The following is a 54620-nucleotide window of genomic DNA, read 5'->3' on the forward strand; positions in this document are numbered from 1 at the left end:
CGTCGGAGGTGCAGGTCGGGATCATGACGGCGATGGTCGGCCTGCCCGGTTTCGTGTGGGCCGTGCGACGGGGGCGGCTGTGAGCACCCTCGCCGTGCGGGAGCCCGCGACCCGCGAGGCGCGACGTTCGTTGAGCCGGCGCGCCCACCACCGCGTGCTCCTCGTCGTCCTCGCGGTCCTCGCGCTCGGCCTGGCCGTCGCACGAGCCCTGCTGGGGGACCTGGTGATCCCCGTCGTCGACGCCGTCGCGATCCTGCGGGGCGAGGTCATCCCGGGGGCGAGCTTCATCCTGATGGAGAGCAGCCTGCCCCGGGCCGTCCTGGCCCTGCTCGCCGGTGCTGCGTTCGGCGCCGCCGGCGCGACCTTCCAGACCGTCCTGCGCAACCCGCTGGCCAGCCCCGACATCGTCGGCGTCGGCATGGGCGCCTCGGCCGCCGCGGTCGTCGGCATCGTGGTGCTCGGCGTCAGCGGGCCGACGCTGTCTCTCCTTGCCGTGGCGGGGGCCCTGGTCGTGGCCGTCCTCGTGCGGGTCGTCGCGCAGTCCACCGGCGAGCGCCTCGTCCTGGTCGGCGTCGGCGTCTCGTCGGTGCTGGCCTCGGTCGTCCACTACCTCTTCACCCGCGCCGACGAGTTCGACACCCAGCTCGTGCTCCGATGGCTGACCGGCAGCCTCGGCCAGGCGGACTGGACGACGATCCGGTGGCTCGCCGTGACGTCGGTCGCGGCATACCTGCTGCTCTGGGTCGCGAGCCGGGACCTGCCCGCGCTGCAGCTCGGCGACGACCTCGCGCTCGGGCTCGGCGGGCGGCGCCACGCCGCGGACCTGCTCCTCGCCGTCGGCGTCGTGGTGCTGGCGCTCGCGGTGGCGGCGGTGGGGCCGATGGCCTTCGTGGCGTTCATGGCCGGGCCGATCGCCCGGGCTTTGGACCGCGGTCGCCCGACGATCGTCGGCGCGGCCCTCGTCGGCGCGGTCGTGGTGGTCGCCGCAGACCTGATCGGCGGCCACGTGATCCCCGACGTCCACCTGCCCGCCGGCGTCGTCACCGGCGTCACCGGCGCCCCCGTGCTGCTCTGGCTGATGACCCGCGGCCGTACCGAAGGAACCCTGTGATGACCCGACTGGCCACCCGCGACCTGACCCTCGGCTACGGCGGGGAGCCGGTCGTCCGCGACCTCACGCTCGCCATCCCCGACGGCCGCGTCACCGTCGTCGTCGGCCCCAACGCCTGCGGCAAGTCGACGCTGCTGCGCGGCCTCGCCCGGCTGCTGCGCCCGCGCTCGGGCGCCGTGCTGCTCGACGGTCGCCCGATCCACGAGCAGCCCACCCGGACCGTGGCCCGCGCTCTCGCCCTGCTGCCCCAGCACCCCGTCGCCCCCGACGGCGTCACCGTCGCCGAGCTGGTCGCCCGTGGCCGCCACCCGCACCAGGGGCTGTGGCGCCGGCACACGGCCCACGATGCCGAGGCCGTCGAGCGGGCCCTCGCCGAGACCGGCACCACCGCGCTCGCCGACACCCCCGTCGTCGAGCTGTCCGGCGGCCAGCGCCAGCGCGTGTGGATCGCCATGGCCCTCGCGCAGGAGACCGACCTGCTGCTGCTCGACGAGCCCACGACCTACCTCGACCTCACCCACCAGCTCGAGATGCTCGACCTGGTCGCCGCCCTCGACGCCGAGCGGGGCACCACCGTCGTCATGGTGCTGCACGACCTCGGCCTGGCGGCGCGGTATGCCGACCACCTCGTCGCCATGCGCGGCGGCGTGGTCGCGGCGCAGGGCGCACCCGCCGACGTGCTGACCGAGGAGCTGGTCCGCGACGTGTTCGCCCTGGACGCGCGCGTGATCGCCGACCCCGAGTCCGGGACCCCGCTCGTGGTGCCCCGCTGCTCGCCCCACCGCCCGTCCTGGACGGCGTCCGACCCGCGTTCCGGGCGTTTCCGGCATACAACCGGTTGGTCGCCCAGGGCCACGGGCAATGAGAGGGTGAGTGCATGGTCAACCGGCCGCGAGGCCAGGAAGGGGCGCACATGCCCACCACCGTCAAGGGAGTGATCTCCCGAGCCAAGGGCGAGCCGGTCGAGCTCGTCGACATCGTGATCCCCGACCCGGGGCCGGGCGAGGCCGTCGTCGACGTCCAGGCGTGCGGCGTCTGCCACACCGACTACCACTACCAGCAGGGCGGGATCAACGACGAGTTCCCCTTCCTGCTCGGGCACGAGGCCGCCGGCCGCGTCTCGGCCGTCGGGGAGGGCGTGACGGAGGTCGCCGTCGGGGACTTCGTGATCCTCAACTGGCGCGCCGTGTGCGGGGAGTGCCGGGCCTGCCGCCGCGGGCGTCCGTGGTACTGCTTCGCCACGCACAACGCCAAGCAGCGGATGACCCTCACGGATGGCACCGAGCTGACGCCGGCGCTGGGGATCGGGGCCTTCGCGGAGAAGACGCTGGTCGCGGCCGGTCAGTGCACGCGCGTGGACGAGCGCGCCGGCGCCGAGGCGGCGGGTCTGCTGGGCTGCGGCGTCATGGCCGGGCTGGGCGCCGCGATCAACACCGGCGGCGTCGGTCGTGGCGACTCCGTGGCCGTCATCGGCCTCGGGGGCGTCGGTATGGCGGCCGTCGTCGGCTCGCGTCTCGCGGGCGCGGCCACGATCATCGGCATCGACCCGGACCCCCGCAAGCGTGAGAAGGGGCGCTCGATGGGGGCGACGCACACCATCGACCCGGCCGACGGCGACGTCGTCGAGGCGGTGCGCGCGCTGACGGACGGCAACGGCGCGGACGTCGTCATCGAGGCGGTGGGTCGCCCCGAGACCTACGAGCAGGCGTTCTACGCACGCGATCTCGCGGGGACCGTGGTGCTCGTGGGGGTGCCGACACCGGAGATGCGGATCGAGCTGCCGCTGCTCGACGTCTTCGGTCGTGGCGGGTCGCTCAAGTCCAGCTGGTATGGCGACTGCCTGCCCTCTCGCGATTTCCCCATGCTCATCGACCTCTACCTGCAGGGGCGGCTCGACCTGGACGCGTTCGTGTCCGAGACGATCGGGCTGGGCGACGTCGAGGAGGCCTTCGCCACCATGAAGCGCGGTGACGTCCTCCGCTCGGTGGTGACGCTCTGATGGCCGGCGACGTGCAGGTCCAGCAGCTCGTCACGTCGGGGACGTTCTCCCTCGACGGGGGCACCTGGGACGTCGACAACAACGTGTGGATCGTCGGCGACGATGACGAGTGCGTGGTCTTCGACGCCCCGCATGACGCCTCGGCCATCGCCGCCGCCGTCGGCGAGCGTCGGCTGGCGGCGATCGTGTGCACGCACGCGCACGACGACCACGTCAACCAGGCGGCCGCTCTCGCGGAGGCCACGGGCGCCCCGATCTGGCTCAACCCGCACGACCTCGAGCTGTGGCAGCAGACCTATGACACGCGCCAGCCCGACGAGGACATCGTCGACGGCACCGAGATCACCGTGGGCGGGGTGACGCTGCGGGCGATCGCGACGCCGGGGCACACGCCGGGCGGTACCTGCTTCTACAGCGCGGAGCTGGGGCGCGTGTTCAGCGGTGACACCCTCTTCCAGGGAGGCCCGGGCGCGACGGGGCGGTCGTTCTCGTCATACGACACCATCGTCGACTCGATCCGCACCAGGCTCTTTGCGTTGCCCGACGACACGATCGTGCACACCGGGCACGGCCCGGACACGACCATCGGCGCCGAGCGGGCCGGCGCCGACGGGTGGGAGGACCCCAGCGCCGCCTAGGGTGTGGCCATGGCCTACTACGCAGTCCGCTACTCCTACTCCGACGACCCCCGCCTCGACGAGATCCGGCCCGAGCACCGCGCGTTCCTCGGCCGGCTCGCCGAGGCGGGGTCGCTGCAGGCGTCCGGTCCCTACGTCGACGTGAAGCCGGCGTCGGCGCTGCTGATCCTCCGCGCCGACAGCGCCGACGAGGTGCGCTCGCTGCTGGGGGACGATCCCTTCCAGCAGCACGGCCTCGTCGCCGGGATCGACGTCACCGAGTGGAACCCCGTCATCGGCGTCTTCGCCGCCCAGCCCTGACCCGCCGGGGGCCGAGGCATCGGCCGGCCTTCGTTCGCCAGGCTGATGCCTCGGCCCCCGGTAGGTTCTGGCCATGAGCGAGCAGCAGGGCACCGACGTCGACGTCGACTGGGCCGTCGCCCGGGACGCCAACCGCGCCAACTGGGACGAGCGGGCGGGCCTGCACGAGGTCGCCTACGGGATCGAGCGCTACGCCGAGGACCCGGCATACCTCTCCACCGTGGTCAGCGACGACCTGCCCGCCCTCGCCGCCCACCTGCCGCAGGGCTCGCTGCGCGGCCTCGACGTCGTGCACCTGCAGTGCCACATCGGCACCGACACCATCAGCCTGGCCCGCGCCGGCGGTCGTATGACGGGGGTCGACTTCTCGCTATCGTCGCTGGCAGCCGCGCGTCGGCTCGCCGCCACGACCGGGACCGAGGTCACGTGGGTCGAATCGGACGTGCTCGACGCCCGCGCCGCCGTGACCGGTCACTTCGACGTGGTCTACACCAGCATCGGCACGATCGGCTGGCTCGGCGATCTCGGGCGTTGGGCCGACCAGGTGGCGCGAAAGCCCTGACGCGCCTGTTGGCCCCACCCCGCGGCATCGGGTGAGTCTGCTGCGGGTAGACGAGCAGTGAAGTCACCCGATCGCGACCGGGAAGGTCAGGGTCGGAGGGCGGGTAGGACGGCGGCGGCCTTGAGCAGCATCTCGTCGGTCTCGGCCTGCGGGTCCGAGTCCAGGACGATCGCCCCGCCCGCGCCGATCTCGACCTGCCCGTGGTGCATGACGGCGGTGCGGATCACGACGGACAGGTCCACCGCGCCGCTGCGGTCGACGAAACCCAGTGCCCCTGAGTAGATCCCGCGCGCCCGCGTCTCGAGCTCGTCGATGATCTGCATGGTGCGGTGCTTGGGGGCGCCCGTCATCGACCCGCCGGGGAAGCACGCCTCGAGGGCGTAGATCGCGGTGCGGTCCTCGGCAAGCCGCCCGCGCACGGTCGTCACGAGCTGGTGCACGGTCGCGTAGGACTCGACGTGCATGAGTCGAGGCACGTGGATCGTCGCCGGGTCGCAGACGCGTGACAGGTCGTTGCGCAGCAGGTCGGCGATCATGAGGTTCTCGGCACGGGTCTTGGCGTCGGCGGCGAGATCGGCTGCGGCACGGGCATCGTGGGTGGGGTCGGTATGACGCCTTGCCGTCCCCTTGATCGGCTTGGTCGACACCTCGCCGTCACCCGTCACGTGCAGGAACAGCTCGGGGCTGGCCGACAGGACGTGCCGGTCCCCGAGGCGCAGGTAGGCCGCGTGCGGGGCGGGGTTGAGCTCGCGCAGCCGCAGATAGATGTCGAACGGGTCGTCGTGCGACTCCGCGAGAACCGTGTCGGTGAGGCAGATCTCGTAGGACTCGCCCCGTCGCAGCGCCTCGAGGCAGGTCTCGACGTCCTGGCGGTACTGCGCGACGTTGCGAGCGAGATGCGCTGTGGGGCGGCGCGGTTCGTCATCCGGCCATGGCGCTCGGGTGATCCCCGGAGCGCGAGAAGCCGCGCCCGACAATCGATCTCGCGCCCATGCCGCCCAGGCGGCAGCGGAGTCGCCGTGCGCGACCAGCCAGGCGTCGCCGGTCTCGTGGTCGAGGGCGAGGAGCCGGTCGCAGCGCATCCACACGGCGTCGGGGTGGGGCGACGTGTGGCGGTTGGTGGCGCCGAGGTCGCCCTTCAGCTCGTAGCCGAGGTAGCCCACCCACCCGTCGACCAGCTCGAACGGCGCGGCATCCTCGGGCGGCGCGGCATCCTCGGGCGGCGCGGCCCGGCGCCGCAACGCGTCCAGGATCGTCCCGTCCTCGCGGCGGCTGCGGCCACCGGCGGTGACCACGACATGGCCCCGGCCGACGTCATACGTCAGCACCTCACCCTCCGGCCCGGGCGATCCGAGATAGGAGAACCGGGCCAGGCCGGGCTCGGCCCGCGCGCTGTCCAGCCAGCAGGCCCAACGGGATTCGCCGAACAGCGCGGTGTAGGCAGCGCCGGGGTCGACGGCGAGACCGAGCGGTTCTACGATCATGTCGTGAGCTGCTCGGGCAACGGCCCGATGGTCTCCTCGAGGGCGGTGCGGAGCAGGTCGTCGAGCCCGGACGTGACGGCGCCGTGCGGGGTGTCGCGGATCGCGCCGTCGGGCAGGACCCAGCTCGTCACGGCCTGGACCCCGCGTGCGGCATTGACCGCCCAGACGGGCTTGTCGAGCAGGGCGTCGACCGAGACGCGACCGCGCGTCAGCGGGTGCGGGGTGTCGGCGAGGGCGATCTCGAGGCACTCGATCGTGACCGAGGGCAGGGACAGCTCGTCGAGCGGGCGCGTGACGAAGTGCTGGCCGTCCCACCACACCAGGGCTGAGTAGGTCGCCTCGACGGCCTCGGGCAGCCGCTCCTCGACCCGCCACAGCAGTGCGTCGTCGGCGCCGAGCTCGCGTGCCCGCAGCTGCAGCTGGCGCTGCACGACCAGGTCAGGGCCCTTGATGTGCGGCCACTTGCGCGGGTCCGGCACGTCGGCGATCCACAGCGAGATCTGGGTGGGGGTGTCGCTCGCGGGCCGCAGCCACAGGGCGACGGCGTCGTTGTAGGCCTCCAGCCGCGGAAACCACCTGTCGGCGCGAGGGATTCGTGCCAAGACCTCGTCGACGACGACGTCCAGGTCCTGGAAGTGCACGAAGAACTCGGCCGTCGCGGCGAACCGCTGGATGTGTCGCTCCGGGCGCCGCGACCGCCCCTCCTGCACCAGCCAGGAGTCGATCACCTGCGGGGGGTGGTCGCCCGGAGGCTGCGGGCCCCACCACCAGCGCTCGCCGTCACGGACGGCCTCGGTCTTCTTCACGGGCGCATCGTGTCATGTATGCCGCGCCCCCTCCGCACGGGCCGCCGCCCCTCGCGTCAGTCCCGTCCTGGCGAGACGACCTCGAGCCCCGCCGCCGTCGCCGCGTCGATCATCCGCTGGTCATAGCTCACCACCGCGGTGAGGTCCTCGCCCAGCTCCAGAGCGGTCGCGACGTGGATGGCGTCGAGCGAGCGCAGCACGCCCGGCGGCAGCCGGCGGGCCCGCTCGGCCACGGCGGGGGTCAGCGGCAGGATGACCAGAGCACGTCGCAGCGTCTCGGCGACGGACGCCGCAGCCCCGCCGACCTTGGCCATGCTCCTGCCGAGCTCCACCTCGCCCACGATGGACGTGGCGAGCGGCTGGGGAGCGTCGGCCAGCCACCGCCTCAGCGCGAGCGACTCGGCCTCCGTGGTGCAGAGCTTGGCCAGTGCCGACGTGTCGAGATAGGTCGCCATCAGAAGCGCTCGGCCCGGCCCTCGTCCAGGATGGCCTGGGTGTCGGTGCCGTCGTTCGGTGCGGGCTCGATCTCCCAGGCCTTGATGCTCGGATCGGCGGGGGGATGGGCGCCGTGCTTGCGCACCAGGTAGTCGATGCGCTGCTCGAGCGGCGACAGGGGCACCAGCCGCGCCATCGGGTGGCCGCGGTCGGTCACGAGGATCTCTTCGCCCGCGTGCGCGGCGGCGACGTAGCGGCTGGCGTGCTGCCGCAGCTCACGGATGCCGATGGTCTGCGTCATACGAGCAAAGGTAGCACCTGGAGTGCTACTCGCGGTGGCCGGACGGTGGTCAGGACATCCCGCGCTCGTCCACGATCCGGCGCGCCTTGCCCACCGACCGCTCGACCCCGCCCTCGGGCAGGATCTCGATGCGGGCCGTGGTGCCGATGCGGGACTTGATGTGGTGCTTGAGCTCGCGCTCGATCGCCCGCTTCCGCTCCTCGCCGACGCCGTGCTGCGCCTCGATCCGGATGGTCAGCTCGTCCATGCGGCCGGGGCGGGTGAGGACGCATTGGAAGTATGGCGAGAGCCCCTCGATGCCCAGCACGATCTCCTCGATCTGGGTGGGGAAGACGTTGACGCCGCGCACGATCATGAGGTCGTCGGTGCGCCCGGTGATCTTCTCGAGGCGGCGCATCGCGGGGCGCGCGGTGCCCGGCAGCAGGCGGGTGAGGTCGCGGGTGCGGTAGCGCAGGACCGGCATGGCCTGCTTGGTGAGCGACGTGAAGACCAGCTCGCCCTGCTCCCCGTCACTGACCGGCTCGTCGGTCAGCGGGTCGACGATCTCGGCGAGGAAGTGGTCCTCCCACAGCGTCAGGCCGTCCTTGGTCTCGACGCACTCCTGCGCGACGCCCGGACCCATCAGCTCGGACAGGCCGAAGATGTCGGTGGCGTGCATGCCCACCCGCTCCTGGATCTCCTGGCGCATCGCCTCGGTCCACGGCTCGGCGCCGAACAGCCCCAGCTCGAGCGAGGTCTCGCGCGGGTCGATGCCCAGCGCCTCCATCGCGTCGATCATCGACAGGAAGTAGGACGGGGTGACGAAGATGATGCGCGGCCTGAAGTCCTGGATGAGCTGGATCTGCTTCTCGGTGTCGCCGCCCGACGCCGGCACGACCGTGCAGCCCAGGTGCTCCGCGCCGTAGTGCGCGCCGAGGCCGCCGGTGAACAGGCCGTAGCCGTAGGAGATGTGGGCGAGGTCGCCGGGCCGTCCGCCGGCGGCGCGGATGCAGCGGGCGACGAGGGTGGCCCAGGTGGTGATGTCCTCGCGGGTGTAGCCCACGACGGTCGGCTTGCCCGTGGTGCCGGACGACGCGTGGATCCGCACGACCTCCTCGCGCGGCACGGCGAACAGCCCGAAGGGGTAGTTGTCGCGCAGGTCCTTCTTGGACGTGAACGGCAGGAGCCGGACGTCCTCGAGCGCCGTGATGTCGTCGGGGTGGACCTGGCGCTCCTCGAGCTGGCGGCGATAGTGGGGGACGTGGTCGTATGCCGACCGCACCGTCCTCTGGAGGCGCTCGAGCTGGTGTGCGCGGAGCTCGTCGACGGACCAGCGCTCGGCGTCGTCGTAGAGGTCGGGTCGCTCGTCGATGGGGGGCAGTGTCATGTCCACTCCTTCGTCGTGGCCTGCTCGGGCGATGGCTGCGCCGCTCAGGCGCTCGGTCGGGGCTTGAGGGCGCGGGAGCGTCCACGGAAGTGGGCGATCAGCGCGCCGTCGCTCTCGCGCGTGACGGTGACGTCGGTGATCCCGTTGCGGCCGTAGCGCGCTCGCTCGATCCCCTTGGCGAGCAACACGTCGCCCAGCGCGGCGGAGCGGATGAAGTCGATGTCGCAGCCCGCCGCCACGGTCAGCTCGCCGCCGGCGTTGCAGGCGAGGGCGAAGGTCGAGTCGGCGAAGGTGAAGATGTAGCCGCCGTGCATGATGCGGTGGCCGTTGACCATGGTGTCGGTGACGGCCATCCGGGTGCGGGCCCGGCCGAGGCCGTCGGCCATCGACACCTCGACGAGCTCGATGCCGAGGTGGCGCGAGGCGCCGTCCTCGTCCCACATGGTGCGGACGTGGGCCAGATCCGGATCCAGCATGCGACTCCTTCGTCGTGACCTACCGGGGGTAGGTACATCAGCCTGGGGAACGAAGGCCGGTCGATGCCTCTACCCCCGGTAGGGGCATCAGCCTGGCGTGCGAACCCCGGCGGATGTGCCTACCTGAGGTAGGTCGTGGGTGAGGGCCTTGGACGGCCGGTAGCGGCCGCCCGGATAGATCGCGGCCAGCTCCTCGAGCTGGTCCTTGATCACGTCGAAGCCGATCTCGCGCCCCCACTGGATCGGGCCGCGCGGGTAGTTGGTGCCGAGGCTCATCGCGGTGTCCACGTCCTCGGCGGACGCCTCGCCGCGCACCACGACCGCCAGGGCCTCGTTGACCAGCATCGCCAGTGTCCGCGCGACGGGATCGGTCCGCACCGGACCGCCCACGAGCAGCTCCACCGCGGCCTCGTCCGGTGACGCGTCCAGCGCCCGGCCGTTCTCGTCATACCGATAGACGCCGTGACCCGTCTTGCGCCCCAACGCTCCTCGCGCCACCAGGTCCTGCTGGTAGGCCGTGGGCTCGTAGCGCGCGTCGTGGTCGGTCTGCTCCCACACGGACGTGCCGACGGCGAGGTTGACGTCCTGCCCGATGAGGTCCGTGAGCTCGAACGGCCCCATCTTGAAGCCCGCCCCGCGCAGCGCCGCGTCGATGGTCGCCGCGTCGGCGATGCCCTCGGCGACCATCCGCTGAGCCTCGCCGTAGAACGGCCGCGCCACCCGGTTGACGATGAATCCCGGTGTGCTGGCGCACCGCACGGGCGTCTTGCCCCACGCGCGCACCAGCTCGCAGGCCTCCTCGACCGAGTCCGCGCCCGAGCGCGCGCCCCGCACGACCTCGACCAGCGCCATCAGTGGCGGGGGGTTGAAGAAGTGCAGGCCGATGATGCGCTCGGGGTGCGCGATGCCCTCGGCGATGGCCGTGATCGACAGGCTCGAGGTGTTGGAGGCGAGGATGGTGTCGGCGTCCTGGCGGGCGGCCAGCGTGGCAAAGATCTCACGCTTGACCTCGAGGTCCTCCACCACCGCCTCGATCACGAGCCGGCAGGCCGGCAGCGACCGGACGTCCTCGGCGGCCTGCAGCCGGCCCGCGGCGGCAGCGGCCTCGTCGGCGGTGATGCGGCCCTTGTCGGCGAGCCGGCCCAGCGTCGCCCGCAGCCGCTCGATCGCCTCCTCGGCGGCGCCGTCTCGCGCGTCGACGAGCACGACCTCGTGCCCGGCCTGCGCGGCGACCTGGGCGATCCCGGACCCCATCGCCCCGGCCCCGACGACCGCGATCCGCCCCGTTGCGGGCGTGGTGCTCGACTGCTCGCTCGCGTGGTCACTCATGCACGCATCGTGGCACGTCGGCAGCCTCGCGGCGAGGCGAACCCCTCGTTAGGATCGGGACGTGACCACCCAGGCAACGACGCCCAGCCACCCATTCCTCGACGCCCACGCCGCGACCCTCGACGAGGCCGCCGAGGCGCTGCGCACCCGCAGCTTCTACTCCCGCTATCCCGCCTCCCCGAGCCCCCGCGTCTACGGCGAGGGCTCCGCCGAGTCCGGCCTCGCTGCGTATGACGCGCACGTGGGCTCCACCTTCGCGCCGCTGGACGACCAGCCGTCGACGGGCGAGCGGGTGGGCGACGAGGTGTCGCCATACGGCCCGACCCTCGCGATCACCTATCCCGTGCTCGACCTCGACGAGGCGCTCCCGGCGGCGCGCGCGGCCATGCGCGCCTGGCGCGACGCCGGTCCCCGGGTCCGCGCGGCCGTCTGCGTCGAGATGATCGACCGGCTCAACAAGCGGTCCTTCGAGATGGCGAACGCCGTGATGCACACGAGCGGTCAGCCGTTCGTCATGAGCTTCCAGGCCGGTGGCCCCGAGGCGCAGGACCGCGCGCTCGAGGCCGTGACCGCCGCCCTCGTCGAGCAGGAGCGCATCCCCGCATCCGTGACCTGGGAGAAGCCCGCCAAGGGCGAGCCCCTGCGCCTGCAGAAGGACTACAAGGTCGTCGGCCGTGGCGTCGGCCTGGTCATCGGCTGCAACACCTTCCCGACGTGGAACGCCTACCCCGGCATCTTCGCCTCGCTGGCCACCGCCAACGCCGTCGTGGTCAAGCCCCACCCGCGCGCGATCCTGCCGCTGGCCATCACGGTCGCCGTCTGCCGCGACGTCCTGGCCGAGGCGGGCTTCGACCGGGCGCTGGTGCAGCTGGCCGCGGACCGCGACGGCGGCACCCTCGCCAAGGACCTCGCCGAGCGCGACGAGATCGCGATCATCGACTACACCGGCGGGCCGGGCTTCGGCGCCTGGCTCGAGACCGAGGCGGCCGCGCGCGGCAAGCTCGTCTACACCGAGAAGGCCGGCGTCAACACGATCGTCGTCGACTCCACCGACGCGCTGAAGGCGACGCTGGGCAACCTCGCGTTCTCCCTCTCGCTCTACTCCGGGCAGATGTGCACCGCCCCGCAGAACATCTACCTCCCCAAGACGGGCGTCGACACCGACGAGGGCCACCTGTCCGCCGACGAGTTCGCCGACCGGCTCGGCGCCGCGGTCGCGCGCTTCACCGGCGACGACGCCAAGGCCGTCGAGATCCTCGGCGCCACCGTCAACGACCAGGTCCGCTCCAACGCCGGGTCGCTCGCCGAGATCGCCGCCGAGGGGGAGGGGCGGGTCGTGCTCGACACGCGCGCCGTGCCCCACCCCGCGTGGCCGGACGCCGTCGTGCGGACGCCCGGGATCGTGCAGCTCGACGTGCGGCACGAGGACGTCTACACCCAGGAGTACTTCGGGCCGGTGTCGTTCGTGATCGCCACCGAGTCCACCGAGCAGTCGCTCGCGCAGCTCGCCGACACGGTGGCCGAGCACGGCGCGATGACGGCATCGGTCTACTCCACCTCGCAGGCCGTGCTGGAGGAGGCGCGCGAGGCCGCGGCCGACGGCGGGGTCGCCCTCTCGGAGAACCTCACCGGTCAGGTCTTCGTCAACCAGACCTCGGCGTTCTCGGACTACCACGGCACCGGCGCCAACCCCGCGGCCAACGCGGCCTACTCCGACGCGGCGTTCGTCGCCAACCGGTTCCGCGTGATCACGAGCCGCCGCCACGTCTGACCTACCGCCGGTAGTCACACTCGCCGGCCTTCGTCCAGCAGGCGGATGATCCTGCCCCCGGCGGGTCCTGCGCCGTGATGGCAGGACCTGCTCGCGGAGACCTGGGCACCGTGCACGGTGCCCAGGTCTCCGCGTTCCGGGCCGATCTCGTATGCCGACCGCCCGGCGCATCACCGGTCCCCGCGAGGCGGCGGGCCCGCCATACGGGCGTGAATGCCTCGCGCTCGGAGCGCTGACCTCGCACCGTGCGGCGCCCCGATCCGTGCACCCTCCGCGCTCGGAGCGCAGCTGTCGCACATAATGCGCCCCCATCCCTTGACATGTGACTCTTTGGTCACCTATGGTCGAGGTGTGGATGACGACCTGGTGTTCAAGGCGCTTGCCGACCCGACGCGGCGGCTGCTCCTCGACGCCCTCTTCGACCAGGACGGTCGGACCCAGGGCGAGCTGGAGGCCGTCGTCGCGCGACGCACCGAGATGACGAGATTCGGCGTGGCCAAGCACCTGCGGATCCTCGAGGACGCGGGGCTGGTCACGACCCGCAAGCAGGGGCGGACCAAGCTGCACCATCTCAACCCCGTCCCCATCCGGTTGATCCACGACCGCTGGATCGACAAATACACCCAGCACCACGTCTCAGCACTCATCGACCTAAAGCGCACCCTGGAGGACCAGCCATGAGCGACACCCAGACCACCAGCACCACCACCGCCGGCACCACCACGACCGAGCGTCAGGCCCCCGAGATCCAGGTCTTCCGGGTCTACATCGAGGCCCCCGCCCAGCGCGTATGGGATGCCATCACGACGCCGGAGTTCAGCACCAAGTACGGCTACGGCGGCATCGTCGAGTACGACCTTCGCGAGGGCGGCGACTACGTCAGCCACACGACCGAGGAGATGAAGCAGATGGGGATGGGCGACGTCGCCGTCACCGGACGCGTCCTGGAGTCCGACCCGCCCCGCAGGCTCGTCCAGAGCTGGATCGCCGCGTGGCACCAGCAGGAGACGACCCTGACCTGGGAGCTCACGGAGCATGACGGCCCCCTCACGGCGCTCACCCTCACGCACGACTGCACGAGCGCGCCCAGCACCGCGCAGGACATCGAGGGCAGTGGCGACGCGGCGCAGGGTGGCGGCGGCTGGCCGTGGGTGCTGGCCGGCATGAAGACCTACCTCGAGACGGGTCGTCAGATGGCCGGCGCCGGCTCCTGACCTGCCTCAGGCGGATCCTGCCGGTTCGGGATCGCGGAGACCTGGGCACCGAGCTCGGTGCCCAGGTCTCCGCGATGTCTGGGGCTCGAGGCCGTATGCCGCAGCGCCGCCGCCTCGCAGATCCCCGCGAGGCGGCGGCGCATCCGTCATACGACCGGTGCGAGCCCCCCTGAGCCCGCACCGGTCGGTCGCCACGCCCTGTCAGTGGCGCAGCGAGCTCTCCTCGTGGACGGCGTCCACCTCGATCGTGATCCGGCGCGGGCGGGCCGCTGACGGTACCGCGAGGTAATAGCGACCCTCCTGCCCCACGGCGGTGCGGGCGAGAGGCCGGCCGTCGGCGTCCAGCAGCGTGACGGTCCCGGCGCCCCGCGGGGCACCCTCGGTGTCGGTCACGTCGCCGTGGAACGCGTGCCAGTCGGCCAGGCCGTGCGACGCCGTGTGCTCGCGCTGCGCCTCGTCGTGCACCGTGATCGAGGGCGACGCCACGACCGTGGTGGAGAGATCCCCCGTGACCGTGCGCGAGGAGGACCCAACGATCGTCGCCAGCCCGGCCCCGGACGATGCGCCGATCGCACCGCGGTCCGGCGCGGGCTCCCGGTGCGTGCCCACCGGCCGGTCGTCCGGAGCCTCGGTGGCGAGCGTCGCCCCCTCGACGTCCATGTGCGGCACCAACCGGTCCAGCCACGCGGGCATCCACCAGGCGTGCCGGCCCATCACGAGCAGGAGCGCAGGGATCAGGATCATCCGGACCAGGAAGGCGTCCAGCAGCACGGCGGTGGCGAGCGCCACGCCGATCGACTTGATGAGGGGCTCGTCCTGGAAGGCGAAGGCCGCGAAGACCGAGATCATGATCAGCGCGGCTGCGGTCACGACGCGCCCGGAGTGGCGGAAGCCGTCGATGACGGCGTCCTTGGCCTCCATGCCGTGCACGTAGGCCTCCCGGATCCGGGTGGTGAGGAAGACCTGGTAGTCCATGGCCAGTCCGAAGACGATGCCGATCAGCAGGGTCGGCATGACGCTCATGACCGGCTGCGGCTCGAAGATCCCCAGCCAGCCCTCCTGCACGAGACCGACGGTGACGCCGAGCGTCGCGAGGGTGGACAGGACGAAGCCGAGGGTCGCCAGGATCGGCACCCAGATCGAGCGGAACACCAGCACCAGCAGCAGGAATGCGAGGCCGACCACGATGCCGAGGTAGGTCGGCAGGGCGTCGGCGAGCTCGCTCGAGACGTCGGCGGCGATCGCGGTCTGGCCCGTGATGCCGATCGTGGCGCCGGTGCGGTCCTCGAGGCCGCCGACGGAGTCGCGCAGCCGCGAGAGGGTCTCGTCGGTGGCCTCGTCCTCGGGGGCGGTGCGCGGGGTGATGAGCATGACGGCGCCCGAGGCGTCCTTGGTCGCCTGGACGACCTGGGCGTTGGCGACGCCGTGGTCGGAGGCGGCCCACCGCTGGGCGTCGGCGAGCGCGGCGGCCCGGCGCTGCTGGTCCGGGACGCTGCGGGAGTCGATCACCGCGACCATCGGGGCGTTCTTGCCGGGGCCGAAACCTTCGTTGAGCATGTCGGCCGACCGGCGGGCGTCCGTGCCTTCCGCAGCTGTGGTGCTGGACGGCAGCCCGAGGTGGAGGTCCTTGGCGGGGATCGCCAGGGCGGTGAGCGCGAGGGTTGCGACCAGCGCCACGACCACCGGGGATCGGCGGATGCCCTGGCCCAGCCGGACCGAGCCGTTGACGGCCTGGTGGTCCTCCTCGTCGACGTCTGCCCGGCGCCGGACCTGGCCGGCGAAGGCCTTGCCCTTGAGCATCCCGAGGATCGCGGGGAGCAGCGTGATGGCCACCATCACGGCGATGGCGACGGTGCAGGCGGCGGCGATACCCATCGAGCCCAGCAGGGAGATGCCGGAGAAGACCAGCGCGACGAGCGCGATGACGACGGTGAGGCCGGCAAAGACGACGGCGGTGCCGGCTGTGCCGATGGCGCGCCCCATGGCGTGGGACCGGTCGGACGTGTGCCGCAGCTCGCTGCGGTAGCGGGACAGGATGAACAGCGAGTAGTCGATCCCGACGGCGAGGCCGATCATCGAGGCGAGCGTCGGGGTGGTGCTCGCGATGTCGCCGAAGGCGGTCGCGGCCCGGATGCCGATGATGCCGAGGGACACCCCGATGATGGCCGCCAGGATGGGCAGACCCGCGGCGACGAAGGAGCCGAAGGTCAGGACGAGCACGATCAGCGCCACGCCGATGCCGATCGCCTCGGAGGTGACGCCGATCTCGCCCATCGCCCGCATGCCCGTGCCCCCGGGGACCGCCTCGAGGCCGTTGCCGGAGTGACGGGACACGGCGGAGCGCACGTAGTCCTGGGTGCTCTGCTCGATGTCCTGAGGCTGGTCGGCGGCGAAGGTCCACGAGACCGTGCCGTAGCGCTTGTCCGCCGAGAGGGGTGACAGGTAGCTCGCGTTGGTCTCGGCGGTGGCGCGCGGCGTCCCCTGCGCGACCTGGGACCGGACGGCCCGCTCGGTCAGCGCCGGTCCGGCGGTGGCGGGATTGACCAGCGAGGAGCGGGAGCCCTGGTCGAGCTGGGGGGTCTTGGCGAGGTCGGCGACGAGGGCGTCGACCTGTCCCTTGTAGGGCTGCTCGGCCAGCGTGTGTCCCTCGGGGGCCTTCAGGACGACCTGCCCGGTGACCTGCTTGTCCGCGGCTTGTGCCGAGGGGAACAGCTCGTGCTGGAGCTCGGCGGCCTGGATGGCCGGGACGCCGGGGATCGAGAAGGTGGTGGACATCGGCTCGGACTTGGCTGCAGCGAAGCCGCCGACGCCGAGCATCACGACGAGCCATCCGACGAGGACCGCCGGCCAGCGCCGATAGGCGCCGCGCCCGATCCGGTACAAGAGGGTTGCCACGGGTCTCCTATGGGTGTGCGTAGAGGATCCGGCTCCATCGACGGATTGTTGACCCGAATATATGACCAGTCAGCAACCAGAGTCAATAATGTAGGGTCTAGGGACGAGCGATCGAGGAGGTGTGCTGTGGCCCGACCGGCCAGGGACCACACGGTGGAGATCCTGCGGGCGGCGCAGACCGTGCTCCGCGACTGCGGGGTCCGCGGAACGACCATCGAGGCGGTGGCCCAGCGAGCGGGCGTCGGCAAGGGCACGGTGTTCCTCTACTGGCCCAGCAAGGCGCGTCTGCTGCAGGCGCTGGCGGCGCTGGAGGGAGCGCGGCTGGCGGAGGTGCAGCGGCGACAGGTGCTGGGCGACCCGGCTGCGTTCAGCCTGGGGGGCTTCCTGGTCGGGCAGGTGGAGGCCCTGTGGGGGAGCGACTACCTGAGCGAGTTCCTGGCTGACCTGGGCGGCGTCCTCGAGCTGGCCGAGGGGCGCCAGCGCGATGGTCAGAGGACGAGGTGGGCCGAGACCGAGCCCGACGTGGCCCGCGCCGCCGTCGCGGGCGGTCTGATCCGAGCGGAGGACGCGGTGGCCGCCGCCGAGACGCTCGCGATGCTGACGGCGGGTGCCGTCCTGCGCGGCTTCGACGCTCCCGAGCGCCGGCCGGGGATCCTGGCCGCGGTGCGCCGGACCGTCGATGCTGCCTTCGCTCGCGCGGACGTCTGTCCCGAGGTCGCGCGAGCCGTCGCCCACGCTGTCGCGGACGTGCTGGACGCTCACGCCGACCGGCTCGTGGACCAGGCCGGTCCCGAGCGCCCGACCTCGGCCGACCTGCGCGAGCTCGCCGTCTGACCTCTCGCTCAGACCTACCTGAGGCGGGCACATCGGCCTGGGTTCGCACGCCATGGCGGCGTGTCCAGCTCAGGCGGATCCTGCCGGTTCGGGATCGCGGAAACCTGGGCACCGAGCTCGGTGCCCAGGTCTCCGCGATGTCTGGGGCTCGAGGCGGTATGCCGGAGCGCCGCCGCCTCGCAGATCCGCGCGAGGCGGCGGCGTGGCGTCATACCGGGGCCTGTCGCCCGTGCTGCTCCCAGAGGCGACCGAGGAGGTGCACCTCGGTGCCGGCCAGCCCGACGGACAGGTAGACGCGCCGCCCGCGACGCTGCGGCCCTGTCGAACCCTCTGCTGCCGGCCCTCCCGACGCGGCCACGATCTCCCCGAGCGACGCCACGCGGTCGGCCATCCCGGCGTCGGCCACGAGCGCCGGCGGGTCGTAGGCCCGCAGCTGGGCCGGCGAGTCCGTGACCACCAGGTCGGCGCACGCTACGAGGTCCACCGCGAGCTCGGCACGCCCTACCTGCTTCGGCCCCACGGTGCCGACGAGCACGTCCGGCTCGAGCCAGGCGGCGTCGATGACGGGGGAGCTGCTGGTGGTGGCCAGGATGACGACGTCCGCACCGGCGACGACATCCCGGGGCGACGCGAGGGCCTCGGTGGACAGCCCCAGCTCGCGCCGGGCACGGTCGGCGAATGCCTCGCGGCCCACCGGCGTGCGGGAGGTCACGCGCACGGCGCTCGGGGTGAGGCTCGCCGTGAGGGCCCAGAGCTGCGCCCACGCCTGCGTCCCGGCGCCGACGATCCCCACGGTCACGTCATCGCTCCCGGGCCCGAGGTGCCGCGTGGCCACCCCGCCCAGGGCGCCGGTCCGGCACGCCCCGAGGGCATGTCCGACGTGCACGGCCAGCACGCGCCCGGTCGTCGTGTCGTGCGCGACAGTGACCTGCTCGTCGGAGGTCGTGGGGAGGGTGTCGTAGGTGCGGTAGCCGTAGAACTCGTCCCCGCTGTGCCCGGCGGTGAGGACGAGCCGGCCACCCCCGAGCGGCGCTGCCAGACGAGGTGGCGCCTCGAGGGTGCCGGCGTGGTGGCGGGCGAGGGCCTCCTCCATCCAGCCGACGGCGTCGCCGGGCGTGAGCAGGGCGCGGACGGTGTCGTCGTCGATGGTCCAGGTCATGGCGTCTCCTGCGGGTGCGGTGGCGTCGCCGTCAGCGGCTCGGGAGACCAGCCGATCACCTCACGTGGACCTGACGTCAAGCGCCGTAGACGAGCGGCACGTAGTCGCGGTGCCGCTCGATCCAGCCCTTGATGAACGGGCACTGCGGCATCACCGTGCGCGTCCCCTGCTCGCGCAGGTCGTCGAGGCCGAAGCGCGCCAGGGCGCTGCCGACCCCCTTGCCCTCGTAGGCCGGGTCCACCTCGGTGTGGGTGAACACGACGAGCTCGTCGGTGAGGAGGTACTCGGCGAAACCCGCCAGCTCCCCGTCGATCCGGGCCTCGTAGCGGTGCTCGTCGGCGTTGTCGGTGACCTGGACGTCGCTCATGTCAGTGCTTCTCCTGCGGTGCGGGACGTACTGCCTCCTCGACCCTAGCCGCGGCCGGCTCCGGTGGCGCGGTCTCGGACCCGGCCTCGGACCCGGCCTCGGACCCGGGCTCGCGCGCGACCAGGATCTCGGGCTCGTGGTCGACCGGGAAGCTCACCGACCGCGCGATGAGGCACAGGCCGGGCACGTCGGCGTGCAGCCACCGAGCCAGGTCGACGTCGCTGCCGGCCGTGACGGTGACCCGTGGCCGCAGGGTGACCCGCTCGAACTGCCCGGCACCGTTCGTCCCGGTCGTCATCACGCCGTGCGGGCGGTCCTCGTACGCCATCACCGTGACCCCCGCCTGCGCCGCGAGGTGGGGGTACCAGAGCATGTGGCACTGGGCGAGCGAGGCGACGAGCAGCTGCTCGGGGTTCCAGCGGGACGGGTCACCGCGAAAGGCCGGGTCGGCGGACCCCGCGATGGGGGTCGGACCCGCTGCGCTGACCACGTGGTCGCGGGCGTATCCGGCATACGAGCCGGTCCCGGTGCCCCGGTTGCCGGTCCACGTCACGGTCAGGTCGTAGGTGTGCTCCTGCGTGGTCATCCAAGGTCCTCCTGCGCTGTCTGCGACCAGCACCGGGATGTGCCTTCGCACCTGCCACGGTGCCACGCCGACGACGTATCCGAGGCCCCTCCCCACCCTCAGCAGGCAGGTCTACCGTGGGAGGGGACCCGCTGGGAGGAGGCGAGCCGTGCCTGACACTTTCGGCAGCTCCAGCAGCTCCAGCAGCGTCGGCACCTTCGACACCTTCGATGCCGACGTGATCGTCGTCGGCAGCGGCTTCGGCGGTGCGGTCGCGGCGGCCCGGCTCGCCCAGGCGGGCTCCACCGTGATCGTCCTGGAGCGTGGACGGCGTTGGGGGCCAGGCGACTTCCCCCGGGATCCCCGGCTGGCGGCCGGGTGGTTGTGGCGGATCGGCCAGGGGCTCTACGACATCCGCTGGCTCAAGGGCATGCTCGCCGTGCAGGTCGCCGGCTGGGGCGGTGGATCGCTCGCCTACGCCAACGTCTTCGCCCGGCCCTTCGACGCCGCGTTCAGCGAGCGCTGGCCGGCCCATCTGCGCCGGGCCGGGCTGGACCCCTACTACGACCTGGCCGCCCACATGCTCGACGTGTCGCCGGCGGGCGACGACCCGAGGACGGGGGAGCCGACGCCGCGCACCGTCCTGGTCGAGCAGCTGATGGCCCTGCGTGGCCGCCCGGACGCGACGGTGCGTCCCAACCTGGCCGTGACCTTCGGCGACCCGGAGGTATGGCGCGCGAATCGTCACGGGGTGCCTCGGCGCGGCTGCTCCTTCGTCGGGGAGTGCGTCCTCGGCTGCAACCAGGGGGCCAAGAACTCCCTGGACGTCACCTACCTCGCCGTCGCCGAGGCGCACGGCGCGCGCAGCGTCACCGACGCCGAGGTCACGGCCGTCACGCCGACCGCCAGCGGCTTCGTCGTCACGGCGCGGACGCCGAGCGACCCCTCGGTCGACCCTCGTGAGTGGCGGGCCCCTCGCGTCGTCCTGGCCGCCGGCGCTGTCGCCACCACCGAGCTGCTCCTGCGGTCGCGCGACGTCACCGGCACCCTCCCGCACCTCTCGCCGCTCCTCGGGCACAGCTTCTCCGGCAACGGCGACTTCCTGACTCTCGCCGAGCTGCGCGAGGAGCGCGGCGACATGACGACCGGACCGACGATCACCAGCACCACCATCTTGGACGTGCCCGAGGGGCGGGGTTCGGTCTGGTACCAGGTGCAGGACGCCGCGTTCCCCGTCGCCCTGCAGGAGCTCTTCGGCGCCATCGTGCCCGGCCGGCAGGTCCGCAGGTGGTGGCGGCGCCGGTTCGCGGGCCCCGACCCTCGACGCATGTTCACCGTGCTCGCGATGGGGCACGACTCCGGAGAGGGGACGCTGCGCCTCGACAGGTCCGGCAAGGCCGTGCTCTCCTGGCGCAACCGCTGGCAGACCCACCTGATCCGCTCGCAGCGCAGGGTAGGGCCGTTGCTGGCCAGCCTGCTCGACGCCCGGCTCTACAACCCCGTCACCTGGTCGCTCCTGCGCCGGACGACCACCGTGCATCCCCTCGGCGGCGTCCCGCCAGGCCCGGACGCGGCCACGGGGGTGGTGGACGAGGTCGGTGAGGTTCACGGATACCCCGGGCTGTTCGTGGTCGACGGCTCGGTCCTGCCGGCGTCCACCGGCGTGAACCCCTCGGCGACCATCCTGGCGGCGGCCGAGCAGTCCCTGGAAGCCATCATCCGCCGCGACGGGCGCCCCCACTGGCGCGCTCCCGAGTGACCCGACGTCGCCTCGAGGGTCGTCCCGGAGGACGCCGCGTCGAGCTTCTCCGCCGAGCTCCGGGCCATGACCAGCGGAGGCGGCGTCACCTTCAGTGAACGCATGGTCTCCTCGGCGCCCGGCCTGCCGCGCGTGACGATGCAGCTCACGGCGGTGGCGCGCAGCATCGACCTCTTCCTCGCCGACCCCACCCACACGCTCGCGGTGGAGGGCACGGTCGACGTGGAGGGGCACCTGGTCTCCGCGCCCGCCGCGGGCACGCTGTCCCTGTTTGCCGACGGGAGTGCGCAGGCGATGAGCTATGAGCTGCACCTCCACGGCGACGCCGGAGAGCCGTGGCGGTTGTCGGGGAGCAAGACGATGAGCGGCCGGGCCCCGGCGTCCGTGCTCCGCGACCTCACCACCCTGCGCGCCACCGTGCAGAGGGAGGACGGCACCGGGCCGGCCCTGCCCGTCGTGCTGCGGATCGGCCGGCGAGATCTGCTGAGCCTGATGGGCGCCGTGCGTGGCCGCGGCTTCACCCGTGCCCGCAGGGCTCGGACGACCGCCCGGTTCGTCGCGTTCTTCGCCGGGTCCACGCTGCGACGGGTCGCGCGGGCGCGCACCTCGCCCTGAGTCACTCCGACCGGTCGGGCGCACGTCTGGCAGAGCACGTCTAGTGTGACCGGGTGGACGATCCCCTCTCCGAGCGTCCGGGCCGTGGCGACGACGTCTCCGCCGAGCTGCCCGAGATCCTGACCTCGCTCAGCGAGGCCCGCGTCGAGCTGACGAAGTTCATCACGGCGTACCAGTTCGCGATCCAGGAGATCGAGACCAAGGTGCGCATCCTCCAGCAGGAGTTCCAGCAGCTGCACCGTTACAACCCGATCGAGCACGTCTCGAGCCGGCTCAAGTCGATGGAGAGCATCATCGCCAAGGTCCGCAAGACGGGCTGCGGGCCCAGCCTGGACGAGATCCGCCGCGAGGTCCGCGACATCGCGGGCGTCCGGGTCGTGTGCAGCTTCACGCCGGACGTCTACCGGATCCAGGAGCTGCTCTGCCGCCAGTCGGACGTCCGGCTCCTCCAGGTCAAGGACTACATCGCCAGTCCCAAGCCGAGCGGCTACCGCTCGCTGCACGCCATCGTCGAGATCCCGGTGTTCCTCTCGGACGGCAGCGTCCAGGTGCCCGTCGAGATGCAGTTCCGCACGAGTGCGCAGGACTTCTGGGCGAGCCTGGAGCACAAGATCTTCTACAAGTACGACCACGAGGTCCCGGCCGAGATCGCCCAGGGCCTGCGGGACGCCGCGGACGCCGCGTCGCACCTGGACGCCGAGATGGAGCGGCTGTCGGTCGCGATCCAGGACCTGACAGGGGAGGAGCCTCCCGGCAGCATGACCGTCACCCCGGGAGACGTCGACGACTTCCTGGCCCTGGTGCGGGAGTCGCGTGCGGGGAGGGGGCGTCCGGGGCCGGATGTCGCCGGGCCCTCCGCCTGAGCATGCTTCGTGGTCGTATGCCGGACGCCGGCCTCACGCCAGGTCGCCGTCTCCGGCTCCCGCCAGCTTGTATGACGAGCCGGCCACCCCCATGCGCGGACGGTCCCCATGTGTGCACAACTGCTGCACTCCGTGCCGGGGTCCTCGCGAATTTCGTTGTGCCGCAACACGTGGATGTCGGGCGTGCCTCGCATCTGCAGCAGTTGCTTCCCAGCGGGTCCCACTCCTCGCCCCGACCGCAGAACTCGCACGCAGAACGGCGCAAACGCGCAGGCGGACCGCTCCAGATCGCGCGTTGTGCATGTGAGTTCCCGGCTGCGCACGGGACCGCAGGATCCGCCCGCCTTGGTCACATCAGCCTGGCGTGCCAACCCGGGCGGACGTGACTGCCTCAGGTAGACCCATCAGCCGGCCTCCGGAACATCGGCCTGGTGAACGGAGGCCGGTCGATGCCTCTACCCGCGGTAGGTCTTGCGGGAGCGGTAGGCCTGGACGGCCATGCGGTTGCCGCAGCCGCGGTCGCAGTAGCGGCGCGAGCGGTTCTTGGACAGGTCGACGATCACGCCGTCGCAGTCCTCGGCCTCGCACACCCGCAGCCGGTCGAGCTCGCCGGACCGCACCACGTCGACCATCGCCATCGCGGACTCGACGGCGATGCGGTCGGCCAGCGGCGCCTCGCTGGAGATGGCGTGCAGGTGCCAGTCCCACCAGCCCTCGTGGCGCACCACCTGCGGCAGCGCCTGGTGGCGGGCGAGCAGGTCGTTGACCAGGCCGACCACGCCCTCCTCGTCGAGCTCCCACAGCCGGTGCAGCTCGCGACGCAGCCGTATGACGCCCGCCAGCTCGCGCTCGTCGTGCGCCCGCGCCCCGGTGTAGCCGAACTGCCCGACGAACTCCTCGAGGTCCTCCAGGGTCTGCAGGGTCGCCGGCTCGACACCCGTGTTGACCAGCGCGGCCATCGATACCAGAGCGTCGCGGGTGTCATGGGCAAAAGTCATCTTGACTCCTTACGGAGGACAGGTCTAGCGTCATGAGCGTAAACCCACTTTGCTCATGACGCTCGACGACGTGCGTCACGACCGTCGTGCCCTGAAGCCCTCGAGAGGAGTGCCCATGACCGCCATGACCCGCACCACCGACCGCGTCGACACCACCACCGACCTCACCCTCGCGGACCCGGTCGTGGACACGCTGCGCCTCGGCCAGGTCGACGTCGACCCGCTGCCGCACGTCCCGGACGAGCAGGCCACCGAGCGCCCGACCCCGAGCCGCCCGCGCGGCGTCTCGCGCGGCCTGGTCCTCGCCCTGATCTCGGCCGTCGGCTTCGCCACCTCCGGGTCCTTCGCCAAGGCGCTGCTCGAGGCGGGCTGGAGCCCCGGCGCCGCCGTCACCGCACGCATCGCCGGAGCCGCGCTCGCCCTCGGCATACCCGCCCTCTGGCTGATGCGCCACCGGCTGCGCGCCTTCCTCGACAACTGGGGCGTCATCCTGGCCTATGGCGTGGTCGCCGTGGCCGGCAGCCAGCTCTTCTACTTCAACGCCGTCACGCACCTGTCCGTCGGCGTCGCCCTCCTCCTGGAGTACCTCGCTCCCGTCCTCATCGTCGGCTACCTGTGGCTGCGCACCCGCCGCACCCCGTCGCCCGCGACGCTGCTCGGCGCGACCCTGTCCATGGCCGGGCTCGCCCTGGTCATCGACCTCTTCGGCGGCATCGGCATCGACCCGGTCGGCCTCCTGTGGGGCCTCGCGGCGGCGTGCTGCAACGCGACCTACTTCCTGCTCGGCGCCCGCGAGACCAAGGGCCTGCCGCCCATCGCCCTCGCGGCCGGCGGCATGGTCGTCGGTGGTGCTGTCCTCGGCCTAGCCGGCGCGGTCGGCATCATCCCGATGGTCGCCACCACCGCCCCCGTCGTCCTCGCCGGCCTGGATGCGCCCTGGTGGGTGCCCGTCCTCGGCCTGGTCCTGCTCGCCGCGGCCGTGGCCTACGGCTTCGGCGTGGCGGCGACGCGACGCCTCGGCTCGACCGTCGCGTCCTTCGTGGGGCTCACCGAGGTGGTGTTCGCCGTGCTCATTGCCTGGCTCCTGCTCGGGGAGCTCCCGGGCCTCGTGCAGCTGGCCGGCGGTGCGCTGATCCTCGCGGGTGTTGCGGCGGTCAAGTTCGGGGAGTCGCGGGCATGATGGGCACGTGCCCTCGACCCGCCGTCCCCTGACCCTGCGCGCCACGCAGTCCGTGCTGCGTGGTGTCGCGCGCCTGCCCCGGCCGGTCCTGCGTCTCGTCGCGGGCCGGCCGCGGCGCATCGACGGCCACACCCTGCGCACGGACGTCCAGGTGGCGCTGCGGATGCTCGAGCTGGCGCCGGGCAGCGACGCGGCCGAGCTGACGCCGGAGCAGTGGCGCGCCGAGATCGAGACCGAGGCCTGGCTCTTCGGCCACCAGCCCCACGTCGCGTCGATCCGCGACGACTCGTTCCCGGGCCCGGCGGGCTCGATCCGCACGCGCACCTACGACCCCGCCCCGGGCGAGCCGCCCCGCGGCGTCGTCGTCTACTTCCACGGCGGCGGCTTCGTGGCCGGTTCTCTCGACAGCGCCGATCCCGTATGCCGTTTCGTCGCGCGCTATGCCGGCCTGACCGTCGTCTCCGTCGACTACCGCCTGGCGCCGGAGTCACCCTTCCCGTGCGCCGTCGAGGACGCGGTGGCGGCCTTCCGCCACGTGCGGGACCACCGCGATCAGCTCGGCGGCGACGCCTCCACGCCGATCGCCGTGATGGGCGACAGCGCGGGCGGCAACCTCGCGGCCGTCGTGTGCCACCGCACCGTCGAGGACGAGGCCGGCGGTCCCGATCTGCAGGTGCTGCTATGCCCCGTCACCGACTGGTCCCGCAAGTCCCGGTCCTACGCGCTGTTCCCCACCGGCTTCTTCCTGACCGAGTCGACGATGGAGTGGTACGCCTCCCACTACCTGCGCGAGCCTGAGCAGGCGTCCCACCCGGACGCCTCGCCGCTGCTCGCGCGCCACCTCGGCGGGTTGCCTCCCGCCTATGTCCTGGTGTCGGCCTTCGACGTGCTCCGCGACGAGGGCCTCGCCTATGCCGCGCGGCTCGAGGAGGCCGGCGTCCCCGTCACGCTGCGGGTCGACGAGGACGGCACCCACGGCGACCTCAACGCCATGGGGGTCTCGCGCGCCAGCCGCGACCTGGTCATCGAGGTGGCCGAGGCCGTCCGCGACCTGCTGGTGCGCCGGTGATCGTCCGCGAGATCGGCGACGGGATCGTCGAGCTCGACCTGTCGGGGCACTCGCCCGACGACCTGGCCGAGGTCGAGGCGCTGCGCGAGCAGGTCGCCGCGGGGATCGCCGCCGGGTGGCGCCGCGTCCAGACGCTGCACGACCCCGACGACGTCGTCACGCACCGCGTGGCCGCCCGCCTCGGCCTGCGCCAGGAGGGCACCATGCGCGGCATCGGTCCCGGCCACGGCGACCACGTCGTCATGGCCCGGCTGGCGAGCGACCCCGGCCCCGAGACCCGCGAAGGCTTCCTCGGCGTCCTCAACACCACGATGCCCACCAAGCGCAACATCGCCCAGACGCTGCTGCGCGACCCCGATGGCCGCGTCCTGCTCTGCGAGCTGACCTACAAGCGCGAGTGGGACCTGCCCGGCGGCATCGTCGACCCCGGTGAGCCGCCGTCCGCCACGGCCGAGCGCGAGGTCGCCGAGGAGCTCGGGCTGGACCTGCCGGCCCGCGACCTGCTCGTCGTCGACTGGCTCCCGCCCTATCGCGGCTGGAGCGACGCCACCCTGTTCGTCTTCGACGGCGGGGTGCACCCGGCCGACCTGGTGGACCGAGTCACCTTGCAGCCGCGCGAGATCCGCGCCCTGCACTGGGCCACGCCCGAGCAGGTCCGGGAGCACTGCGCGCCGTATGTCGTGACCCTGCTGGAGCGCCTCGCCGCCACCCCGGCCGGCAGCGGCACGGCATACCTCGTGGACGGCCGACCCCGCGCCTGAGGCCGGCCCCACCACCACAGCCACCACAACCACCACCCTCGCCATTGGTCACCAACGGACGAATCGCGCGCCCCTTGAACGATCCACAGCGTCAGTGGTGACCAACGGTGGGGGGCTCAGACCTCGTCGGCGTCCGGCAGCAGGATGTTGAGCAGCAGCGACACGAACGCCACGACCAGGGCGCCCAGGATCGCGTCCCAGAAGAAGCTGTCGACCCGGAAGTCCAGCCCGAGCGGGCCGGCCAGCCAGGACGTGACCTGCAGCATGAGGGCGTTGATCACCCAGGTGAACAGCCCCAGCGTGAGGATGATCGCCGGCAGCGACAGCAGCTTGACGACCGGCTTCACGACCGCGTTGATCAGCCCGAACACGATGGCCACCAGCAGGATCGACAGCAGGCGCGTGGCGAGCGAGGGCTTGTCCTCGCCGAGGTGGATCCCGGAGACCACCATGGCCGCGACCCAGAGCGCGATGCCGTTGACGAGCGTCTTGATCGCGAAGTTCTTCATGGCCATATGGTGACATGTCGGCCCCCGCATATGGTGGTGCCATGACCGCAGCCGATGCCGCCACCAGCGAGCTCAGCCCCGACCGCGACGACGCGGCCACCCCCGAGAGCGAGGTGCGGCTGCGCGAGGCGCTCGCCAGCGTCCCCGCCTACGTCCCCGGTCGCCCGGCGCCGGAGCTGCCCGACCGCACGACCTACAAGGTCAGCAGCAACGAGAACCCCTACCCGCCGCTGCCGAGCGTGCTCGAGGTCATCGCGTCGGCCGCGACCACGGTCAACCGCTACCCGGACATGGCGGTGACCGAGCTGACGCAGGCGCTCGCCGACTTCCTCGGGGTGCCCAACGACCACATCGCGACCGGCACCGGGTCGTCCGGCGTCCTCACCCAGCTCGTGACCGCCACCTGCGGCCCGGGCGACGAGGTGGTCTACGCGTGGCGCTCGTTCGAGCTCTACCCCATCGTCACCGCGCTCGCCGGGGCCACCAGCGTGCAGGTGCCGCTCACGGCCGACCAGCGCCACGACCTCGACGCCATGGCTGCGGCCATCACCGACCGCACCCGCCTGGTCATCGTCTGCACGCCCAACAACCCCACCGGGCCCTCGGTCCACGCCGACGAGCTCGAGGCCTTCCTGGCTGCGGTCCCGCCGCACGTCCTGGTCGTCATCGACGAGGCCTACCTCGAGTTCGTCCGCGACCCCGAGACGCCCGACGCGCTCGACCTCTACCGCAACCACACCAACATCGCGGTGCTGCGGACCTTCTCCAAGGCCTACGGCCTCGCCGGGCTGCGGGTCGGGTATGCCGTGGCGCCCTCCGAGGTCGCGGCGGCGCTGCGCAAGTGCGCCCTGCCCTTCGGTGTCTCGCGGATCGCCGAGGACGCCGCCGTCGCCAGCCTCGGCCTCTTCGCCGAGCTGGACGAGCGGGTAGAGGCCTTGGTCACGGAGCGTGACCGTGTGACGCGTGGCCTGGCCGAGCAGGGGTGGCGCCTGCCCGACACCCAGGCCAACTTCGTGTACTTCCCGGTGGGGGAGCACTGCACGGAGCTGGCCGAGGCGTGCCGCGACGCCGGGCTGGTCGTGCGGCAGTACGGCAACGACGGCGTCCGCATCACCATCGGCGAGGAGGAGGCCAACACGCGCCTGCTCGAGGTCGCTGACCGTGTCCGGGCACGCGTCCAGCCGGGTGACTAGTCAGCAGGGACGGTTTGCCTCCGGTTCACTTGTCGGTGACTGCACCGTGACCGCACCATGGAGAGCATGGAGACACCCGGGTCTAGGCACAGGCCCATGAGACGGCAGGGGGGGACGGCCTGGAGGCCGGCCCTCGCCCTGTCGGCTCTCGGTGTCTCCGCCACCCTCGGCCTGGCGGGCCTGTCGCTGACCACCGGCCCCGGGACCCTGGAGGGGGTGCTCGGCGGCGGGTCGACCACGACCCCCGGCCTGACGGCGACCGGCGGTTCGGCATACGAGACCGATGGTCCGGCCGACGCGCTGACCGCTCAGGGTCCGTCCGTCTCGCGCGCGCTGGTCGTGCAGCAGGCCCAACGACCCGAGGCGCCGGTGGCTCCCTCGGACCCGCTCGACGGCATCGTCCTGCTGTCCGCAGCGCCGCGCGGCCAGGTGCTCGAGCAGACCGTCATCGAGCCTGCGCAGGAGCGCCTCGAGGCCCTGGCGGCCCTGCTGCCGCTGCTCGAGGTGGCCGAGCCGCTGACCGGCGTCGACGCCGACGAGGTGCTGGCGTCCATGGCCGACCTGGGGCCGGTCCCGGCCCCCGAGGCCGGCCCGGTCGTCGACGACGGCGCGAGCAACGCGTCCCCGCTCATCGCCCAGGCGCCGACGACGCCCGACCGCACGCCGCCTCCCACGCAGCCGCCGGGCGACGTCCCCGCCGAGCCCGACCCGGTCGGGGAGGACCCGATCATGCGCCGTATGACGGAGCCGGTGCCCGAGCCGTCGACGGGTAGCCCGCCGACCCCCACGGAGCCCGCGCCCGGGACCACGGACCCGACGACGACGCCCGGCTCCACGCCCACCGATCCCAGCACCACCCCCACCGGCCCCGGCCAGAGCCCCACGGGTCCCGGCTCGCCGACCCCCACACCCGGCACCCCCACCACGCCCGGGTCGATCGTCGGGCCCCTGCCGACGCCGACGCCGACGCCCACGACTGCGGTGCCGACGTCGCCCGCCCCGACCGCGTCGCCGCAGCCCGGCCCCAGCCCGAGCCGCACCGGCGGGGTCGGAGGCGAGGACTCGCCCACGGCGACGACCGCTCCGGCGGCGCCCCCGGCTGCGTCCCCGGCGAGCGCCCCGCGCGGCACCCCTGCTCGCAGCGCGCCCTGACCCGACTGGCGACAGGGACGGGGCGGGCAGGTACGCTGCCCTCGCCAGGCCCAAGCGTCCGACGGGACGTGTTGACCGCCACGAGCGACCGGCCCGACGTCGTCACCTCGACGAGGCCGGACCTGGGCGGTGACCCCGCCCGTCGTGGCCCCGAGCCGGACCGAGCAGCGACCCTGCCCGGCCCGAGGATCGAAGGAGATCACCCATGAGCGACAACGTCGTCGCCCGCCCGGGCGGCAGTGACGCCTACGGCGGGCCGGAGATGGTGCAGCTGCTCACCCCCGAGGGGGAGCGAGTCGACCACCCGGAGTACTCCCGCTATCTCGACGGGCTGACCGACGAGGACCTGCGCGGCTTCTACCGCGACATGTTCCTCATCCGCCGCGTCGACACCGAGGGCACGGCGCTGCAGCGTCAGGGCGAGCTGGGCCTGTGGGTCTCGCTGCTCGGCCAGGAGGCCGCCCAGATCGGGGTCGGCCGGGCGATGCGCAAACAGGACTACGCCTTCCCCGGCTATCGCGAGCACGGCGTCGGCTGGTGCCGCGGCGTCAAGCCCCTGCAGGTGATGTCGCAGTTCCGGGGCGTCGACCAGGGCGGGTGGGACCCCAATGAGGTGGGGATGCAGCTCTACACGATCGTCATCGGCAACCAGGTGCTCATGGGCACGGGCTACGCCATGGGGATCACGCTGGACGGCGACGTGGGCACGGGCGACCCCGACCGCGACGCCGCGGTCGTCGCGTTCTTCGGCGACGGGGCCACCGCGCAGGGCGACGTCAACGAGTCCTTCGTCTTCGCCGGCGTCAACAACGCCCCCATCGTGTTCTTCTGCCAGAACAACCAGTGGGCCATCTCCGAGCCCAACGAGCGCCAGACCCGCGGCCCGCTCTACCACCGCGCCAACGGCTTCGGGTTCCCGGGCATCCGCGTCGACGGCAACGACGTGCTGGCGTCGTACGCGGTCTCCAAGGCGATGCTCGACCGCGCCCGCGACGGCCAGGGCCCGTCGTTCATCGAGGCCTTCACCTACCGCATGTCCGCACACACGACCTCGGACGACCCGACGAAGTACCGCGTGGACGCAGAGGTCGAGGTGTGGAAGCACCGCGACCCCATCCAGCGGCTGCGGGCCTATCTCATCCGCTCCGGCAAGGCCGACCAGGCGTTCTTCGACGACCTGCAGCGCGAGGCCGACGCCCTGGCCGAGGAGATCCGCACGGGGACGATCGGCATGACCGAGCCCGACCCGCACGGCATGTTCGACCACGTCTACGTGGAGGACGACCACGCCCTGATCGAGCAGCAGCGCGCGGAGTTCGCTGCCTACGCCGCGAGCTTCGAGGACTGAACGATGACCAAGCTGACCATTGCCAAGGCCATCAACGCCGGCCTCCGCGCCGCCATGGAGCGCGACCCCAAGGTCGTCCTGTGCGGAGAGGACGTCGGCAAGCTCGGCGGCGTCTTCCGCATCACCGAGCACCTGCAGAAGGACTTCGGCGAGCACCGGGTCATGGACTCGGCCCTGGCCGAGTCCGGCATCATCGGGACGAGCGTCGGTATGGCGCTGCGGGGTTACCGCCCCGTCGCGGAGATCCAGTTCGACGGCTTCGTCTACCCGGCGTTCGACCAGATCGTGTCCCAGGTCTCCAAGATGCACTACCGCTCGCGCGGCAAGCTCCGGCTGCCCATGGTGATCCGCATCCCGATGGGTGGCGGCATCGGGGCGGTCGAGCACCACAGCGAGTCCAACGAGGCCTACTTCGCCCACACCGCGGGGCTGCGCACGGTCTTCGTGTCCAACCCCGAGGACGCCTACTGGGGGATCCAGCAGGCCATCGAGTCCGACGACCCGGTGATCTTCTACGAGCCCAAGCGGCGCTACCACGAGAAGGGCGAGGTCGACCTCGAGGCGCCGTCCGCGCCGCGAGGCCTCTACGGCGCCAACGTGATCGTGCCCGGCACCGACGTCACGGTCGTCTGCTACGGCCCCATGGTCAAGACCTGCATCCAGGCTGCCGCGGCGGCCGCCGAGGAGGGCACCTCGCTCGAGGTCATCGACCTGCGCTCGGTCAGCCCGCTCGACATCGACACCGTCTGCGCGTCGGTCGAGCGGACCGGTCGGCTGGTCGTCGTCCACGAGGCCGCGTCCTTCCTCGGTCTCGGCTCCGAGATCGCGGCCCAGGTGCAGGAGCGCTGCTTCTACCAGCTCGAGGCGCCGGTGCAGCGCGTCACGGGCTACTACCTGCCCTACCCGCCCTCGAAGTACGAGGAGCACTTCCTGCCCGACCTCGACCGCGTGCTCGACGGCGTCGACCGCGTCCTGGCCCACTGAGCCCGAGAGGAGCGAATTCACATGGCAATCAAGAAGTTCAACCTCCCGGACCCCGGTGAGGGTCTGCTCGAGGCCGAGATCGTGACGTGGAAGGTCAAGGAGGGCGACGAGGTCAAGGTCAACGACATCGTCGTCGAGATCGAGACCGCCAAGTCCCTGGTCGAGCTGCCGATCCCGTGGGCCGGCACCGTCGCCCAGATCATGGCGCCCGAGGGCGAGACGGTCGACGTGGGCACCCCGATCATCGCCATCGACGACGGCACCGGCGGTGGGGACGCCCCGGCCGAGCCCGACGACGCGTCCGCCGCGGCCACCCAGGCCCAGGTCGACGAGGCCATGGGGACGGGCACGTCCGCCGCCCCCAAGGAGGAGCGCGTCGCGGTCCTCGTCGGCTACGGCCCCAAGGTGACCGACGCCAAGCGCCGCCCCCGCAAGCACCAGCGCGGCCCGCTGCCCACCCCGAGCGAGACCAAGAACCCCGAGTCCTGGGGTGGTTTCGCGCAGGTCGCGGCGGCCACCGAGATGACCCACCCGACCGTCGTGGACCCGCACGGCGTCGCGGTCGAGGTCGCCGACGGCGCGGGATCCCGTCCCGGCAAGGCCCTCGCCAAGCCCCCCGTCCGCAAGTACGCCAAGGACAAGGGCGTGGACCTCACGGCCGTCACCGGCACGGGTGACGGCGGCGTGGTCACGCGCGCCGACGTCGACGCCTACCTCGCGGGAGGCGCGCAGCCCCAGGAGGCGGCGGGCGCTCCGGCATACGGCTCGAGGGGTCTGGCCGGCGACGCCGAGCGCGAGGTGCGCATCCCGATCAAGGGCGTGCGCAAGGTGACCGCGCAGGCCATGGTCGGGTCGGCGTTCACGGCGCCGCACGTGACCGAGTTCATCACCGTCGACGTCACCGAGATGATGGCGCTGGTCGACCGGCTCAAGAAGGACAAGGAGTTCAAGGACGTCCGCGTCTCGCCGCTCCTCGTCGTCGCCAAGGCCCTGATCGTCGCCAGCCGCCGCAACCCCGGCGTCAACGCGACCTGGGACGAGGCCAACCAGGAGATCGTGCACAAGAACTACGTCAACCTCGGGATCGCGGCCGCCACGCCGCGCGGTCTGATGGTGCCCAACATCAAGGACGCCGACCGCCTGTCGATGCTCGAGCTGGCGCAGGCCATGGGCTCGCTCGTCGAGACCGCCCGGGCCGGGCGCACGCAGCCCGCCGAGATGTCCGGCGGCACGATCACGATCACCAACGTCGGCGTCTTCGGCGTCGACACGGGCACGCCGATCATCAACCCCGGCGAGTCCGCGATCCTGGCCTTCGGCGCGGTGCGTCGTCAGCCCTGGGTCGTCACCGCGGCCGACGGGTCCGAGGAGATCGTGCCGCGCTGGATCACGCAGCTCGCGCTGTCCTTCGACCACCGGCTGATCGACGGCGAGCTCGGCTCGAGGTTCCTGGCCGACGTCGCCAAGGTGCTCGAGGACCCGGCCCGCGGGCTCGTCTGGGGCTGAGCGGTCTCAGTCGTATGACGGCGGGGTCGGGCGCGACGCGTCCGGCCCCGCCATTGCGTGTGCTGGCGCCTCGGCGTCCGTTCCCTGTCTCGGTGACCGTCTCCTGTCTCGGCGACCGTCTCCTGTCTCGGCGTCCGTCCGTTCCCCGTCTCGGCGTCCGTCCGTTCCCCGTCTCGGCGACTGTCTCCCGTCTCGGCGACTGTCTCCTGTCTCGGCGACTGTCTCCTGTCTCGGCGACTGTCTCCTGTCTCGGCGACCGTCTCCTGTCTTGCGCTGCAGCAGGAGACGGGGGCTGCACGGCAAGACGGGGGCTGGAGGTCCAGACCGGGGACGGCGGGTGCGACGGTCGGGTGCGACGGCTGCGTGCGCGTGAGCGCCCAGGGCGTCAGCGCAGGACGATCGTGCGGTGGCCGTCGCGGATGATCCGGTGCTCGGCGTGCCACTCGACCGCGCGGGCGAGGACCTGCGTCTCCACGTCGCGACCGATGGCGACCATCCGCTCCGGCGCCGCCCAGTGGTCTACGCGCGCGACGTCCTGCTCGATGATCGGCCCCTCGTCGAGGTCCGCGGTGACGTAGTGCGCGGTCGCGCCGATCAGCTTGACGCCGCGGGCGTGGGCCTGGTGGTAGGGGCGGGCGCCCTTGAAGCTCGGCAGGAACGAGTGGTGGATGTTGATGGCCCGCCCGTCCAGCGCGCGACACAGGTCGTCCGACAGCACCTGCATGTAGCGAGCGAGCACCACCAGCTCGACGTCCAGCTCGTCGACGAGCTCCAGCAGGCGCCCCTCGGCCTCGGCCTTGGTCTCGCGCGTCACGGGGACGTGGTGGAAGGGGATGCCGTAGCCCTCGACGAGCGTGCGGAAGTCCTCGTGGTTGGAGACGACGGCAGGGATCTCGACGTTGAGGGCGCCGATGCGGGCGCGAAAGAGCAGGTCGTTGAGGCAGTGGCCGAAGCGGCTGACCATGAGCAGCGTGCGGGTGGGGCGGGCGGCGTCCTGCAGGTCCCAGGTGAGCGCGAACCTTTCGGCCACCGGCGCGAAGTCCGCTCGCAGTCGGTCGATCTCGGGCACCGGCCCGCTGAACTGCACGCGCATGAAGAACGCGTCCGCCTCAGGGTCGCCGAACTGGCTCGACTCGAGGATCGTGCAGCCGTGCTCGACCAGGAACCCGCTCACCCCGTGCACGATCCCCACGACGTCGGGGCGCGCGGTGAGGGTGAGGACATAGGTGGGTTCGGTGGCCTGGCTGGGCACGGTGGCTCCCGTGGGTCGAGTGATGTCGTCGTATGCCGGACCGCTGCGGTCCGCGCACCACTGTGCCCCACGGGGTCGCCGCGAGGCGGGACCGTCCGCTACTGGGACGGGTGCGTCAGCGGTGCAGCAACGACCGCAGTCGCCCCAGGGGGCTGGGGGCCTTGGTGGCGTGCCGGTGGAGGCTCACGGCATACGACCCGCCGGTGAAGTCCCCGCCCTCCCAGGTGCCACGGCGTTCGGACAGCTCGAGTCCCGCTGCGGCGCAGGCTCGGTCGTAGTCCGAGAGGGGAGTGGGCTCGACGCCGGCGGGCAGGTGCTCGTGGTCGAGCCCGAACCCGGCGACCAGCACCCCGTCCGGCTTGAGGACGCCGGCGAGGTTGCGGACGACCTGGTCGAGGGTGCCTGGCGCGAGCAGGGGGATGACGTTGCCCGCGAGGAGGACGACGTCGAAGCCCGCGCCGATGATGCCCTGCGGGACGTCGAGGTCGGCGAGATCGCTGAGCCAGAAGGGGATCCGTGGGTTGCGGTCGGCGGCGACCCGCAGCATCGACAGGTCGGCGTCGACGCCCACGACCGGGTGGCCGAGCTCCGCCAGGCGCACGGCGACCCGGCCGGTGCCGCAACCGGCGTCGAGCACGCGGCCGCCCTCAGGCAGCAGCGAAACGACGAGTTCGGCCTCGCCGTGCGGGTTCCCGCCGGCGGCAGAGGTCAGGTCGAGGACCTGCTGGATGCGGCGCTCGTAGTCCGCGCCCCCGTCGTCGCCGACCAGCTCGGCCCACCGGGTGCGCGGAGAAGCGCTGTCGGGAGTCTCGCTCATGCTCGTCACGATAGCCCGACCCCGAGGGGACCTACCTCAGGTGGTCACGTCCGCCTGGGTTGGCACGCCAAGCGGATGTGACCACCTCAGGCCGACCAGCGGATCAGCGGATCAGTGGGTGGCGGGGTCGGACGCGCGGTGGCGACCCTTGCGGTGCGGGTCCAGCTGGTGGTCCTCCAGGTGGTCCCAGGTGTCCTGCAGCTCGTCGAAGGTGTGTCCGCCGGTCTCGAACGCCGCGGCGTCCAGCAGGAACTTCTCGAGGCTGTCGTGCAGGCGCTTGTCCGACTCGGAGGCGTCGTCACCGAGCGGCAGCAGGCCCCGGTCGGACTTGGCCCGCTGGGCGGCCATCGCTGCCTGCGCCGACTGGTTGGACAGCACCACGTTCGGCAGGAAGGCCAGGACCAGGACACCGATCCCGCACACGATCGCCCCGAGGAGGAAGACGTGGTCCATCGACGTCGCGAAGCCCGCCTTGATGGGGTGGGACAGGGCAGGGTGCAGCTTGTCGATGATGGAGGAGTCCGCGCCGACGTTGCCGAGACCGCTGGCGCCCTGGCCGCTGGCCATGCCCTTGACGAGCCCCGCCGACTCCGGTGAGTAGGCGGACACGGCCGGGTCACGCAGGGCGGCGAGGAAGCTCGGGTCCTTGGCGGCGCTGGTGAAGGCGTCCTTGATGCTGTCGCCGAGCGAGTTGAACAGCACGGACAAGAAGATCGCGACGCCGAGCGTGCCACCGATCTGGCGGAAGAACGTGGCCGAGGAGGTCGCCATACCCATCTCGCGCGGCTCGACCGCGGCCTGCACGGCCAGGGTCAGGGGCTGCATCGTGTTGCCGAGCCCGAGGCCGAAGAAGAACATCAGCGTCATGACCCAGGTGAGGCTGCTGTCGGCGGTGATGCGGGACAGCGCGAAGAGGACGATCGTCATGAGCGTCACGCCGATCAGCGGGAAGATCTTGATGCGTCCGGTCTTGCTCATGAGCTGGCCGGACACGATCGAGGCCAGCATCATCCCGACGACCATGGGGAGCATCTGCAGACCCGACGTGGTGGGCGACGAGCCGTGCACGATCTGGAGGTAGAGCGGGATCGACATCATGCCGCCGAACATGCCGGCTCCGATGACGAAGCCGCCGGTGAGCGAGATGACGATGGTGCGGTTGCGGAAGATGCGCAGGGGGATCAGGGCGTCGTCACCGGCGCGCGCCTCGGACCAGATGAAGGCCGCGATGCCGGCCAGGCCGATGGCGAAGCAGGCCAGGGACGCGGCCGAGGTCCAGCCCCAGGTGCGGCCCTGCTCGGCGACGAGGAGCAGCGGCACCAGACCGACGATGATCGTGGTGGCCCCGGCCCAGTCGATGCGGGCCTTGCGCGGGGTGTGGTTGAGGTGCAGCGTCGCCATGACGGCGGCGAAGGCGATCAGGCCGATCGGGACGTTCATGAAGAAGATCCAGCGCCACCCGGCGAGGCCGAGGATGGAGTCGCGCTCGGCGAAGAACCCGCCGAGGACCGGGCCGATCACGCTCGAGGTGCCGAAGACGGCCAGGAAGTAGCCCTGGTACTTGGCGCGCTCGCGCGGCGGGACCACGTCGCCGATGATGGCGAGGGCCAGCGACATGAGACCACCGGCGCCGAGGCCCTGCACGGCGCGGGCGCCGGCCAGCTGGTACATCGTCTGGGGGATCGTGCAGAGCAGCGAGCCGGCGACGAAGATCGTGATGGCGGCGAGGTAGAAGCGCTTGCGGCCGTAGATGTCGGACAGCTTGCCGTAGATCGGGGTCGAGATCGTCGACGTGATCAGGTAGGCCGTCGTGACCCAGACCTGCTGGTCCAGGCCGGACAGGTCGTCGGCGATGGTCTTGATCGCGGTGCCGACGACGTTCTGGTCGAGAGCGGCGAGGAACATCCCAGCCATCAGACCGAGGAGGATCGTGACGATCTGCTTGTGCGTCAGCTCGCCGCCCGGTTGCGCCGGGGCGGCAGGTGAGGTGGTGGCCATCAGGCTCCCTTGATCGTGCGGTGGTCGTGGAGGTAGTGGTCGACGCTGTCGACCAGCTTGCCCAGCGACGCCGTGAGGGCATCGATGTCGGCAGGGTCCCAGTCGTGCAGGATCCCCGCGAACAGCCGGGCTCGCTCGCGGCGCATGGTGTCGGCGGTCTGGCGCCCCAGGTCGGTGATGGTGATGACCGAAGCGCGTCGGTCCTGCTCGTCTGGGGCCTTGTCGACGAGGCCGAGGCGGGTCAGGGACGTGACGTAGCGGCTCGTGGTGGAGACGTCGGTGTGGCAGACGGTGGCGATGTCGGACACGCGTCGAGCCTGGTCGGCGACCGCGAACAGCACAGGCAGGGCGCCGTGGTCGAGGCCGGGTACGGGTGGGGGTGGGACGGAGTGCTTGGCGACGAAGCCAGCGCGGATCACGCCGGAGAGGGCTGCCCCAAGGGCCGTCGCGGACTCCTCGCGGGAGCGATGCGCGCTATTCATTTGCTTGCAGCATACAACTATGTCGTTGATCGATCAACCCGTATGACGTCCAGCCGGTCGCCGCGCGTGCGTCAGGGGGTGAAGCGGAGGCTGGCCAGCACGCGCCGCGCCACGTCCTCGTCGCCGCCGGCCACGGTGTAGGTCACCTCGTCGACCGAGCGGCGGCCCGCGGCGAGGCGTCCGAACGCGCTGGTGGACAGCTTGGCCGTGGTGATCTGGGTGTTGGGGTCGATGGCCCGCATGGTCGTCGTGGTATTGCCCGACGACTGCTGGTCCCCCTCCCCGCCGAAGAGCACGACGCCGTGCGGACGCGGGTCCTCCTCGGTGCCGTCCTCGACCCGCACCCCGATGCGCGCGGTCACGGGGCCGGTGAGCTCGAGGATCACCGTGTCGCCGATGGGCACCTCGGCACGACGGGCGATGGCCTGGGGCACGATCCGCACCGCCGACGCCACGAACACCGCGGCCGCGGGCGAGTCCAGGTTGCCGGGTTCGTCCAGGGCCGCGCGGATGTCCTGCTCGTGCACCCAGATGTCCATGGTGCGCATGCGCAGCAGCTCGCCGACGGTCGTGGGGCGGTCCTGCATGCCGGCGACGATGGAGTCGAGCTCGAGGCCCGGGCTGCCGACGGTCGCGACGCGCCGGCCGAGGACGTACTCCAGCTCGCGCACGACGTCCACGCCGGCACGCGAGCGGCGCGCCTCGACGCCCACCTCCATGAAGCGGCCGAGGTCGTTGCGGACATGGTCGTATCCAGGCACGTCCACGTGCGGCTCGGGCAGCCCCTCGAGGTGGGACTCGACGGCCACGACGTGCGAGACGTGGTCCTTGACCGTCCAGCCGGGGCAGTCGGTCGGGAGCGCGAGCTGCTCGTCGGTGAGCCCGCGTCCGAGGTCGGTGACGGCCTGTCCCGTGTGCGCGAAGGCGTTGACGAGGCCAGGCAGGTCCGTGGGTGGTGCCGGGTGGATGGGCATGGCCCCACCCTAACGACGGGCGGAGCCGACCGCGTCCCTGCGTCGCCTTAGGCTGGAGGGGTGAGCAGCACCCAGGTCGCGTCCCCGTCCACGCCCCACCGGGACGACTCCCGGGAGGCCCGCACGGTCATCGCGACGGTCCCTCTCGTCGGGGCGCTGGTCGCGCTGCTGGCCGGCGGGCTCGCGACGGGTGCCTTCACCGAGCTCGTGACGGGTCTCGGGGACGCCGGCCCCGCGGTCCGCTGGGGCCTGCCCCTGGTCCGCGCCGTCCACGACGTCGCGCTCACCGCCACCGTCGGCCTGCTCCTCGTCGGCACGATGCTGGTGCCCGACGACCGCGAAGGGACCCGTCGTGTGACGGCGGCCCGCGCGGCCAGCCTGACCGGCATGATCTGGGTCGTCGCAGGGCTCGCCGGCGTGGTCCTCACGTTCGCCGACGCGGCGGGCATGTCCCCGACGGACCCGCAGTTCGGGGACCAGTTCGGGGCGTTCGCGATGAGCTTCGACGCCATCCGCGCCACCGTGGTCTCGGCCCTGATCGGCATGGTCGTCACCACCGGCGCCGCCGTGGGCCGCTCCCGCTACACCCTCGCCTGGATGCTCGTCCTGGGCCTCCTCGCGCTCTTCCCCCTCGGCCTCGCGGGTCACGCCGCAGGATCGGTCGCGCACGACACCGCCGTGACGTCGCTGCAGTACCACCTGCTCGGCGCCGTCCTGTGGCTCGGTGGCCTGCTGGGGATCCTCGTCCTGCGGCCCCTCCTGCGCGGGCGGGACCTGGGCGTCACCGTCGAGCGCTACTCCCACGTGGCGACCTGGTCGTTGGCCTTCGTCGCGCTGTCCGGCCTGCTCAACGCCGCCGTGCGGGTCGGCTCGTGGCGGGGGCTCGCGTCGGCATACGGCCTGCTCATCGTGCTCAAGGTCCTCCTGCTCGTGGCCCTCGCCCTGGTCGGTCTGCGGCAACGGCGCGCGTACGTCGCTCGCCTGCGCGAGAACCCCACCCTGGCCGCCGGGTTCGCCCGGTTCGCCGCCATCGAGCTCGCCGTCATGGGGCTCGCCGTCGGGCTCGGGGTCGCCCTGTCGCGGTCGGCCCCGCCCGTCCCCGAGGTCCAGCCGGGCATCACCGCGGCCGAGTCGCTCACGGGCTACCCGGCGCCGGCCGTGCCGCAGGGCTGGTCCTGGCTGTCGACCTGGCGCGTCGACTGGCTGTGGCTGTCGCTCTCCCTGATCGCCGTCGGGCTCTACCTGCACGGTGTGCGCGTGCTGCACCGGCGCGGCGATCGCTGGCCCGTCACCCGCACCCTGGCCTGGCTGGCCGGCCACGCGATCTTCCTGCTGGCGACGCAGGGCGGGCCCGGGGTGCTCGGCAAGGTGTCCTTCTCGTGGCACATGTCGATGCACATGGCGCTGATGATGGGCGTCCCGATGCTCCTGGTCCTGGGGGCGCCCTCGACGCTGGCGCTGCGCGTCCTGAGGCCCCGGCACGACGGGTCGTTCGGGCTGCGCGAGCTCCTCAGCGCGGCCCTCGGCTCCCGGTGGGTGGGGTTCATGGCCAACCCGCTGGTGGCGGCGATCAACTTCTACGCGAGCCTGATCGTCTTCTACTTCACGCCACTGTTCGAGCTCGCGCTGCGCACCCACACCGGGCACGTGCTCATGGTCGTCCACTTCGTGCTGGCAGGCTACGGTTTCGCGTGGGTGCTGATCGGCGTCGACCCGGGCCCGCGCAAGTGGCCGGCGCCGGGCCGCCTGGTCCTGCTGCTGGGGACACTGGGGTTCCACGCGTGGTTCGGGATCGCGCTGATGTCCGGGACGACGCTGCTCGCGCCCACCTTCTACGAGGCGCTGCAGCTCGGCTGGGGCTGGAACCTCCTGCAGGACCAGCAGGACGGCGGCGCCATCGCCTGGGGGATCGGTGAGTTCCCCACCATGATCCTGGCGCTGCTGGTGGTGGCGGACTGGGTGCGCTCGGACTCGCGCGAGTCCCGGCGTTACGACCGCGAGGCGGAGCGCGACGAGGACGCCGAGCTGCGGGCCTACAACGAGCGGCTGGGCCGGATCGCCGGCCACGACCAGACCCGCCGGGGGTAGAGGCATCAGCCTGGCGGACGAAGGCCGGTCGATGCCTTCACCGGGGGTAGGTTTGCGTGTCATGGCTGATCGTCGTGCCCGCGTCCGTGCCCCCGAGCTCGTCGGCCGGGGGTGGCTCAACACCGGAGGGCACGAGGTCACCCTGGCCGAGCTGAGGGGCAAGGTCGTCGTCCTCGACTTCTGGACCTTCTGCTGCGTCAACTGCCTGCACGTCCTGGACGAGCTGCGGCCCCTGGAGCAGGAGTTCGCCGACAGCCTCGTGCTGATCGGCGTCCACTCGCCCAAGTTCGTCCACGAGGCCGACCCCGACGCGCTCGCCGCCGCCGTCGAGCGTTACGCCGTGCACCACCCCGTCCTCGACGACCCGGACCTGGTCACCTGGCAGGCCTACACCGCGCGCGCTTGGCCGACCCTCGTCGTCATCGACCCCGAGGGCTATGTCGTCGCGTCCATGTCGGGCGAGGGCCACGCCCACGGCCTCGAGGTCCTCGTCCGCGAGCTGCTCGCCGAGCATGACGCCAAGGGGACCCTGCGCCGCGGGGACGGCCCCTACGTCGCCCCGCCGCCGCCCACCTCGCCGCTGCGCTTCCCGGGCAAGGCGGTCCGGCTCGACGACGGCTCGGTGCTCGTGTCCGACACCGCGCACCACGAGATCGTCCGGCTGGCACCCGATCTCGTGACCGAGCAGACGCGGTATGCCGCCCAGCCGCCCCTCGCGGAGCCGCAGGGCGTGCTGCTGCTGCCGCCCGAGGTGGCTGCCCGCACCGGCGTGGACGTCGCGGTCGCCGACAGCGTCAACCACCAGGTGCGGGGTCTGCACCTGGTGTCGGGGGAGTGGACCACTCTCGCCGGCACCGGCTCCCAGCTGCGCGAGCGCACCGGCGGGGGACCGGCGCTCGCGCAGGACCTGTCGACCCCGTGGGACCTGGCCTGGTGGCAGGATCGGCTCGTCGTGGCCATGGCGGGCACCCACCAGCTGTGGTCGCTCGACCTGCGAGCCGACCCGGCGGACAACGAGATCCAGGTGCTGGCCGGCACCTCGGCCGAGGGGATCCGGGACGGGGATGGGGGCGACTGCTGGTTCGCGCAGCCGTCGGGGCTCGCCGTCTCCGCCGACGGGGAGGTCCTGTGGGTGGCCGACTCCGAGACCTCCGCGCTGCGCCGCGTCACCGTGGCGCCGACCGGCGGCCAGGGGGCCGTCGCAGCAGCGGATCTCGCCCCGGCCGTCCAGGTCGAGACCGTCGTGGGGCAGGGTCTGTTCGACTTCGGTCACGTCGACGGGCCGGCCGCGCAGGCCCTGATGCAGCACCCGCTCGGGGTGAGCGTCCTGCCGGACGGCTCGGTCGCGATCGCCGACACCTACAACGGCGCGGTGCGCCGCTACGACCCCGCGAGCAGCGAGGTGTCGACGCTGCTCGGCGACCTGGCCGAGCCGAGCGACGTCCTCGTGGACGACGACGAGACCCTGCTGGTCGTCGAGTCGGCGGCGCACCGGATCGAGCGGATCGGCATACCGCCGGTGGCTCGCCGGGTCGACGGTCTCGCGCACACCACGCAGCGGCCCCGCACCGAGATCGCCCCCGGCGAGGTCGACCTGGTGGTGGACTTCGTGCCCCCGACGGGGCAGAAGCTCGACCTGCGGTGGGGCGACCCGACGCAGCTGATGGTGTCGAGCTCGCCCGAGGCGCTGCTGCGCGAGGGCTCGGGCACGGCCCAGGGGCTGACCCGGTGGCTGCACCTCGACCCCCGGGTGGGCGACGGCATCCTGCACGTCTCGGTCCGCGCCGCGGCCTGCGACGGCGACCCGGTCACCGGCGAGGTGCCCGAGCACGCGGCCTGCCATCTCTACCAGCAGGACTGGGGGATCCCGGTCGTCGTCGTGGACGGGGCGGTGCGCGAGCTCAGGCTCGAACTGCGCGGCACCTGACCGCTAAAAGGGTGAACGTATTGACGATGAGTGACGAATGGCAACCCAAAGGGTACGTAATGGGTTCATCGCCCCATCACCCGGACGGGGCCGGACGTTACGGAGCACCTCATGGGCATCGGCCTCGGCATCTTTCTCCTCGTGGTCGGCGCGGTCCTGAAGTTCGCGGTCCAGGACGCGATCCCGAGCATCGACCTCGGCATGATCGGCCTCATCCTGATGGGCGCCGGCGCGCTGTCGCTCGTGCTGTCGTTGATCATCAACCAGCAGCGCCGCCACACGCGTCACGACGCGATCATCGAGCACCACGACACGACCCCGCCGCGCGAGCGCTACTGATCACCCGGACAATGGGGCGATGACGCAGAAGTCCACCGGGCACAACCCCGAGGCCCACGCCACCAAGCCGCCCAAGCTCCCCACCAAGGCCTACGAGGACGAGCTGGAGCGCCTGCAGTCCGAGCTCGTCACCATGCAGCAGTGGGTGAGGCAGACCGGCAACCGGGTCGTCATCGTCTTCGAGGGGCGGGACGCCGCCGGCAAGGGCTCAGCGATCAAGCGCATCACGCAGTACCTCAACCCCCGCACCGTGCGGATCGCGGCGCTGCCCGCGCCGACCGAGCGGCAGCGCACCCAGTGGTACTTCCAGCGCTACGTCGAGCACCTGCCCGCCGCCGGGGAGATCGTGATCTTCGACCGCAGCTGGTACAACCGGGCGGGCGTCGAACGGGTCATGGGCTTCTGCACCGAGGTGGAGTACCAACGCTTCCTGCAGCAGTGCCCGGTCTTCGAGCAGATGCTCCTCGACGACGGGATCATCCTGCGCAAGTACTGGTTCAGCGTCTCCGACGTCGAGCAGGAGAAGCGCTTCCGCTCCCGGCTCGGTGACCCCATGCGGCGCTGGAAGCTGTCGCCCATGGACCTGGAATCGATCACGCGCTGGGAGGACTACTCCCGCGCCAAGGACCAGATGTTCGCCCACACCGACCTGCCCAGCTCGCCCTGGCACGTGGTCGAGTCCGAGGACAAGAAGCGCTCGCGGCTCAACGTGATCAAGCACCTGCTTGACTCGATCCCCTACCTCCACATCGACCCGCCGGAGGTCAAGATCCCGGTGCGGCCCAAGGCCAAGGGCTACGAGCGGCCGCCGCGCGACCTGCAGCGCTACGTCCCGGACCACGCGGCGTCGCTGGTCGACGGTGACAAGGGCAGCAAGAGCAGCAAGGACGCCAAGAAGGGCAAGGGCAGCAAGGCCAAGAGCTAGCCCGTATGACGGGACCCGCGCCTCCGCCTGCGCCGCCTCCGTCATACGAGGTGCAGGCACGGCCGAGGGGTGGGCCAGGCCTTCAGGCCCGGACCCACCCCTCGGTGCTGCTCGGTACTGCTCAGTGCTGCTCGGTACTGCTCAGTGCTGTGCAGAGCGTGCCGTGATCAGCTGTTCTTCTTCTGCTTCTGCTGGACGTTGTCCTTGGAGTCCTGGGCCTGAGCCTTGACCTCCTGGGCCGCGTCCTGGCCCTCGCCCTTGACCTTGTCGACGCTCTCCTGAGCGCTCTCCTTGAGGGAGTCCGCGGCCTCCTGCAGGGGGGCCTTGAGGTTGTCGGCGGCGTCCTGCGCGACGGACTTGGCGCCCTCGACGAGGGGCTGGCCCTTGTCCTGCGCCGCCTCCTTGGCACGGACGGCGAGCTCGCGCTCACGCTCCGAGACCGGGAGGAGGGAGCCGACGAGCCAGCCCGCGCCGAGCGCGATCAGGCCGGCAGCCATCGGGTTGCCGCGGGTCTTGCGGCGGGCCATGGCCGGGGCCTGCTCGAGGTTGTCGCGGGCGGTGCCGGCGGCGTCGCGGACGCGGTCACCCGCGTCGGAGGCGGCACCCGACACGCGGTCGCCGGTCTCGCTCAGGCGCTGGCCGACGCCGGGGCCGGAGTCCTCGGCGTGGTAGCGACGGCGGCCGTCGGCGTAGTAGTACTCGTCGTCGTTCGAACCCATGATCCGCTCCTTGATTCCTCGGCCGGCGCCGACGACCCGGTCCTGGACCTTCTCGGCCTGGCGCTTGGCGACGTTGCTCGGGTCGACGGCCTCACCGAGGGCGTTGACGTTCTGGCTGAGGTTGCCCCGGGTGCGCTCGATCTCGCGGCGCAGCTGCTCCGGGTCGTTGCTGCTGGTGGGCGTGTTGTCGTAGCTCATGCGCGGTTCTCGTTTCCCTTGAGCGCATCGGGGACCTGCTTGGCGGTCTCGATCGTGCGCGGTGCTCCATTGACGTTCTTGAGGTCCTTGCGGCCCATGGAGGCCAGGACGGCGGCGATCACGGCCCAGATGGCGGCGACGATGAGCGCGGAGAGGACGTGGTTGTCCATCGCCGTGCCCAGGCCCCACCAGAGGGCGATGGACAGGAACAGCAGGACGAAGTGGCCTGCGACCCCGGCTCCGCCGAGGAGGCCCACGCCCTTGCCCGCAGCCTTGGCCGACTGCTGCACCTCGAGCTTGGCGAGGGCGGCCTCCTGGCGCAGGAGCGTCGTCATGTCGTTGGCGATGTCACCGAGGAGTGCGCCGACGGCGGAGAGCTCACCCTTCTCGTACGTCTGGTGCGAGCCCTCGAGGGGCTCGGCGGGCCGGACGTCGCCCGGGGCGAGCGGCTCCGGCGGGAACGGGTCCGCGCCTGCGGCGGTGGCGCCGTGCGAGTCGTCGAACTGGGTCATCGGCGCAGGTCACCCGCTCCGGGGCGCTCGTCGCCACGGCCCTCGACATAGGTGGTCGTCTCGGGGGCATAAGTGGTCGTCGTGACCTCCTGGTCGTAGACCTCGGTGCCGTAGCCGTCGCGGGCATAGTCCTGGGCGCCGACGCGGGTGCCCTCGGGGTAGGTGGTCTCGACGTAGCCCGCACGCGGGGCGCTGGTCTCGACGTAGCCGTAGGAGCGGCGCTGCGTGTCGTAGCGCGCGTCGTAGGCCTCGTCGCGCTGCGCGTCGGCCTGCAGGCCACGCGTCAGACGGCCGCCGATCAGGCCGAGCAGGGCGGCGCCGGCCAGGAAGGTGCCGGGGTTGCGGCGGGCGTAGCGGCGGACCTCGTCGAGGACGTCCGCGGGCTCGCGGTTCTCGAGCCAGCCGGCGACCTGGTCGACGGTGCCGGCGGCCTGGGAGACCAGGCCGGACGCGGTCGCGGTGTCGGCGCCGTGGGCCATCTGGTCCAGCTCGCCCGAGATGGTGCGCAGGGAGCCGGCCAGGCGCTGCTGCTGACCGGAGATCTGGGTGGTGGCCTCGGAACGCACCTGGTGGAACAGGTCCTGGGCCTGGCCCTTGGCCTCGCCGGCCAGCTGCTGGGCCTCGACCTTGGCGGTGTCGGCCACCTGCTGGCCGCCCTGCTGGGCGGTGCCGGCGACGTTCTTGGCCTCGTCGGCGGCGACGTCCTTGGTGGACGGCTCGGAGCCGGTGGTGCGGGAATCGAACGTGGGGTTCGACATGGCAGCCCCTCTCATGGGGTGTGATGTGATGACCTGCTGATGAGGAACGCCCGGGTCTGGAGCGTCGGTGGGCCAGCGGATCGCGTGACCCTGATGGCGCCTGCATACCCACTGATTCGGACTAGATAACCCGGTGATCGCGCCGGGTCGGACGACGTCCTGCGCGGGCGGTCTCGCGGGGTCGATCTATCCGTCAGTCCGGGGCGAGCAGGGCGCGGTCGGCGAGCGCGGCGAGCGCGGCGAGCGCGGTCGGCAGGGAGTCCAGGCCGGGGATGGTCGGGACACCCTCCATCTCGCGGCGGTCGACCCGGTCGATCCACACGGCCCGCAGGCCGGCCTGCAGGGCGCCCTGCACGAGAGGGGCGTCGCCGACCACGACGGTCTTGTCGAGGCGGGTGCCGAGGGCTGCGCAGGCCGCGCGGCAGAGGCCGGATGCCGCGGCTGATCCGGTTGCTGGTCCGGCGACCGGTCCGGCCAGGTCGTCCGGCCCGAGGACCAGGACCCGGTGGTCGCCCCGCTCGTCGAGGGCGAGCCGCTCGAGCCCTCTGCGCAGGACGGGGTCCTCGCGCCGCACCAGCACCGCGACCCGGATCCCCGCCGCCAGGAGGTGGTCGAGGGCCGGCCGGGCGTCGGCATACGGCTGGATCGTCCCGTCCCGTGCGGCCCCGAGCCGCTCGACGGCACCCTCGCCAGGGAGGGGGCGCTCGTAGCGAGGGTGCCCGACGGAAAGACCCTCGATCGACACCGCGCGGGCGGTCGCGCCGGGGACGTCGAGGAGGGCCTCGACGGCCAGGACCACTCCTCGCGTGCGCACACCAGGACTGTATGCCGTCCGCGCCGCCGGGCACATGGTCGCCGCGAGGGCCGCGAGGGCCGCGCGGACCCGCCAGGCCGACGACGCGCTCACCGCGCGCTAGGACGCACCGCGGCCCGGCTGGTGGGTACGGTTGCCCAACGCGCGTCCCCTCACGTCAGGAAGCCTCTCGGCATGATCCGTTTCGACAGCGTGACCAAGACCTTCCCGGGCGGCACCACGGCCGTCGGTGGGCTGACCCTCGAGGCACCGACCGGCCGCATCACGGTGTTCGTCGGGCCCTCGGGCTGCGGCAAGACGACGAGCCTGCGGATGATCAACCGAATGATCGAGCCGACCAGCGGCACCATCACGATCGACGGCGTGGACACCGGGTCGATGAACCCCGACGAGCTGCGGCGCGGCATCGGCTATGTCATCCAGCACGCCGGCCTGTTCCCGCACCGCACGATCCTCGACAACGTCATGACGGTGCCGCGGCTGCTCGGCAGCGACAAGGCCGCCACCCGGACGCGAGCGATGGAGCTGCTCGAGGTCGTGGGGCTCGACCCCGACCTGGCCCGGCGCTACCCGGCGCAGCTGTCCGGCGGCCAGCAGCAGCGCGTGGGGGTGGCCCGCGCCCTGGCGGCCGACCCTCCGGTCATGCTGATGGACGAGCCGTTCAGCGCCGTCGACCCCGTGGTGCGCGAGCAGCTGCAGGACGAGTTCCTGCGCCTGCAGGACGAGCTCGGCAAGACCATCGTCTTCGTCACCCACGACATCGACGAGGCCGTCAAGCTCGGTGACCAGATCGCGGTGCTCCGGGTCGGGGGCACCCTGGCCCAGCTGGACACCCCCGAGCGGCTGCTGCGCGACCCGCACGACGACTTCGTGGCCGATTTCGTGGGGCGCGACCGCGGCTACCGCGGCCTGGCCTTCCAGAAGGCCCCGCGCCTGCCCCTGCTCGACGAGCCCACCGTCCGCGTCGGCGACTCCGCCGGGCGGCTCCGCGAGGTCGCGGCCGGCGAGCCGTGGGTGCTGGCCCTCGACGAGGACGGCCGGCCGCAGGGCTGGGTCCGGGTCGAGGCCGTGCGGGGCACGCTCGACCGCACCCTGCTGCACCGCGGCGGGACCGTCGGGCGCGAGGGTGGCACGCTGCGCGCCGCCCTCGACGCGGCCCTGTCCTCGCCGACGGGCAAGGGCGTCATCGCCGACGCTGACGGTCGTTTCGTCGGCACCGTGCTCGCCCAGGACGTCCTGGCCCAGATCCAGCGGCAGCAGCCGGACGCAGATCCCGTCACGGCGTCGCCCGTCGAGGAGGGCCTGGGATGACCTGGGCGCGGGACAACCTGACCGACATCCTGCAGCTCGCCCTGCAGCACGTCTGGCTGTCCGGCGTGCCGCTGATCATCGGGCTGCTCGTCGCGCTGCCGCTCGGCTGGCTCGCGACCCGCTACGGATGGGTGCGACAGCCCCTGGTCATCGGCTCGGGCCTGCTCTACACCATCCCCTCCCTGGCGCTGTTCATCCTCATGCCGCTGATCCTCGGCACCCAGATCATCAGCCCGGTCAACGTCGTCGTGGCGATGACCCTCTACACCGTCGCCCTGCTCGTGCGCACGGTCGTCGACGGCCTGTCCTCGGTGCCCGACGACGTCCGTCAGGCCGCGACGGCCATGGGCATCGGGCGCGTGCGCCGGCTGCTCACCGTCGAGCTGCCGCTGGCCGTGCCAGTCATCGCGAGCGGCCTGCGCGTCGCCGCCGTCAGCAACGTGTCCATCGTCAGCGTGGCCGCCCTCATCGGGATGCCCCAGCTCGGCACCCTGTTCACCGACGGCTTCTCCACCGGCTTCATGGACCCGATCGTCGTCGGGATCGTCGCGTGCGTCCTGCTGGCCTTCCTCTTCGACCTGGTCATCAACCTGGTCGCCCGGGCCCTCACGCCCTGGCGCCGCGGGGCGGAGGCACGCGCATGATCTCCTCGCTCCTCGGCTGGCTGTCCGACCCCACCCACTGGTCCGGGCCCGAAGGCATCCCCACCCGCATCGTCGAGCACCTCGCCTACACCGCGCTGACCGTCCTGCTCGCGGCCCTGATCGCCATACCCCTCGGTCTGTGGATCGGGCACACCGGCAAGGGCAAGGTCGCCGTCGTCAACCTGCTCAACGGCGCCCGCTCGATCCCCACCCTCGGCCTGCTCTTCCTCGCGATCATCCTGCTGGGCCCACGCCTGCAGGGCGACGCCGCCTTCCTCGTCCCCGTGGTCCTCGTCCTGGTCGTGCTGGCCATCCCGCCGATCCTCGCCAGCACCTACAGCGGCGTCGAGCAGGTCGACCCCGCGGCCCGCGACGCCGCCAAGGGCATGGGTATGACGGGCGCGCAGGTCCTGCGCCAGGTCGAGGTCCCGTGCGCGATGCCGCTCATCATGTCCGGGCTCCGCTCGGCGACCATGCAGGTCATCGCCACCGCGACGATCGCCGCCACCGTGTCCATCGGCGGCCTCGGGCGCTACCTCATCGACGGGCAGGCGGCCCGCGACTACGCCCAGATGGCCGGCGGCGGCATCCTCGTCGCGCTGCTCGCCCTCGCCGTCGACCTGGTCCTGACCCTCGTCCAGCGACTCGTCGTCTCGCGGGGGCTCACCGGCGCGACGACCTCACGGCGCGACCGGGCGGGCCGGGGCGGCATACGGCCGTCGGACCCGTCCGAGGGCACCACCTCGGACGCCACCCCAACCACCACCGACCGCACGACCGCGCCCGCGGCGTGACCCACCTGGAGGAGACCACCATGACGCGCACCACCCTCACCCTGGCCACGGCCGTCGTCCTCGCCCTCGGGCTGTCCGCCTGCGGAGGCGGCGGCGGCGACCCCCTCGCCACGAGCTCCTCGTCGACCACCGCCGCCGGCGGCTCGGGCGGCGGCATCACCGTCGGCTCGGCCGACTTCCCCGAGTCCAAGCTGCTCGCCGAGCTGTATGCCGGAGCACTCAAGGCCAAGGGCGTCCAGGTCGACACGCGCCTCGGCATCGGCTCGCGCGAGACCTACATCCCCGCCCTCAAGGACGGCTCGATCGACGTCATCCCGGAGTACTCCGGCGCCATCGACCGCTACTTCAACAAGGACGCCAAGGCCAACGACTCCGCCGGCATCATCACCGAGCTCAAGGCCGGGCTGCCCTCGCACCTGGAGGTCCTCGAGCCCGCCAAGGCCGAGGACAAGGACGCCGTGGTGATGACCAGGGCCAAGGCCCAGGAGCTGGGGGTCACGTCGATCGCCGACCTCAAGGGCAAGTCCGAGCAGCTGACGATCGGCGGGCCCGCCGAGTGGCAGTCGCGCTCCTACGGCATCCCGGGGCTGGAGAAGACCTATGGTCTGAAGTTCAAGCAGTTCCGCAAGCTCGACGCCGGCGGGCCGCTCGCCGTCCAGGGCCTCAAGAACGGCCAGGTGGACATGGCCAACATCTTCACCACCGACCCGGCCATCCAGGTCAACGACTTCCAGGTCCTGCAGGACCCGCAGAACTTCTTCGCCGCGCAGAACGTCCTGCCCCTCGCGGTCAAGGGCAAGCTCGACGCCAAGGGCAAGGACGCGCTCAACGCGGTCTCGGCCAAGCTCGACACCCAGGGGCTGACGGACATGCTCAAGAAGGTCTCGGTCGACCACAAGAAGCCCGAGGACGTCGCGAACGAGTGGCTCAAGGCCAATTCCCTCGCCTGACGCCTGACGCTCGGCCCCGCCTGGGGTTCAGCCGACGATGCTGCTCCAGACCGCCTTGGTGCCGGCGTGACCGGTGACGACGGTCTGGGAGGTCAGGGCGGCGGCGGCCAGCACGAGCAGTCCCGCCAGGGCTCCGGCGAGCAGGCGCTGCCCGGCCGACCTCTCCGGCGTGCGGGCCTGCCCGTCGGGCCCGTCGGCGTGAGCGGTTCCGTGGGTGCCGCCGTCGAGCCGGCTCAGCACGGCCACCGCGACCAGCACGAGCACCATGAACGCGACGCAGGCCGGCTGCAGCAGCTCACCGGCCTGCGTGTGCCGCTGCAGCAGCTCGTTGGGCGGGCTGCCGCCGGTGACCCTGGCCTCGAGGCGGTGCCCGGACTGGCCCGCGACCCAGCCGCAGGCCCCGGTAACCACGGCGCCGACGACGAGGGGGAGACGCAGGCCGGCCCGCCGACGCCGGGCGACGGCGTAGACGACGGCGAGCAGCGCCGTCAACGGAGCCACCACCACGACGACGTGCACGACGAGGGCGTGGACGGGGAGGCCGTCGATCGTGTCGAGCATGGTGCTTCTCCTGGTTGCGGGTTGCGGGTTGCGGGCTGGGGGCTGGGGGCTGCGGGCTGCGGGTTGCGGGCTGCGGGTTGCGGGATGGGGGGTGCGGGATTGCGACACGGTAGCCGAGGCGCCTGTCGCGCGGCGGAGGACCCGCTGGGCGCCTCCCCCTCTCGCATAATGAGAAATTATCGGTGAGGGACGGTCTCGTTATGCATCGCGGTTCCCGCTGTGGCATGGTCGTGTCATGGCCAGCACCGAGTTCCACGCCGTGACGCGACGTCACGTCGACCTGTGCCGGCTGGGTGCGACGAGCTGTCGCGGTCGCTGAGCGCATCTCTCCACGCCCCACGAGATGCCCCACGACCGACCCACGGCGGCCCGACGCGGGCGCCCGCCACCCCCCCCCACGCACGACGACCCTCACCCGGGTCGTCCCCGCACCGCCGGACCCCCGGCCCGCCCCGCGACGACCCGCCTCGGCATACCGCCCGGAGAGGACCCCAGATGACGACCACCACCACGCGTGCCGGTCGGCCCCGCGCCGGCGGGGACAACGAGGGCCAGTGGGCCCTCGGGCACCGCGAGCCCCTCAACCACAACGAGGAGTTCAAGGCCGCCGAGGATCCGCTGGCCGTGCGCGAGCGCATCGAGCAGACCTATGCCCGTGAGGGTTTCGCGTCCATCCCGTCGGACGACCTGCGCGGTCGCTTCCGCTGGTGGGGGCTCTACACCCAGCGCCGTCCCGGCATCGACGGCGGCCGCACCGCGACGCTCGAGCCGCACGAGCTCGACGACGAGTACTTCATGATGCGCATCCGCGTCGACGGCCAGGCGCTCACGCTGCCGCAGCTGCGGGCCATCGCCGACGTGTCCGAGCGCTACGGGCGCGGCACCGCGGACGTCACCGACCGGCAGAACATCCAGCTGCACTGGGTCCGCATCGAGGACGTCCCCGCGATCTGGAACGCCCTCGAGGAGGTCGGGCTGTCGACGACCGAGGCGTGCGGCGACGTGCCCCGCGCCATCCTCGGCTCGCCCGTCGCCGGCATCGCCGCGGCGGAGCTCGTCGACCCGACGCCCGCGATCCTCGAGATCAAGCGCCGCTACATCGGCAACCCCGAGCTGTCCAACCTGCCGCGCAAGTTCAAGACCGCGATCTCCTGGCAGTGGGATACCGTGCCGGAGATCAACGACGTGTCCTTCGTCGGCGTGGTGCACCCCGAGCACGGCCCGGGCTTCGACCTGCTCGTCGGCGGCGGCCTGTCCACCAGCGCCCACTTCGCCCAGCGCCTCGGCGCCTGGGTCCCCCTGGACGAGATCCCCGAGGTGTGGGAGGGCGTCTGCGCGATCTTCCGCGACTACGGCTACCGCCGCCTGCGCAACCGCGCCCGCCTGAAGTACCTCATGGCCGACTGGGGCGCCGAGCGCTTCCGCGAGGTCCTCGAGGGGGAGTACCTCCACCGCGCGCTCGTCGACGGCCCCGCGGCCGAGGCGCCCCGCGAGCCGATCGACCACATGGGCATCCACGAGCAGAAGGACGGCCGCGTCTACGTCGGCGTCACCCCAACCGTCGGTCGCGTCCGCGGCACCACCCTGCGCGGTCTCGCCGACGCCGTCGAGCGGCACGGCGGCGGGCGCATCGCCTTCACCCCGCTGCAGAAGGTCGTCGTCCTCGACGTCGACCCCGCGCAGGCCGAGGCCCTGGTCACCGACCTGGACGCGCTGGGCCTGCCCGCCCGCCCGAGCGCCTGGCGCCGCGGCACCATGGCCTGCACCGGCATCGAGTTCTGCAAGCTCGCGATCGTCGACACCAAGGACCGCGCCACCTCGCTGGTGGAGGACCTCGAGGTGCGCCTGGCGGACATCGAGCCCGAGCTCGGCCAGCCGGTCGGGATCAGCCTCAACGGCTGCCCCAACTCGTGCGCCCGGATCCAGACCTCCGACATCGGCCTCAAGGGCCAGATCGTGCGCGACGCCGACGGCAACCGCGTCCCCGGCTACCAGGTCCACCTCGGTGGCCAGCTCGGTGCCGAGGCCGGCTTCGGCCGCAAGATCCGTGGCCACAAGGTCACCGAGAACGACCTCGGCGACTACGTCGAGCGCGTCGTGCGGCGGTACGTCGCCGACCGCCAGGACGACGAGACCTTCGCCCAGTGGACGATCCGCGTGGACGACGAGGCCCTGTCGTGAGTGCGGGCTCGCACGTCCCCGGGGCGGACGGCGCCCAGCGGGCGGCCGTCATGCACTGCCCCTACTGCGCCGAGGAGGACCTGCGCCCCGTCGAGGAGCCCCGCGGCGCCTGGCGGTGCCTGGACTGCACGCGCGTCTTCGTCGTCCGGTTCGTCGGTCTGTCGCACGAAGGAGTCGTCTCATGAGCGTCACCACCCTGCGCTCCGAGCAGGAGCTGCGCGAGCTGGTCGAGCGCGACGCCGCCCACCTCGAGACCCTCTCCGCCCACGACGTGGTCGCCTGGGCCGCGGGTGAGTTCGGGGAGAGCTGGGCCGTCGCCGGGTCGATGCAGGACGGCGTCCTGGGGCACCTGGTCGACCAGGTGGCGCCGGGTACCCGGCTGTACTTCCTGGACACCGGCTACCACTTCCCCGAGACCCTGGCGACCCGCGACGAGACCGTGCGCCGCACGCGGCTGGACGTCATCACGCTGACGCCCGCCCAGACCGTCCCCGAGCAGGACGCGGAGCATGGCGTCGCCCTGCACGACCGCGACCCCGACCTGTGCTGCGCCCTGCGCAAGACCCATCCCCTCGACGACGCCCTCGGCGAGCTCGAGGCCTGGGCCACCGGCGTGCGCCGCGTCCAGTCGCCGACCCGCCGCGACACCCCGGTGATCGGCTTCGACGAGCGCCGGCTCATCGTCAAGGTCGCGCCGCTGGCATCCTGGTCCGACCAGGACGTCGCGGAGTACGCCGAGCGCCACGACGTCGTCCGCAACCCGCTGCTCGACCAGGGCTACCCCTCGATCGGGTGCGCCCCCTGCACCCGACGGGTCGCCCCCGGCG

56 protein-coding genes (2 of these 56 cut by a window edge) are annotated in these 54620 nt (G+C 72.1%); 33 read left to right on the plus strand and 23 right to left on the minus strand.

The annotated features are described in order from the left end of the window. The 7 genes from B4K29_RS07385 to B4K29_RS07415 form a co-directional block, all read left to right on the plus strand. Window positions 1-83 carry the 3' end of a FecCD family ABC transporter permease gene (locus B4K29_RS07385; protein WP_286958301.1) on the plus strand. It extends 898 nt beyond the left edge of the window, so 83 of the gene's 981 nt are visible here — the last part of the coding sequence; the start codon falls outside the window, past its left edge; its stop codon occupies window positions 81-83. Continuing rightward, window positions 80-1111 (plus strand): iron chelate uptake ABC transporter family permease subunit, encoded by a 1032-nt coding sequence (locus tag B4K29_RS07390; RefSeq protein WP_239265586.1) that lies wholly within the window; start codon window positions 80-82, stop codon window positions 1109-1111. The genes B4K29_RS07385 and B4K29_RS07390 overlap by 4 nt, the downstream gene beginning before the upstream one ends. Next, the gene (locus B4K29_RS07395; protein ID WP_286966880.1) at window positions 1111-2049 is read left to right on the plus strand and encodes an ABC transporter ATP-binding protein; all 939 of its coding nucleotides are present in this window, start codon (window positions 1111-1113) and stop codon (window positions 2047-2049) included. Before B4K29_RS07390 ends, B4K29_RS07395 begins: the two co-directional genes overlap by 1 nt. Next, window positions 2025-3110 carry an S-(hydroxymethyl)mycothiol dehydrogenase gene (locus B4K29_RS07400; protein WP_239265582.1) on the plus strand — a complete coding sequence of 362 codons (1086 nt, stop codon included), beginning with the start codon at window positions 2025-2027 and terminating at the stop codon, window positions 3108-3110. The genes B4K29_RS07395 and B4K29_RS07400 overlap by 25 nt, the downstream gene beginning before the upstream one ends. Next, the gene (locus B4K29_RS07405; protein ID WP_029210151.1) at window positions 3110-3748 is read left to right on the plus strand and encodes an MBL fold metallo-hydrolase; all 639 of its coding nucleotides are present in this window, start codon (window positions 3110-3112) and stop codon (window positions 3746-3748) included. Before B4K29_RS07400 ends, B4K29_RS07405 begins: the two co-directional genes overlap by 1 nt. 9 nt (window positions 3749-3757) lie before the next feature. Continuing rightward, the gene (locus B4K29_RS07410) at window positions 3758-4048 is read left to right on the plus strand and encodes a YciI family protein (RefSeq protein WP_029210150.1); all 291 of its coding nucleotides are present in this window, start codon (window positions 3758-3760) and stop codon (window positions 4046-4048) included. Window positions 4049-4121: 73 nt separating this feature from the next. After that, window positions 4122-4610, plus strand: coding sequence for a methyltransferase (locus tag B4K29_RS07415; RefSeq protein WP_029210149.1), 489 nt, complete (start codon window positions 4122-4124; stop codon window positions 4608-4610). A gap of 86 nt (window positions 4611-4696) precedes the next feature. On the opposite strand, the gene pabB is transcribed toward B4K29_RS07415, so the two are convergent. The 7 genes from pabB to B4K29_RS07450 form a co-directional block, all read right to left on the minus strand. Then, window positions 4697-6094, minus strand: coding sequence for an aminodeoxychorismate synthase component I (gene pabB, locus B4K29_RS07420; RefSeq protein WP_286966882.1), 1398 nt, complete (start codon window positions 6092-6094; stop codon window positions 4697-4699). Next, the gene (locus B4K29_RS07425) at window positions 6091-6900 is read right to left on the minus strand and encodes an aminotransferase class IV (protein ID WP_029210147.1); all 810 of its coding nucleotides are present in this window, start codon (window positions 6898-6900) and stop codon (window positions 6091-6093) included. Before B4K29_RS07425 ends, pabB begins: the two co-directional genes overlap by 4 nt. Window positions 6901-6956: 56 nt before the next feature. After that, window positions 6957-7355, minus strand: a complete 399-nt coding sequence (locus B4K29_RS07430; protein WP_286958268.1) for a type II toxin-antitoxin system VapC family toxin — start codon at window positions 7353-7355, stop codon at window positions 6957-6959. Next, window positions 7355-7636, minus strand: coding sequence for a type II toxin-antitoxin system Phd/YefM family antitoxin (locus B4K29_RS07435; RefSeq protein ID WP_019285330.1), 282 nt, complete (start codon window positions 7634-7636; stop codon window positions 7355-7357). The genes B4K29_RS07430 and B4K29_RS07435 overlap by 1 nt, the downstream gene beginning before the upstream one ends. A gap of 49 nt (window positions 7637-7685) precedes the next feature. Then, window positions 7686-9002 (minus strand): phenylacetate--CoA ligase PaaK, encoded by a 1317-nt coding sequence (paaK, locus tag B4K29_RS07440; protein ID WP_286961056.1) that lies wholly within the window; start codon window positions 9000-9002, stop codon window positions 7686-7688. A gap of 44 nt (window positions 9003-9046) precedes the next feature. Next, window positions 9047-9478, minus strand: a complete 432-nt coding sequence (gene paaI / locus B4K29_RS07445; RefSeq protein ID WP_286966885.1) for a hydroxyphenylacetyl-CoA thioesterase PaaI — start codon at window positions 9476-9478, stop codon at window positions 9047-9049. An 87-nt stretch (window positions 9479-9565) separates the two neighbouring features. Beyond that, on the minus strand, window positions 9566-10807 hold the full coding sequence (locus B4K29_RS07450) for a 3-hydroxyacyl-CoA dehydrogenase NAD-binding domain-containing protein (RefSeq protein ID WP_286958258.1): 1242 nt from the start codon (window positions 10805-10807) through the stop codon (window positions 9566-9568). Between the two features lie 61 nt (window positions 10808-10868). On the opposite strand from B4K29_RS07450, the gene paaN reads away from it, so the two are divergent. The 3 genes from paaN (at window position 10869) to B4K29_RS07465 (ending at window position 13792) form a co-directional block, all read left to right on the plus strand. Next, complete coding sequence (gene paaN, locus B4K29_RS07455; RefSeq protein ID WP_286966887.1) at window positions 10869-12578, plus strand: phenylacetic acid degradation protein PaaN; 1710 nt, start codon at window positions 10869-10871, stop codon at window positions 12576-12578. Between the two features lie 351 nt (window positions 12579-12929). Then, window positions 12930-13259, plus strand: coding sequence for an ArsR/SmtB family transcription factor (locus B4K29_RS07460; RefSeq protein WP_286958252.1), 330 nt, complete (start codon window positions 12930-12932; stop codon window positions 13257-13259). After that, the gene (locus B4K29_RS07465) at window positions 13256-13792 is read left to right on the plus strand and encodes an SRPBCC domain-containing protein (RefSeq protein WP_286966890.1); all 537 of its coding nucleotides are present in this window, start codon (window positions 13256-13258) and stop codon (window positions 13790-13792) included. The genes B4K29_RS07460 and B4K29_RS07465 overlap by 4 nt, the downstream gene beginning before the upstream one ends. 201 nt (window positions 13793-13993) lie before the next feature. Here the strand turns inward: B4K29_RS07465 and B4K29_RS07470 are convergent, their stop codons facing one another. Beyond that, the gene (locus tag B4K29_RS07470) at window positions 13994-16687 is read right to left on the minus strand and encodes an MMPL family transporter (RefSeq protein ID WP_286966892.1); all 2694 of its coding nucleotides are present in this window, start codon (window positions 16685-16687) and stop codon (window positions 13994-13996) included. Window positions 16688-16813: 126 nt separating this feature from the next. Here B4K29_RS07470 and B4K29_RS07475 point away from each other — a divergent pair, with 126 nt between their 5' ends. After that, window positions 16814-17521 (plus strand): TetR/AcrR family transcriptional regulator, encoded by a 708-nt coding sequence (locus B4K29_RS07475; RefSeq protein ID WP_286966894.1) that lies wholly within the window; start codon window positions 16814-16816, stop codon window positions 17519-17521. A gap of 208 nt (window positions 17522-17729) precedes the next feature. On the opposite strand, the gene B4K29_RS07480 is transcribed toward B4K29_RS07475, so the two are convergent. The 3 genes from B4K29_RS07480 to B4K29_RS07490 form a co-directional block, all read right to left on the minus strand. After that, the gene (locus B4K29_RS07480) at window positions 17730-18680 is read right to left on the minus strand and encodes a hypothetical protein (protein ID WP_286966897.1); all 951 of its coding nucleotides are present in this window, start codon (window positions 18678-18680) and stop codon (window positions 17730-17732) included. A 76-nt stretch (window positions 18681-18756) separates the two neighbouring features. Beyond that, a complete protein-coding gene (locus B4K29_RS07485; protein WP_286966899.1) occupies window positions 18757-19047 on the minus strand; it encodes a GNAT family N-acetyltransferase in 291 nt (96 codons plus the stop codon). Window position 19048: 1 nt separating this feature from the next. Further along, window positions 19049-19633, minus strand: a complete 585-nt coding sequence (locus tag B4K29_RS07490) for an OsmC family protein (protein ID WP_313666714.1) — start codon at window positions 19631-19633, stop codon at window positions 19049-19051. Between the two features lie 148 nt (window positions 19634-19781). Between B4K29_RS07490 and B4K29_RS07495 the strand changes: the two genes are divergently transcribed. The 3 genes from B4K29_RS07495 (at window position 19782) to B4K29_RS07505 (ending at window position 22849) form a co-directional block, all read left to right on the plus strand. Further along, complete coding sequence (locus B4K29_RS07495) at window positions 19782-21371, plus strand: GMC oxidoreductase (RefSeq protein WP_286966901.1); 1590 nt, start codon at window positions 19782-19784, stop codon at window positions 21369-21371. A gap of 66 nt (window positions 21372-21437) precedes the next feature. Beyond that, window positions 21438-21986, plus strand: a complete 549-nt coding sequence (locus B4K29_RS07500) for a hypothetical protein (protein ID WP_286958217.1) — start codon at window positions 21438-21440, stop codon at window positions 21984-21986. A 53-nt stretch (window positions 21987-22039) separates the two neighbouring features. Continuing rightward, on the plus strand, window positions 22040-22849 hold the full coding sequence (locus B4K29_RS07505; protein ID WP_286958210.1) for a GTP pyrophosphokinase: 810 nt from the start codon (window positions 22040-22042) through the stop codon (window positions 22847-22849). 455 nt (window positions 22850-23304) lie between these two features. On the opposite strand, the gene B4K29_RS07510 is transcribed toward B4K29_RS07505, so the two are convergent. Beyond that, entirely contained in the window at window positions 23305-23847 is a 543-nt protein-coding gene (locus tag B4K29_RS07510) for a CGNR zinc finger domain-containing protein (protein ID WP_037213054.1), read from the minus strand. A gap of 115 nt (window positions 23848-23962) precedes the next feature. Here B4K29_RS07510 and B4K29_RS07515 point away from each other — a divergent pair, with 115 nt between their 5' ends. The 3 genes from B4K29_RS07515 to B4K29_RS07525 are packed head-to-tail and all read left to right on the plus strand — an operon-like array spanning window position 23963 to window position 26857. Continuing rightward, window positions 23963-25027: an EamA family transporter gene (locus tag B4K29_RS07515; RefSeq protein WP_286957423.1), complete on the plus strand. Its 1065-nt coding sequence runs from the start codon at window positions 23963-23965 to the stop codon at window positions 25025-25027. Window positions 25028-25034: 7 nt separating this feature from the next. Continuing rightward, on the plus strand, window positions 25035-26096 hold the full coding sequence (locus B4K29_RS07520) for an alpha/beta hydrolase (RefSeq protein ID WP_286957427.1): 1062 nt from the start codon (window positions 25035-25037) through the stop codon (window positions 26094-26096). After that, entirely contained in the window at window positions 26093-26857 is a 765-nt protein-coding gene (locus B4K29_RS07525; protein ID WP_286957429.1) for an NUDIX hydrolase, read from the plus strand. Before B4K29_RS07520 ends, B4K29_RS07525 begins: the two co-directional genes overlap by 4 nt. Before the next feature lie 116 nt (window positions 26858-26973). On the opposite strand, the gene B4K29_RS07530 is transcribed toward B4K29_RS07525, so the two are convergent. Further along, window positions 26974-27366: a phage holin family protein gene (locus tag B4K29_RS07530; protein WP_029210129.1), complete on the minus strand. Its 393-nt coding sequence runs from the start codon at window positions 27364-27366 to the stop codon at window positions 26974-26976. 41 nt (window positions 27367-27407) lie between these two features. On the opposite strand from B4K29_RS07530, the gene hisC reads away from it, so the two are divergent. The 5 genes from hisC to B4K29_RS07555 all read left to right on the plus strand — a co-directional run bounded on the left by hisC (window position 27408) and on the right by B4K29_RS07555 (window position 33549). Then, window positions 27408-28559: a histidinol-phosphate transaminase gene (hisC, locus tag B4K29_RS07535; protein WP_239266580.1), complete on the plus strand. Its 1152-nt coding sequence runs from the start codon at window positions 27408-27410 to the stop codon at window positions 28557-28559. 96 nt (window positions 28560-28655) lie between these two features. Further along, window positions 28656-29711: a hypothetical protein gene (locus tag B4K29_RS07540; RefSeq protein WP_286957440.1), complete on the plus strand. Its 1056-nt coding sequence runs from the start codon at window positions 28656-28658 to the stop codon at window positions 29709-29711. A 205-nt stretch (window positions 29712-29916) separates the two neighbouring features. Continuing rightward, window positions 29917-31059: a thiamine pyrophosphate-dependent dehydrogenase E1 component subunit alpha gene (locus B4K29_RS07545; RefSeq protein ID WP_019285313.1), complete on the plus strand. Its 1143-nt coding sequence runs from the start codon at window positions 29917-29919 to the stop codon at window positions 31057-31059. Window positions 31060-31062: 3 nt separating this feature from the next. Further along, window positions 31063-32043: an alpha-ketoacid dehydrogenase subunit beta gene (locus B4K29_RS07550; protein ID WP_019285312.1), complete on the plus strand. Its 981-nt coding sequence runs from the start codon at window positions 31063-31065 to the stop codon at window positions 32041-32043. A 21-nt stretch (window positions 32044-32064) separates the two neighbouring features. Further along, entirely contained in the window at window positions 32065-33549 is a 1485-nt protein-coding gene (locus B4K29_RS07555) for a dihydrolipoamide acetyltransferase family protein (protein WP_286957448.1), read from the plus strand. A 385-nt stretch (window positions 33550-33934) separates the two neighbouring features. Here B4K29_RS07555 and purU read toward each other — a convergent pair whose 3' ends face one another. From purU to B4K29_RS07580, 5 genes are all read right to left on the minus strand, one after another. Continuing rightward, on the minus strand, window positions 33935-34801 hold the full coding sequence (gene purU / locus B4K29_RS07560) for a formyltetrahydrofolate deformylase (protein ID WP_029210124.1): 867 nt from the start codon (window positions 34799-34801) through the stop codon (window positions 33935-33937). Window positions 34802-34916: 115 nt separating this feature from the next. Next, window positions 34917-35618 carry a class I SAM-dependent methyltransferase gene (locus B4K29_RS07565; protein ID WP_286957452.1) on the minus strand — a complete coding sequence of 234 codons (702 nt, stop codon included), beginning with the start codon at window positions 35616-35618 and terminating at the stop codon, window positions 34917-34919. A gap of 111 nt (window positions 35619-35729) precedes the next feature. Then, entirely contained in the window at window positions 35730-37616 is a 1887-nt protein-coding gene (locus B4K29_RS07570) for an MDR family MFS transporter (RefSeq protein ID WP_286966905.1), read from the minus strand. Next, window positions 37616-38098, minus strand: a complete 483-nt coding sequence (locus B4K29_RS07575; RefSeq protein ID WP_286966907.1) for a MarR family winged helix-turn-helix transcriptional regulator — start codon at window positions 38096-38098, stop codon at window positions 37616-37618. The genes B4K29_RS07570 and B4K29_RS07575 overlap by 1 nt, the downstream gene beginning before the upstream one ends. Window positions 38099-38169: 71 nt before the next feature. Next, window positions 38170-39072, minus strand: coding sequence for a maleylpyruvate isomerase N-terminal domain-containing protein (locus tag B4K29_RS07580; RefSeq protein WP_286957461.1), 903 nt, complete (start codon window positions 39070-39072; stop codon window positions 38170-38172). 60 nt (window positions 39073-39132) lie between these two features. On the opposite strand from B4K29_RS07580, the gene B4K29_RS07585 reads away from it, so the two are divergent. The 4 genes from B4K29_RS07585 to ppk2 all read left to right on the plus strand — a co-directional run bounded on the left by B4K29_RS07585 (window position 39133) and on the right by ppk2 (window position 44351). Then, window positions 39133-41160 carry a cytochrome c oxidase assembly protein gene (locus B4K29_RS07585; protein WP_286966909.1) on the plus strand — a complete coding sequence of 676 codons (2028 nt, stop codon included), beginning with the start codon at window positions 39133-39135 and terminating at the stop codon, window positions 41158-41160. 61 nt (window positions 41161-41221) lie between these two features. Then, window positions 41222-43087 carry an NHL domain-containing thioredoxin family protein gene (locus tag B4K29_RS07590; RefSeq protein WP_286966912.1) on the plus strand — a complete coding sequence of 622 codons (1866 nt, stop codon included), beginning with the start codon at window positions 41222-41224 and terminating at the stop codon, window positions 43085-43087. A gap of 111 nt (window positions 43088-43198) precedes the next feature. Further along, the gene (locus tag B4K29_RS07595; protein ID WP_019285303.1) at window positions 43199-43426 is read left to right on the plus strand and encodes a DUF6458 family protein; all 228 of its coding nucleotides are present in this window, start codon (window positions 43199-43201) and stop codon (window positions 43424-43426) included. A gap of 19 nt (window positions 43427-43445) precedes the next feature. Then, complete coding sequence (ppk2, locus tag B4K29_RS07600; protein ID WP_019285302.1) at window positions 43446-44351, plus strand: polyphosphate kinase 2; 906 nt, start codon at window positions 43446-43448, stop codon at window positions 44349-44351. A 167-nt stretch (window positions 44352-44518) separates the two neighbouring features. Here the strand turns inward: ppk2 and B4K29_RS07605 are convergent, their stop codons facing one another. The 4 genes from B4K29_RS07605 to B4K29_RS07620 form a co-directional block, all read right to left on the minus strand. After that, entirely contained in the window at window positions 44519-45268 is a 750-nt protein-coding gene (locus B4K29_RS07605; protein WP_286957472.1) for a DUF3618 domain-containing protein, read from the minus strand. Further along, the gene (locus B4K29_RS07610; RefSeq protein WP_286957479.1) at window positions 45265-45780 is read right to left on the minus strand and encodes a phage holin family protein; all 516 of its coding nucleotides are present in this window, start codon (window positions 45778-45780) and stop codon (window positions 45265-45267) included. The genes B4K29_RS07605 and B4K29_RS07610 overlap by 4 nt, the downstream gene beginning before the upstream one ends. Then, window positions 45777-46538 carry a hypothetical protein gene (locus B4K29_RS07615; RefSeq protein ID WP_019285299.1) on the minus strand — a complete coding sequence of 254 codons (762 nt, stop codon included), beginning with the start codon at window positions 46536-46538 and terminating at the stop codon, window positions 45777-45779. The genes B4K29_RS07610 and B4K29_RS07615 overlap by 4 nt, the downstream gene beginning before the upstream one ends. Window positions 46539-46731: 193 nt before the next feature. Then, window positions 46732-47352: an HAD family hydrolase gene (locus B4K29_RS07620; protein WP_286957482.1), complete on the minus strand. Its 621-nt coding sequence runs from the start codon at window positions 47350-47352 to the stop codon at window positions 46732-46734. A gap of 174 nt (window positions 47353-47526) precedes the next feature. On the opposite strand from B4K29_RS07620, the gene B4K29_RS07625 reads away from it, so the two are divergent. From B4K29_RS07625 to B4K29_RS07640, 4 genes are read left to right on the plus strand one after another with little or no spacing between them, the layout of a single operon-like run. Then, complete coding sequence (locus B4K29_RS07625) at window positions 47527-48663, plus strand: ABC transporter ATP-binding protein (RefSeq protein WP_286957488.1); 1137 nt, start codon at window positions 47527-47529, stop codon at window positions 48661-48663. Continuing rightward, complete coding sequence (locus B4K29_RS07630; RefSeq protein WP_019285295.1) at window positions 48660-49307, plus strand: ABC transporter permease; 648 nt, start codon at window positions 48660-48662, stop codon at window positions 49305-49307. The genes B4K29_RS07625 and B4K29_RS07630 overlap by 4 nt, the downstream gene beginning before the upstream one ends. Continuing rightward, window positions 49304-50101, plus strand: coding sequence for an ABC transporter permease (locus B4K29_RS07635; RefSeq protein WP_019285294.1), 798 nt, complete (start codon window positions 49304-49306; stop codon window positions 50099-50101). Before B4K29_RS07630 ends, B4K29_RS07635 begins: the two co-directional genes overlap by 4 nt. A 20-nt stretch (window positions 50102-50121) precedes the next feature. Next, window positions 50122-51051 carry an ABC transporter substrate-binding protein gene (locus B4K29_RS07640; protein WP_239261622.1) on the plus strand — a complete coding sequence of 310 codons (930 nt, stop codon included), beginning with the start codon at window positions 50122-50124 and terminating at the stop codon, window positions 51049-51051. 27 nt (window positions 51052-51078) lie between these two features. Here the strand turns inward: B4K29_RS07640 and B4K29_RS07645 are convergent, their stop codons facing one another. Further along, window positions 51079-51612: a DUF2231 domain-containing protein gene (locus B4K29_RS07645; protein ID WP_286966916.1), complete on the minus strand. Its 534-nt coding sequence runs from the start codon at window positions 51610-51612 to the stop codon at window positions 51079-51081. A gap of 495 nt (window positions 51613-52107) precedes the next feature. Between B4K29_RS07645 and B4K29_RS07650 the strand changes: the two genes are divergently transcribed. The 3 genes in view from B4K29_RS07650 to B4K29_RS07660 are tightly spaced (each overlapping or abutting the next) and all read left to right on the plus strand, a layout consistent with a single transcriptional unit that may run on beyond the window. Next, window positions 52108-53793, plus strand: coding sequence for a nitrite/sulfite reductase (locus tag B4K29_RS07650; RefSeq protein WP_286966917.1), 1686 nt, complete (start codon window positions 52108-52110; stop codon window positions 53791-53793). Continuing rightward, a complete protein-coding gene (locus tag B4K29_RS07655) occupies window positions 53790-53978 on the plus strand; it encodes a hypothetical protein (protein WP_019285290.1) in 189 nt (62 codons plus the stop codon). Before B4K29_RS07650 ends, B4K29_RS07655 begins: the two co-directional genes overlap by 4 nt. Beyond that, window positions 53975-54620: the 5' portion of a phosphoadenylyl-sulfate reductase gene (locus B4K29_RS07660; RefSeq protein ID WP_019285289.1), read on the plus strand. Its footprint extends 62 nt past the window's final position; the window shows 646 of its 708 coding nt (coding positions 1-646); its start codon is at window positions 53975-53977; its stop codon lies off the right edge, out of view. Before B4K29_RS07655 ends, B4K29_RS07660 begins: the two co-directional genes overlap by 4 nt.

This window comes from Arsenicicoccus sp. UBA6765 (assembly GCF_002453335.1).
In the GTDB taxonomy this organism is placed as follows: Bacteria; Actinomycetota; Actinomycetes; order Actinomycetales; family Dermatophilaceae; genus Arsenicicoccus; species Arsenicicoccus bolidensis.

Excerpts from the sequence above, each read along its gene's own strand:
- B4K29_RS07395 (WP_286966880.1), top strand. The coding sequence starts at position 1,111 with ATGACCCGACTGGCCACCCGCGACCTGACCCTCGGCTACGGCGGGGAG.
- B4K29_RS07400 (WP_239265582.1), top strand. The coding sequence starts at position 2,025 with ATGCCCACCACCGTCAAGGGAGTGATCTCCCGAGCCAAGGGCGAGCCG.
- B4K29_RS07405 (WP_029210151.1), top strand. The coding sequence starts at position 3,110 with ATGGCCGGCGACGTGCAGGTCCAGCAGCTCGTCACGTCGGGGACGTTC.
- B4K29_RS07410 (WP_029210150.1), top strand. The coding sequence starts at position 3,758 with ATGGCCTACTACGCAGTCCGCTACTCCTACTCCGACGACCCCCGCCTC.
- B4K29_RS07415 (WP_029210149.1), top strand. The coding sequence starts at position 4,122 with ATGAGCGAGCAGCAGGGCACCGACGTCGACGTCGACTGGGCCGTCGCC.
- pabB (WP_286966882.1), bottom strand. The coding sequence starts at position 6,094 with ATGATCGTAGAACCGCTCGGTCTCGCCGTCGACCCCGGCGCTGCCTAC.
- B4K29_RS07430 (WP_286958268.1), bottom strand. The coding sequence starts at position 7,355 with ATGGCGACCTATCTCGACACGTCGGCACTGGCCAAGCTCTGCACCACG.
- B4K29_RS07435 (WP_019285330.1), bottom strand. The coding sequence starts at position 7,636 with ATGACGCAGACCATCGGCATCCGTGAGCTGCGGCAGCACGCCAGCCGC.
- paaK (WP_286961056.1), bottom strand. The coding sequence starts at position 9,002 with ATGACACTGCCCCCCATCGACGAGCGACCCGACCTCTACGACGACGCC.
- paaI (WP_286966885.1), bottom strand. The coding sequence starts at position 9,478 with ATGCTGGATCCGGATCTGGCCCACGTCCGCACCATGTGGGACGAGGAC.
- B4K29_RS07450 (WP_286958258.1), bottom strand. The coding sequence starts at position 10,807 with ATGAGTGACCACGCGAGCGAGCAGTCGAGCACCACGCCCGCAACGGGG.
- B4K29_RS07465 (WP_286966890.1), top strand. The coding sequence starts at position 13,256 with ATGAGCGACACCCAGACCACCAGCACCACCACCGCCGGCACCACCACG.
- B4K29_RS07480 (WP_286966897.1), bottom strand. The coding sequence starts at position 18,680 with ATGACCTGGACCATCGACGACGACACCGTCCGCGCCCTGCTCACGCCC.
- B4K29_RS07485 (WP_286966899.1), bottom strand. The coding sequence starts at position 19,047 with ATGAGCGACGTCCAGGTCACCGACAACGCCGACGAGCACCGCTACGAG.
- B4K29_RS07490 (WP_313666714.1), bottom strand. The coding sequence starts at position 19,633 with ATGACCACGCAGGAGCACACCTACGACCTGACCGTGACGTGGACCGGC.
- B4K29_RS07500 (WP_286958217.1), top strand. The coding sequence starts at position 21,438 with ATGACCAGCGGAGGCGGCGTCACCTTCAGTGAACGCATGGTCTCCTCG.
- B4K29_RS07510 (WP_037213054.1), bottom strand. The coding sequence starts at position 23,847 with ATGACTTTTGCCCATGACACCCGCGACGCTCTGGTATCGATGGCCGCG.
- B4K29_RS07515 (WP_286957423.1), top strand. The coding sequence starts at position 23,963 with ATGACCGCCATGACCCGCACCACCGACCGCGTCGACACCACCACCGAC.
- B4K29_RS07530 (WP_029210129.1), bottom strand. The coding sequence starts at position 27,366 with ATGAAGAACTTCGCGATCAAGACGCTCGTCAACGGCATCGCGCTCTGG.
- hisC (WP_239266580.1), top strand. The coding sequence starts at position 27,408 with ATGACCGCAGCCGATGCCGCCACCAGCGAGCTCAGCCCCGACCGCGAC.
- B4K29_RS07540 (WP_286957440.1), top strand. The coding sequence starts at position 28,656 with ATGAGACGGCAGGGGGGGACGGCCTGGAGGCCGGCCCTCGCCCTGTCG.
- B4K29_RS07545 (WP_019285313.1), top strand. The coding sequence starts at position 29,917 with ATGAGCGACAACGTCGTCGCCCGCCCGGGCGGCAGTGACGCCTACGGC.
- B4K29_RS07550 (WP_019285312.1), top strand. The coding sequence starts at position 31,063 with ATGACCAAGCTGACCATTGCCAAGGCCATCAACGCCGGCCTCCGCGCC.
- B4K29_RS07555 (WP_286957448.1), top strand. The coding sequence starts at position 32,065 with ATGGCAATCAAGAAGTTCAACCTCCCGGACCCCGGTGAGGGTCTGCTC.
- B4K29_RS07565 (WP_286957452.1), bottom strand. The coding sequence starts at position 35,618 with ATGAGCGAGACTCCCGACAGCGCTTCTCCGCGCACCCGGTGGGCCGAG.
- B4K29_RS07570 (WP_286966905.1), bottom strand. The coding sequence starts at position 37,616 with ATGGCCACCACCTCACCTGCCGCCCCGGCGCAACCGGGCGGCGAGCTG.
- B4K29_RS07575 (WP_286966907.1), bottom strand. The coding sequence starts at position 38,098 with ATGAATAGCGCGCATCGCTCCCGCGAGGAGTCCGCGACGGCCCTTGGG.
- B4K29_RS07580 (WP_286957461.1), bottom strand. The coding sequence starts at position 39,072 with ATGCCCATCCACCCGGCACCACCCACGGACCTGCCTGGCCTCGTCAAC.
- B4K29_RS07590 (WP_286966912.1), top strand. The coding sequence starts at position 41,222 with ATGGCTGATCGTCGTGCCCGCGTCCGTGCCCCCGAGCTCGTCGGCCGG.
- B4K29_RS07595 (WP_019285303.1), top strand. The coding sequence starts at position 43,199 with ATGGGCATCGGCCTCGGCATCTTTCTCCTCGTGGTCGGCGCGGTCCTG.
- ppk2 (WP_019285302.1), top strand. The coding sequence starts at position 43,446 with ATGACGCAGAAGTCCACCGGGCACAACCCCGAGGCCCACGCCACCAAG.
- B4K29_RS07605 (WP_286957472.1), bottom strand. The coding sequence starts at position 45,268 with ATGAGCTACGACAACACGCCCACCAGCAGCAACGACCCGGAGCAGCTG.
- B4K29_RS07610 (WP_286957479.1), bottom strand. The coding sequence starts at position 45,780 with ATGACCCAGTTCGACGACTCGCACGGCGCCACCGCCGCAGGCGCGGAC.
- B4K29_RS07615 (WP_019285299.1), bottom strand. The coding sequence starts at position 46,538 with ATGTCGAACCCCACGTTCGATTCCCGCACCACCGGCTCCGAGCCGTCC.
- B4K29_RS07625 (WP_286957488.1), top strand. The coding sequence starts at position 47,527 with ATGATCCGTTTCGACAGCGTGACCAAGACCTTCCCGGGCGGCACCACG.
- B4K29_RS07630 (WP_019285295.1), top strand. The coding sequence starts at position 48,660 with ATGACCTGGGCGCGGGACAACCTGACCGACATCCTGCAGCTCGCCCTG.
- B4K29_RS07635 (WP_019285294.1), top strand. The coding sequence starts at position 49,304 with ATGATCTCCTCGCTCCTCGGCTGGCTGTCCGACCCCACCCACTGGTCC.
- B4K29_RS07640 (WP_239261622.1), top strand. The coding sequence starts at position 50,122 with ATGACGCGCACCACCCTCACCCTGGCCACGGCCGTCGTCCTCGCCCTC.
- B4K29_RS07645 (WP_286966916.1), bottom strand. The coding sequence starts at position 51,612 with ATGCTCGACACGATCGACGGCCTCCCCGTCCACGCCCTCGTCGTGCAC.
- B4K29_RS07650 (WP_286966917.1), top strand. The coding sequence starts at position 52,108 with ATGACGACCACCACCACGCGTGCCGGTCGGCCCCGCGCCGGCGGGGAC.